The following is a 57,671-nucleotide window of genomic DNA, read 5'->3' as shown; positions in this document are numbered from 1 at the left end:
ATTTGTTGAATAGCCTGTAACAAAACGTTGCAGGCTATTTTTATTTCCTCTTCAGTAATCACTAAAGGAGGTGCAATGCGAATGGAATAATCGCAAAACAGAAACCAATCGGTGATTAAACCTTGTTCTATACAGGCATCAATGACTGCTTTGACTGTTTGAAAGGAATCCATTTCAACTGCCAGCATGAGTCCTATACCCCGTACTTCTTTGATTTTAGGATGAATTAAAAGGGTTTTAAATAGTTGACTTTTCTTTTCAACATCATCCAATAAGTGTTCTTCAAATATAGTTTCTAGGGTTGCTAAGGAGGCAGCACATGAGACAGGATGACCGCCAAAAGTAGTGATATGCCCCAAAACGGGTCTTACTGTTAAGCTTTGCATGATTTCTTCGGGTGCCATAAATGCTCCGATGGGCATGCCCCCTCCCATTCCTTTAGCAGAAAGTAAAATATCAGGTTCGATATCCATGGCTTGAAAAGCCCAAAATGTACCCGTTCTCCCGAATCCTGTTTGAATTTCATCAATGATTAAAAGACATTCAGTTTCAATGCATCGGTTTTTGAGCGCTTGAAAATAGGATTTGGAAGCTAACCTCACCCCTGACTCGCCACCTACTATTTCGATAACAATGGCAGCTGTTTTACGCGTGATTTGAGCTAAGTCATCTACATTTCCGTGTCGAATATGGCGGATATCAGGTAATAAGGGACGGAAGCTGTTTTTGAAATTTTCATCTCCCGCCAAAGATAAGGCTCCCTGGGTGGCCCCATGGTATGCCTGAAAACAGGAAATGACTTCTGTTCTACCGGTATATCGTTTAGCCAGCTTCATGGCTCCTTCTACGGCTTCTGTTCCTGAATTAGTAAAATAGACTTGATTCAATCTGCTAGATTGAGTTGATTTTACTAGAGCAGCGGCTAGTTTTACCTGTGGACTTTGAATGTATTCTCCATAAACCATTAAATGCATGTAAGCATCTAATTGATTTTTAATGGCTGCAATCACTTTGGGATGTCGATGACCTACATTGGAAACGGCTATTCCTGAGATTAAATCCATATAGGATTTTCCTTGATCATCATACAGGTAAATATGTTCTGCCTTTTCAATTTCCAAAGCTAAGGGTGCATCAGAAGTTTTAGCAAGATGATCCAGAAATAATTGTCGGTGTGTGATGGCCATATTCAAAAGAAAAACAAATTTATCTCCTTTACGTTATGATTGGTAATTCTACTTACGACTTTATTTTACCCTTTATCATAAATTAAGTTTACTTATAAATTCTCAGTTTATTTTTGTGGTAAATCCCTAATATGAAATCTATAAAACTACTTTTCACGTTATCACTTTTATTCCTTTTTGCTTTGTCTTTACAGGCTCAACAAATTCATGGTACAATTCGAAACAAGCAAGGTGAGCTAATGCCTTTTGCCACCGTTTGGGTTTCAAATCAGAATAAAGGAACCACAGCCAATGAAGATGGGAAATATTCGATTAAAACGGGTATCGGCAAACACAATCTAGTCTTTCGATTTTTGGGACATAGTCCCAAAACATATACGATTGAATTGGAATCGGCTAGCTCCGATAAGTTATTGGATGTGGTTTTGGAAGAACAGTCAGTGAACCTAGCAGAGGTCAATGTTGGAGGATTAAAAGAGGATCCAGCCATTGGTATTATGCGTCGAATGATCGCTATGGCTCCTTTTCACTTAAAAGAATTGGATTCTTATGAAGCAAAGGCCTATGTGAAAGGTTCAGGAAAAGTGACAGAGGTGAGTTCTTTGGTGAAAATGTTGGGAGGGAAAAAGATAGAAAAAGAAATGGGAGTTAAGGTGGGAAGTACCTATTTATTAGAAGGCATCAACCAAGTTACTTATCAGAAACCGAACAGATTGCAAGAAAAGGTTATTTCTAACCGAAATAATTTGCCACCTGCTTTAAATCAAGGCCTGAATTTACGAGTAACTCAAACCAATTTTTATCGCCCCAAAGTATGGGGAAGTTTATGGTCTCCATTTGGTCCCCAAGCATTTCAATTATATAAATTTGCCTATTTGGGTGGTTTTACACAAGATGGTATGACCATCAGTAAGATTCAAGTACAGCCGAAAGCTAGTTATGACGATTTGTTTGAAGGAACGATACAAGTCGTAGAAGACACATGGAGTATCTATTCTTTTCAATTGAGATTTAAGGATTCCAATGGTTCATATGGGTTCACGCAACAAAACGCTTTGTTTCAAGGAGTTTGGATGCCTATCCAATATGATTCACACGTGAATTTTGATGCCTTTGGGATTAAGGCCAATTTTAGGTATATCACGCAAATTAAGCAATATCAGATCAAAGTAAATCCTGCTTTTGTGGTGAAACCAGCCCTCATAGAAGAGCGCTTGAATAAAGAATTGGCCAAAGAGATTAATAAAGAAAAAGTAAAAGATCCTAAAAATGCATTGGGTAAGGAGTTGACTAGGAAGAAATTAAAAGAGGTATTGAAGGAAGTAGACAAATTGGAGAAAAAAGAAAATTTGGCTAAAATGGATGGTTTGACCTCGGATTATACGTTTGAAGTGGATTCCATGTCGAGAAATAAATCGGAAAGTTTTTGGGAGGAAGAGCGCCAAGTTCCTTTAACCGAGTCAGAGAAAGTGGGTTATAAAGAAGCGGATAGTTTATGGATCGCAGGTGCAGATAAACGAAGAAAGGATTCCATCAATGCATTGCCAAAATTTCATTGGGGACAGTTGTATACGGGTAAATTTTACAATTATGAAAAGAACTCCATCGGTAAAAGTTTAAATTTAAGTGGTTTTGGCGCAGGATTTAATGCCGTTGATGGCTTATATCTCGACCGAAGTTTAACTTATCGAAATCGATTTGGTAGAAATAATTATTTGGCTTTAGGCGGAAATATTCGATATGCATTTGCTCGTCATTTCTGGAATGGGGATGTTTTTTTAGAGCGTAATTTCGATGAAAATAGACAGTACTTTAAAGCGGAAGTTGGAAGTAATGTTTTCCAAATGAATCGTAGTAATCCAATTTCACCCTTTTTGAATGGATTGTATGCGTTGATATTATCAGAAAATTATGTCAAGCTATTTCAAAAGAATTATGTGAATTTTAATTACCAATACCAATTCACTCCTAGCCTACGGTTTTTGTCCATGATGGAGTATCGAAATAGAGAAATTTTAACTAATTCGGTTAACCATGGAATATTGAATCAGGATAAGCATTTTGAAGCCAATATGCCGATAAATGAGGCATGGGGAAATCAAATTCCCAATAGAGGAAATCAGTTAGCAGGTTCCATAGGATTTCGCTGGCAACCTAAAGCGTCTTGGAACCGATATAATGGTGTGCGAAGAATTAATAATAGTGAAGGACCTACATTTACTATTATTTATGCTTTTGGAACGGGCGATGATCAATTTCAACGTATTAATTTAGAGTATAGTCAATTTGTCAATTTAGCTCGTTTGGGTACATTGAATTTACAGATGACCTATGTGAACTATTTTCAAAGGGCAACTAATTTCTTGGATTATACGCACTTTAATGGCAATCAGACTAATTTTATTAGCGCCAATGAGCAGTCGTTTCGAGCATTACCCTATTATGCATTTAGTACAACAGAAAATCATTTAAAAATGCATGTGAAGTGGGAACCTAGAAAGTTGTTGTTTAGTCAATGGAATTTGTTGACACAATATGGTATCCGCGAGTATGTGGTATATAACCGACTTCAGATGTTGCAAGGTGCCAATCAAAATGCCTATCAAGAGTTAGTTTATGGTGTTTCGGGTATTGGGAAATTTTTAGGTTTGGAACTGGCATATCCCGTGGGTAATTGGGTTCCTGAGCGTTTTAAGCTATTGCTTAGATTTCCTTTTTAGTTGTTTTATACGCCAAAATTCTTATTTTTGTAACAAATTTTTTTGGAATAATCTAAAACACACTTTATGGATTCAATTGTTTACTTAGTTCCTGCTTTTGGAATAGTAGGATTGTTGTACACGGCTTGGAAGTTTAGCTGGGTATCGAAGCAAGATGCTGGAAATGACACGATGAAAGAGCTTTCGGGCTATATCGCAGATGGTGCGATAGCCTTTTTGAAAGCTGAATGGAAAATATTAGCCTATTTCGCTATTCCTACAGCGATATTATTGGCATGGTTAGGAAATCAGGAAGGACCTGGATTTCACTCTTCACCACTTATTGCTATTGCCTTTTTGATTGGAGCCATATTTTCTGCTACAGCAGGTTATATTGGTATGATCGTTGCAACTAAAGCCAATGTTCGTACAGCGGAAGCTGCTAGAACTTCCTTAGCTAAAGCATTATCCGTTTCATTTACAGGAGGTTCTGTGATGGGTATGGGAGTTGCAGGATTAGCCATCTTAGGTTTAGGTGGTTTATTCATTACTTTTTATCAAATTTTTGCACAAGGTCAGGCTTTGACTTCCAATGAGATGAAAACGGCTATTGAAGTATTAGCGGGTTTTTCCTTAGGAGCTGAGTCGATTGCCTTGTTTGCTCGTGTAGGTGGTGGTATTTACACGAAAGCTGCTGACGTAGGAGCTGATTTAGTTGGAAAGGTAGAAGCTGGAATCCCAGAGGATGATGTGCGTAACCCAGCAACCATTGCGGATAACGTAGGTGATAACGTGGGTGATGTGGCTGGTATGGGTGCTGACTTGTTCGGATCTTATGTAGCTACAATTTTGGCAACCATGGTATTAGGTCAGGAAATTGAAGTAAGCGATAATTATGGCGGCTTCTCCCCTGTTTTATTACCGATGTTAATAGCAGGTGTTGGCTTATTGGCTTCCTTAGTTTCTACGTTCTTTGTGCGTATTAAGAATGAAACGGATTCTGTTCAAAATGCATTGAACACGGGTAATTACTTATCGATTGCTATTACGTTCATTACATCTTATTTCTTAGTCAAGTTCATCTTACCTGAAACATTGGTATTGCGTGGATTTAGTTTTACAGCTATGGATGTATTCTATTCCATCATTGTAGGACTTATTGTGGGTACGTTAATGTCAATCATTACTGAATACTACACAGCTATGGGTAAACGCCCAGTGGATTCAATCGTTCAAAAATCAGGTACGGGACATGCCACTAACATCATTGGTGGTTTAGCGGTAGGTATGGAGTCTACGGTATTACCTATTTTAGTTTTAGCTGCTGGTATTTACTTCTCTTATTTCTTTGCTGGAATTTACGGAGTATCTATTGCTGCGGCAGGTATGATGGCTACAACAGCCATGCAATTGGCTATTGATGCATTTGGACCCATTGCTGATAATGCAGGCGGTATTGCAGAAATGGCTCAATTACCCGCTGAAGTTCGTGAGCGTACCGACAATTTAGATGCGGTTGGTAATACAACAGCTGCCACAGGTAAAGGATTTGCAATCGCTTCTGCGGCATTAACTTCATTAGCTCTATTTGGTGCATTTGTAGGTATTTCAGGAATTACACAAATCGACATTTATAAAGCAGACGTATTAGCTGGTTTATTTGTCGGTGGAATGATTCCATTTATTTTCTCTGCATTGTGTATTTCAGCGGTAGGAAAAGCTGCCATGGAAATGGTGAATGAGGTTCGACGTCAGTTCCGTGAGATTCCAGGTATCATGGAATACAAAGCTAAGCCAGAATATGAAAAATGTGTAGCTATCTCAACAGAAGCTTCGATTCGTCAGATGATGTTGCCAGGTGCTATTGCTTTATCGGTACCAGTAATTGTTGGCTTCATCATGGGACCAGAAGTATTAGGTGGTTTATTAGCGGGTGTTACAGTTTCAGGTGTGTTGATGGGTATATTCCAATCTAATGCAGGTGGAGCTTGGGACAATGCAAAAAAATCATTCGAAAAGGGTGTTTTGATTGATGGTGTAACGTATAAAAAAGGTTCGGAGCCTCACAAAGCTGCGGTGACTGGTGATACGGTAGGTGATCCTTTCAAAGATACCTCAGGACCATCGATGAATATCTTGATTAAGTTAATGTCGATTGTTTCCTTGGTTATTGCACCATACATTGCAAAAACAGACGGTAAAGTTTCTCACGTTGAGAAAGCCCCTATTGTAATGAAAGTGGTAGCTAAGAAATAGTTTTAATTTTTTTATTTTTTAAAAAGGTCAATCCGTAAGGGTTGACCTTTTTTAGTGATTAGCGTTTAGAATTAGAAATTAGATTTTTGGAAAGAGAATCACGTCGTTCAGCTCAGCGGAATTCGCTTTTCGCTTCGCTCAAGCTCCGTTTCAATCTTTCGTTGGGATTAACCTAGAAATGTAGAATGTAAAATGAAGAATGTAGAATTTTCTTAAGAATGAGAGCTCCGTCGTCCAGCTCCAGCGAAATGTGATGAACGCAGCGGCAATATTAGTTATTAGGGTTTAGTTATTAGTTTTTAGAATGTATAGTGCTACATCCATTTATAATTCATCATTTACAATTTCCTTTCCGCCTTGGCTGGACGACAAAAAAGAAGTTTTTTTGTTTCTTTTTTTCAAAAAAAGAAAATCCTAGTGAAATGATGAAACAATAAAGGTTTGGCTTATTTTGTTTCCTTTTATCATTAACATTATTGGAATACTACTTTTCATGGTGTTTCTTTTTTTCATAAAAAAAGAAACAAAAAAAACAGCAGGAGTACGGTTAATCCAAGACGAATTCTGCTCCGCAGAACCGATTGTCTCTCCGCTTACGGCTTTAATCTTTGACGCTTTCACACATGGCCTATGCTCAGGGTCAAATATCCGCCTTCCGCTTCGCTCAAGCTACGTTCCAATCTTTCGTTGGGATTAACCTAATTTTTCATTCTAAACACTAATCCCTAATAACCAAAAAAGCCCTCCAATTGGAAGGCTTTTTTGAATCTCTATCAGAAAGATAATCCTAGAATTAAGCAGTTAATTTACCTCTTAATGCTCTAGGGATTTCGATCGTAGCAACTGGATTGGACATTGGATTCAAGATCTCACATCCTTTCACATCCAATTTATTTACTTTAACTGTTTGTCCAAGGTCTAAACCAGAAATATCAGCAGTAACGAAATCAGGAATGTTTTCAGCTAATCCTTTCAAAGTCACTTTACGTAACTTTTGGATCATTTTACCCCCTTTAATTACACCGGGAGAGTTACCAATAATTTTGATAGGTACATCGATCTTTATAGGTTTGCTATCAACAATTTCTAAAAAGTCAACGTGTAATATCATTTCATTTACTGGGTGAAACTGCGCATCTTGTAAAATAGCGCGGTATAAATCACCTTCAATGTTCAATGCTACTTCGTAAACATCTGATGAGTAAAGTAAATCACGGAAAAGAATCATTGGAACAGCAAAGTGAACTTGCTCTTTTCCACCATACAATACACAAGGAGCTAAAGCTTCAGTGCGCAAATCTTTCGCGCCCTTACTTCCGAGATTCGCTCTTTTAAACCCTACAATCTCTAATTTTTTCATGTTGTTTTTGTTATGTTTTCAGTCTTTCGCTTTCTGCTATCCCCTGAAAACGGTTGAAATTAATATTTAATAAATAATGAACTGATAGATTCGTGATCTCTGATTCTTCCGATCGCTTTGGCAAATAATTCTGAAACGGTAAGAACTTTAATTTTGGCGCATTCTTCTTTTAGAGGTATGGTGTCCGTCACAACTAATTCCGTTAACACTGAATTTGAAATGTTTTCGTAAGCCTTACCTGATAAAACAGGGTGAGTCACAATGGCTCTCACCGATTTAGCGCCTTTGTCCATAATCAATTGAGCAGCTTTACACATGGTTCCACCGGTATCAATTAAGTCATCAACTAATACGACATTTGCACCTTCCACATCTCCAATTAATTGCATGGAAGCAATTTCATTAGCACGCTTTCTGTGTTTGTCGCAAATAACCATGTTGGCATTGAAAAACTTAGCCATGTTTCTTGTTCTAACAACACCACCTACATCTGGAGAGGCAAAAGTTAGATTATCAAGGCCTAATGTTTTCAAATAAGGAATAAAAATTGCCGTCCCTTCCAAATGATCCACCGGAAAATCCATGAATCCTTGAATTTGACCAGCATGCAAATCAATCGTCATTAATCGATCAGCTCCAGCGGCAGTCAATAGGTTGGCAATCAATTTTGCCCCAATTCCCACTCTAGGACGATCTTTACGATCTTGACGAGAGTAACCAAAATAAGGAATAACGGCAGTAACATAGTGTGCGGAAGCTCTTCGGGCTGCATCGATCATTAACAACAATTCCATTAGATTATCTGCTGAAGGAAATGTAGATTGAATGATAAATACATCACAACCACGAACAGACTCGTCAAAACTTGGAGACATTTCTCCATCTGAAAAGTGTAATGTAGTGGCTGCACCCAAATCTTTTCCGTAGTATTTAGCAATTTCTTTGGCCAAATAATTGGACGCTGAACCTGAAAATATTTTTACTGCATTAATCGCTGCCATTTGGAAAAATTAAGGAACAATGGATTGGTTTATCTGAAATAAGGCGCAAAACTAGTGAATTTTGCGCCCTTTTGCAATTTTATACTTATTTAATCGAAGCACGAATGATATTCAAAGCTCCTCCAGCTTTAAACCATTCTATTTGCTGTGCATTATAGGTGTGGTTAACAGGGAAACTATCTGTGCTTCCATCCGCATGCGTTAATTCAATAGTCAATGACTTTTCAGGAGCAAAATCATTCAATCCTAGGATATTGATGTTATCATCTTCCAGAATTTTGTCATAATCAGCTTCATTGACAAATGTTAAAGCTAACATTCCTTGCTTCTTCAAATTAGTTTCGTGAATACGAGCAAATGATTTTACTAATACCGCACGAACTCCTAAATGGCGTGGTTCCATGGCAGCATGCTCACGAGAAGAACCTTCGCCGTAATTGGTGTCTCCTACAACAATAGTTCCAATTCCTGCTGCTTTATACGCACGTTGAGTATCTGGTACTGCACCATAAACACCTGTTAATTGGTTTTTGACATTATCTGTTTTTTCATTGAAGAAATTCACAGCACCAATCAACATATTATTGGAGATATTATCCAAGTGTCCACGGTATTTCAACCATGGTCCAGCCATGGAAATATGGTCAGTAGTACACTTACCTTTCGCTTTAATCAATAATTTTAAGCCTTTCAAATCGGTTCCTTCCCAAGCTGAGAAGGGAGCTAATAATTGAAGACGATCTGAAGTAAGGGCCACTTTTACTTGGACACCTGAACCATCTTCAGCTGGAGCTTGATATCCTGCATCTTCTACAGCGAAACCTAATTTTGGTAATTCATCTCCTGTTGGAGCCTCTAATTTTACTTGTTCCCCTTTTTCGTTGGTTAAAGTGTCAGTTAGAGGGTTGAATGTTAAATCTCCTGCAATAGCTAAAGCTGTAACAATTTCTGGTGAAGCTACGAATGCATAGGTATTTGGGTTCCCATCAGCACGCTTGGCAAAGTTTCTGTTAAATGAGTGAACAATCGTGTTTTTTTCTCCTTTTTCAGCACCTGGGCGAGCCCATTGACCGATACAAGGTCCACAGGCATTTGAAAATACCGTAGCACCAATGGAATCAAATGTCGAAATAAAACCATCTCTTTCGATCGTATAACGAACTTGCTCCGATCCTGGAGTAATGGTAAACTGCGCTTTGGTTTTTAAACCTTTGGCCGCAACTTGTTTAGCTAATGAAGCCGCACGAGCAATATCCTCATAAGAAGAGTTGGTACATGAACCAATCAAACCAACCTCTACTTTCGTAGGCCAGTTATTTTTGATAGCTAATTCTTTCAATTTAGAAATAGGCGTAGCTAAATCTGGAGTAAATGGACCATTGACATGTGGCTCCAATGCATCTAAATCAATTTCAATCACTTGATCAAAATAAGCCTCTGGATTTGCATAAACCTCATAATCCGCGGTTAAATGCTCACGAATACCGTTCGCTAAAGCAGCTACATCGGCTCTTCCTGTTGACTCTAAATAACGAGCCATCGAATCATCGTAACCAAACGTAGAAGTGGTAGCACCAATTTCTGCTCCCATGTTACAAATGGTTCCTTTTCCTGTGCATGACATCGATGTAGCACCTTCTCCAAAATATTCAACGACACATCCAGTACCACCTTTAACGGTTAATATTCCAGCCACTTTTAAGATGACATCTTTAGCTGAAGTCCAGCCGTTTAATTTTCCTGTTAATTTAACACCAATCAACTTAGGGAATTTCAATTCCCAAGCTAAACCAGCCATGACATCACAAGCATCAGCTCCACCAACACCAATGGCTATCATACCCAAACCGCCTGCATTCACTGTGTGTGAGTCAGTTCCGATCATCATTCCACCTGGGAATGCATAGTTTTCTAAAACTACTTGGTGAATAATACCAGCCCCTGGCTTCCAGAAACCAATACCATATTTATCTGAAACAGATGATAAGAAATCATACACTTCTTTATTCTTGTCTACAGCCACTTTTAAATCAGTGGTCGAAGCCACTTTTGCTTCAATTAAGTGATCACAGTGTACGGTTGAAGGTACGGCAACTTGCGGACGACCTGCTTGCATAAATTGCAATAAGGCCATTTGAGCCGTTGCATCTTGCATAGCTACACGGTCTGGTGCAAAGTCCACATAAGAACCTCCACGTGTAAATGTGGTGGAAGGAGTACCTTCCCACAAGTGACTATAAAGAATTTTTTCCGTCAATGTAAGCGGTTTTCCTGTCAATGCACGTGCTGCGGCAATTCTAGCCGGCATGCGATCATAGACAGCTTTAATCATTTCAATATCAAAGGCCATGAGTCAATGTTGGTTTTAATAAATTGTTCATAAAATTAATAGATTACCGTCACCTTTTTGCCACTTTTTGTAAATATCATTTCCTTTGCAGCAGTTTTTTATGAATTTTACATGTTAATTCACTTTTTATCGATTAATTTCTCTTTGTTAAAACCATTGTTAAGCCCAATTTGAGATTTAAGCAGTTTTTTTCTTTTTGTTTTCTCCTGTTTTTTTCTGGAAGCTTTTTTGCATTCGGCCAAAAAAGCAATACTATGGATTCTTTAATCAATAAGGCCATGGAACTGGCACCACTTCACAGTGCTTTGATGGGACAATTTTCTGCAGAAGTTATTACTAAAGAAAAAGGACGTTTCAATCAGGTTATTGGTTTGGCCAAAAATCGGTTGAAAAAGAATGAAGGAATACAAGAAGGTCAATGGTATGGAAATCAAACTCACGCTATGGTCTATGTGAAAAGTTTGAACCAAATGATGCATGAAATCATGGATGTCAAAGGCTTTCAAAAAAAGTACCCAAGGCCTACCCTATTTTTCTGGCCTGATTTTTATCAAGACTTTATTGGTACAAACTGTGTCTCACCACTCAATTATCACGGAAGAGATTATTATTCATATATGTACCAGGGTGATACCCTAGTGAGTGGACAAAAAGGCTATCAATTTGAAGTTCGCCCAAGCTCTACTGGTGACCGATTGTTTTCTGGGAAGTTAACATTAAGTAATACGGGTTGGATTATTCGTTGGGAAGCACAAGTAGAATCGGATGCTTTACTCTATCACATGGATTTACAACACCAATGGGTTAATCAAGCCTGGTTGCCTAAATCAGCTTATTTTAGTTTGGCAGGGAGACTCATGGGTAATTATGGGGAGTTCATCTTACAAGAGGAAGTGCAGCAGACTCCTCAACTTTGGAAATCAGAAGTCGGATTTCAAACTCCTAATCAATCTCAGGAAAGGCTGAATATTGCTGAAATAGGTTTTGATGAAGTATTTGCCACTCAATTATTGGGTAATTTTCATCAGTCATTACTAAGAAAATGGAAGTCGCGCCCTCAAAGTGGTCTAATTACTATGGATTCTGTACGTTTTGTCAAACGTGAGGAAATTAAAAACAATATGCAAGGAGATCTATTTTTTCAAGGTTCCATGACTTCAGATTTGTTGGAAACCTCCATAGATACCTTGCGAAAAAGTCCTTTTTCGTTAAATCAATTACTTTTCTCTAAGTCGTTTTATTATGGTCCGCGACAAAAGGATTTTTATCCCTTTGAGATATACTATAAATCACCTGTATTTGATTCCAACTTTAATACGGTGGAAGGATTTGTGGCTAATGCTGGTTTAGTATTTAGGAAGCGTTGGGCTCGGTACCGTTTTCTAGAAGCTGAATTTTTAGGGAGACGTTCATTCGGTTTGAATCGAAATACAGGCTATGTAAAATTGAGGTATAAAACAGATTCCTTTGATATATCGATAGCTCAAGGTGATTTTGTTCAACAATTGAATCCTGATAATTCCATCTCTCCTGAAATGAACTCACTTTCAACACTTTTGTTGAAAAATAATCAAATGAAGATTTATCGAAAGGAATTTTGGAATTTGGCTATGATTAAACGATTCTCTTCTAAATTTTTCCTTAAAACTAGCCTTGAATGGTCAAGGAGAAGTCAAATGGATAATACGACAGATTATTTTTGGTTCAATTACCTGAATCGTAAGTTCACTTCCAATAATCCTCAAAATGAGGAATATACGCAAGAAGGATTTACAACCCATCAAGCATTTATCAGTCAATTGACAATCGGATTTAGACCATTTTTAACTCAATATTACCGCAATCATATTCGCGAAAGTGAATGGGGTTCCTCTCCTCTTATACTTTTTAAATACCGTGCAGGATGGAATGGTGTGGCTGAATCTAGTGCTAAGTTTAACATGGTCGAGTTGTCGTATTTACAAAATATGGCTCTTTCTCCTTGGATAAAAACAGGCTTTATCATTAATGCGGGTACATTCATCGGAGAGGCTCCAAGTAATTTCATTGACTTTAAGCATTACAATGGAACAATGAATTTGGTACAAGCAGGAGAAATGCTGGCCTCGCATCGTTTGGTAGGTTACTACCAAAATTTCACTTCGGGAGCCAATCAACGATTGAATGTAAACCACTATGCTTATAGTACAGCTGGTACCTATATTGAAGGATTATCCTTATTTCAATTCTCTAATTTGTGGTTGAAGCCCATCTTAGGTATGAAAAAATCTTATGTTAAAGAATTACTCATAGCCAATACCGTATACATTAAAAATCAAAAACTTTTGTATTCAGAAGTCGGTTATGGATTGGATGGCTTATTAAAAATATTCCGCTTGGAGGCGATTGCTAGCTTTGTCAATGGCCAATTTAATTACGTCGGATTACGATTAAATCTTAATTCAAGAATCAGGATTGGTAATATCCCAGATTAATAGAACAAATAGATTTTTTTTCATTGCTTCTGTATCATTCGCTAGAAATTCATTTTAAGCAAGTATATTTGAGGTCATTTTTTAGTTAACATTATTCAATTTAATAGAATGGCAAAAAATTTGGTCATCGTGGAGTCGCCTGCAAAAGCTAAAACCATCGAAGGGTATTTGGGTAAAGATTTTGTGGTGAAATCTTCGTTTGGTCACGTGAGGGATCTTCCTATCAAGGGCGATAAGGCGATTGATATAGAACATGATTTTACGCCAACGTATGTGATTTCACCAGATAAAACGAAGGTGATTTCGGAATTGAAAAGTTTAGCTAAATCATCTGAGGAAGTATGGTTAGCGACTGACGACGACCGTGAGGGAGAATCTATTTCTTGGCATTTAAAAGAAGCATTAGGTCTAAAAGACGATACCAAAAGGATTGTTTTTAGAGAAATAACGAAATCGGCCATTCAAAATGCCATTTTAGCGCCACGCAAAATTGACATGGATTTGGTGAATGCTCAACAGGCTCGCCGAATCATGGATCGATTAATTGGATTTGAATTATCTCCTGTACTTTGGTCGAAAGTTCAAAAAGGTCTTTCTGCCGGACGTGTACAATCAGTAGCGGTTCGCTTGATTGTTGAACGAGAAAAAGAAATTGAAAAACACGAAAGTATCGGAACCTATAAAATTTCAGCCTTATTTAATCTGCCTGGTAAAAAGGTGTTGAAAGCTGAATTACCTAAGAATTTCGCTACAGAAGAAGAAGCGGTAGCTTTCTTGAAAAAATGTGTTGGGGCCAATTTTAGTATCAAGAGTCTGGAAACCAAACCAGCCAAAAAATCTCCCGCTCCACCATTTACTACCTCCACATTGCAGCAAGAAGCATCCAGAAAATTGGGATATGCGGTAGCCACTACTATGCAAATTGCTCAAAAATTATATGAATCAGGGCGAATATCTTACATGCGTACTGACTCTACCATGTTATCTCAAGAAGCAAGAGATAAAGCGAAGGCGGCAATTGAAGCAGCTTATGGAGCTAAATTCCATCATGCTCGACAGTTTAAAACCAAGAGTGAAAGTGCACAGGAGGCTCACGAAGCCATACGTCCAACTGATTTTGAAGTCAATTCTATTTCAGGTGATGCGCGTGAAAAACGTTTGTATGAGCTGATTTGGAAACGTGCTATTGCATCTCAAATGTCGGAAGCTGTGATTGAACGTACTACAGCTCAAATTCAGATTTCAAGCACTTCAGAATTATTAATAGCTCAAGGTGAAGTGGTTACTTTTGAAGGTTTCTTAAAGGCCTATTTAGAAGGAAAAGATGAAGAAGAGGAGGATGAAAATAAAGATATGCTGCCGCCTTTATCCATTGGTCAAATGCTTGAATTAGCCGAATTAAAAGCTCAAGAGCGTTTTTCTAGACCTTCGGCTAGGTACACGGAGGCCAGTTTGGTCAAAGCTTTGGAAGAAAAAGGAATAGGAAGACCTTCTACCTATGCTCCTACTATTTCGACGATCATTAAGCGTGCTTATGTTGTGAAAGAAGATCGTGCTGGTAAAGAGCGCGAGTTTCAAACATGGATATTAAAAGACGATGAGATTGTTGGTCAAAAGAATACAGAAATAGTAGGTACGGAGAAAGCAAAATTATTCCCTACGCATATTGGGACCTTGGTAACGGACTTTCTTGTTGAGAATTTTGAAGAAGTAGTGGATTATACTTTCACTGCTGAAATGGAAGATGAGTTTGATAATGTCGCCAAGGGCAAATTAGCCTGGACTCAATTGATGAAGAATTTTTATGGTTCTTTCCATCAAACCATCGAAGATAGTAAGTCCATTTCTCGTAGTTCTGTAGGCGGTGGAAGAGAATTAGGAGTAGATCCAGCTTCAGGTAAGAAAATATCCGTTCGACTAGGTAAATTTGGTCCATTCGTACAATTAGGCGAGTCAGGAGAAGAAGAAAAACCCGTTTTTGCTAATTTATCTAAGGAACAATCTATCTCGAGTTTAACTTTGGAAGAAGCCATTGCTTTATTAGAACGTCCGAAATTACCGCGAGAAGTTGGTATACATGATGATAAACCGCTCGTGATTGGCGCAGGTAAATTAGGGCCATACATTAAATTTGATGGTAAATTCACGAGTTTACCAGACACGGAAGATCCTTTCACTTTGGATTTGGCTGGAGCTATACGTGTGTTGGAATCAGCACAGAAAGTAGCCGAAGCGGAAAGTTTAGGAACTTTTGAAAATGAATTAATTTCTACAGGAAAAGGTCGTTTTGGACCTTATGTTAAACATGCCGGTAAATACTATTCCTTAGGTAAAACGGACAATTTGGCTACTTTGAGTTCTGAAAGAGCCGTAGAAATCATTTTAGCTAAGCGAAATTTAGAAGCAAACAAATTCATTAAAGAATTTGCGGAAAATGATCAGGTGAAGATTGTCAATGGAATGTATGGTCCATACATTCAAATTGGAAAGCGAAACGTGAAGATTCCTAAGGATCAGAATCCAGCCGAATTAACTTTGGAACAATGTTTAGAGTTAGGAGAACAAGCTCCAGCTCCTAAAAAGGGTAGAAAAAAGTAATATTAACATTTAATTTAAGGGTATGAGTCAGATTATTGATGGCAAATTTGTTTCTGAAACAATGAAGGCCTCGATTGCCAAGGAAGTTCAAGATTTAATAGCAACGGGTCAAAGAGCCCCACATTTAGTGGCCATTTTGGTTGGAAATAATGGAGCATCTGAAACTTATGTGGCGAATAAAGTCAAATCTTGTGAAGAATTAGGTTTCACTTCCACCCTTTTACGTTTTGATCCAAGCATCACGGAGACTGACTTATTGGCAGCCGTACAAGGGGTCAATGATAATCCAGATATGGATGGTTTGATCGTTCAATTACCTTTACCAGATCATATTAATCCAGACAAAGTGATGGAAACCATTCATCCTTCCAAAGATGTAGATGGATTTCATCCCATCAATATCGGTAGAATGGCCAAAGGATTACCAGCCTATATTTCTGCTACACCACAGGGAGTGTTGGATTTATTAGCTTATTACAATATTCAAACGGCCGGAAAGCATTGTGTGGTAGTAGGTAGAAGCCAGATTGTTGGTTTACCTATGTCCATCTTGATGCAGAGAAATCATCCACAGGGTAACTGTACAGTCACGCTGACACACTCAAGAACGCCAAATTTGGAAGAAATTTGTGCTCAAGGTGATATCGTTATTGCCGCACTGGGTAAACCAGAGTTTATCAAAGCAGCCCATATAAAAGAGGGTGCCGTCGTGATTGATGTAGGTTTGACCCGTGTAGAAGATGCCAGCAAAAAATCAGGCTTTGCGTTGAAAGGCGATGTGGATTTCGCAGATGTAGCTCCTAAATGTTCCTACATTACTCCTGTACCTAAAGGTGTAGGCCCCATGACGATTGTTTCATTAATGAAAAATACCTTATTGGCGGCTAAAGGAACGATTTACCCTAAAAACTAGATTTATTTATAATCGATGGTAATAGCGATGAAAGACTCCCAAAGGAAGTTTTTTGTCGCTATTGTCATTTAAATATAACTCACCAGATTCAGCCGTCTCAGGCACATCAAATATGCCATTCATGAGATTTTCTACGACCAATGTGGAGAATCCTAAGGAATATACATTACTCAATAAGAGATGTTCTTGAGGATCTAATATTTCTTTGACAGATAGCAATAGGTCTTCAATTTGTTCTTCCAATACCCATTTTTCTCCATCAGGTCCACGACCATAGGCTGGAGGATCTAAGAGTATACCTTGATAAAAATTCCCTCTTCTAGCCTCTCTTTTAACAAATTTCAAAGCATCTTCCGCCATCCATCGGATGCCATCTAATTTAGAGACTTCCATATTTTCTCTAGCCCAAGATAAAACGGGTTTAACCGAATCAACGTGAGTCACTTCCGCTCCCATTTGTCGACATACCAAACTTGCTCCTCCTGTATAAGCAAATAGGTTCAAAAATTTCGGATTAGGTACTTGAAATAAAGGAATTTTTTCAGCTAAAAACTCCCAATTGGAAGCTTGTTCAGGAAAAAGTCCTACATGTTTAAAAGAGGAAAGTGAAATTTTAAAAGATAGATGTAATCGTTCAGATTGGTAAGGCATAAACCATTTGTCAGGTACTTTACCTTTTACTTCCCACTGACCACGTTCTTGGCTACCTTTTTCCTTTTTGAAATGCGCATGACTCAGTTTTTGCCATTCTTGCTCGGATAGAGATTTTGCCCAAATGGCTTGTGGTTCTGGTCTTCTGACGGTGAATTCTCCAAATTTCTCTAGCTTTTCAAATCCACCTGAGTCGATTAACTGATAGTTTTGACCCCAAAATTGAGGAGTTTCAATGGCAATGGATGTAGACTGTTTCAAAATTATTTCTGGATTTCTATCTTATTTAAATAATATACGGACCGGCGACCTTCTTCGTTGGATATTGTTTGGTAACCATTGGCTAAATAATATGGACCAAACCAATAATTCAATTCAGAACGACTACTTCTTCTAATTTTATCACCTTCATTTTCTGTATTGATATTTTGAATACTTTCACTCTCCGATTTCCCCTGATTACGGATGGTCTTGGTAATGATTTGATTTTCTAAATTAAAGGACAGAACAATTTGGTCTCCTTGTATGGAAGTTTTAATTTTTTGAATCAATTTAGGCTCTTTTAGGTCTTTCATGTCGATGCAGTGATCCCAAAGTAAATCTCCTTTTTCATCCAATTCAACAATCACGGCATGTGTATACACCCATCCATCAAATTGCTGTTGGTTTCCATAATAATTGTATCCACGGTAACCCCAAGGACTATAATAGCTAGAATATGGAGAATACAAACCATAATATCCATAACCCCAGCGATAAGGATTATACATCATGCTCCATGGTGAATAAAAGCCACCTAGGCCCATCATGCTGCCATAAGGACCAAAATTATTGTATTTATAGTCTGGATAAAATGCTTCAGCCACCACAATGTAGTGATCGCCTTTTTTGATGATTTCATGGATCAATAAACGGTAATCTAATCTTAGATCCTCGCCTTTACTTTCTTTATCCTTGATTTTCTTTTCTTGTTTTTCCTTCTGTTTAGGAGTTAAAAAATTAAAGAAATTGGAGAATTTAGTAAAGCTGTGAAATTTAGATTGAAGCAATTCCCCATCTAAATAGGAATTGAAATAGATACCTTGTGAACTTGGTCCTTTGGAAGACCCAATGGTGGTTTTATGACCATAAGTGCCCACAATCACTTGTAAAGAATCATTCAATTGAGTTGACTTGGCATTCATCATGGCGAAATTCTCATTAGGATTCATGACAATTTGTCCAATTTGACCGCCATCTTCATCAAATGATTTAATAATTAATTGATAGTTTTTAGCCCGATTTCCCACCGAATAGGTCACATTTACCTGCTGTTGGATGGAATCTAAATCCATGGATTGTATTTCAGCTTGTCCTTTTACTACCGCTGGAAGAATTCGTGTTTTACGTTCTTTTAGATTGGTAAATAAGATAACAGGTTGGTTATTTACGATACCTCCTATGAATAAAGATTCATTCAGGGCTTTAAAATTGGAAATTTCCATTCTATCAACGGAATAGATTTGGAACTTTTCAAAGCTACCTTTAGCTACATTGACACGAACAATTTGGTATGAATTACTCTTAAATCGACTAAAAAGTAGATGTAAGGATTTGCCATCAAAGCTATAGTTTACATAATCTAATCCATTGTCGATTGTTCCTGAAGTGTACCAAACTTGCTCCAAATTGGTGGAGAATTTTTGAATACTAAATTCCTGCTTGCCTAATTGATTAAGGATGATAACACCTTGATTTCCAATAGGTATGGTGAATGATTCTAAGTCCTTACCTCCTACGGGGAACTCAATTCTTTGCCCAATTTGGGCATTGGCTTGAAACAATGCGGTTACCAAAAGGCAACCTAAAAATAGCTTGAATTGATGAAAACGTTTCATATACTTATTGTGTTAGGCTCATGATAATATCAAATTCGGGCTTGTCAACGGGTGTTACTGAAAGTCTAGATTGTTTCAATAAGGCCAAGTTGCTCAAACGCTCATCTGATTTCATCTGTTTAAGGGTAACGGTTTTTGTGAATTTCCGTATTGGAATCAGTTCCACAACCACCCAGCGAGGATCTTCCGTGGTAGGGTCAGGATAATGCTCCTTACTTACTTCGGCTAATCCGACCACTTCTAGGCCTTCATTGGAATGATAAAAATACACCCAATCGCCTTTTTTCATGGCCATCAAATTGTTTCTGGCTTGGTAATTTCTCACTCCATCCCAAACGGACTTTCCCTCTTTAACGAAATCATCCCAAGAATATTTGAAAGGTTCTGATTTAACTAACCAATGGTTCATATTAAGGGAATTTAGGAAATTTGGAGAAATCGGGTTTTCTTTTTTCTAAAAAGGCATTTTTACCCTCCTTTGCTTCATCCGATAAATAATACAATAAAGTAGCGTTACCGGCTAATTCTTGAATACCAGCTTGTCCATCTAATTCAGCATTGAAGGAAGATTTAAGCATACGTAGCGCAATAGGACTTTTTTCTAAAATCCGCTCGCACCAAGATATGGTAGTTGCTTCTAATTGATCCAATGGTACCACTTTATTCACCAATCCCATTTGTAAAGCTTCTTGTGCATCATATTGATCACATAGGTACCAAATCTCTCTGGCTTTCTTTTGTCCAACCACTCGTGCTAAATAAGATGCTCCGAAACCACCATCAAAAGAACCTACATTGGGCCCTGTTTGCCCAAAACGCGCATTATCAGCCGCTATCGATAAATCACAAACCACATGTAAAACATGACCTCCTCCTATAGCCCAGCCTGCCACCATGGCTATAACCGGTTTGGGAATCGTTCTGATTTGTCTTTGTAAATCCAAGACATTCAAACGAGGTACTAAATCTTGGCCTACATAGCCCCCATCACCTCTTACACTTTGATCTCCACCTGAGCAGAATGCTTTCCCTCCTTCTCCTGTTAATATAATGACACCTAGGGTGGTGTCTTGGCGAGCTAATTCCATTGCCTCCGACATCTCTTGTACCGTTTTAGGGGTAAAAGCATTGTGTTTGTGCGGACGATTGATGGAAATTTTTGCGATTCCGTTGTATTGTTGAAATAGAATTTCTTCGTACTCCTTGATCGTTTTCCAGGGAAAATTAGATGTCATTGCTTATTCGTTTTCTTGGTTATAAATCACATCCCAGGTATGGTCTGCTAATAAAGTTACTTGGGCTAAAAATCGACTATACTTAAATGAACGGCCCCATTCATGTGGAGCTACCAAAGATAAGAGATCCGTTCCATTCTCTTTTTCATATAGGTAATAGGTTTCACTAATGATGGGTTCAAAACCCATGGCTGCATCATAAATACGTTCTGAAATCTCTTTTCTCTCAGCTAATAATTTGGCTTGTTTGGCCAAAACTTCCATTTGCTCATACAGCTGGTTCATTTGTCGATCCGTCTGTTGCCTCATTGCTTTTACCGATCGCCCTTTGGTTTTGCCCATATCTTCTGGCTTTATGACAGCCGACCCGGCGGTATGCGCATAAGGTAAAAGCCCAGGGTTTTGGGCAACTTTATCAGGATTAATGGGATTTAAGAAAGGATCTTCAGACATGCTCAATTAATTAAGGTAAATCCTAGCTGTAACCCTCAAAATTAGAGAATGTTTGGTTAATTTTGGAATGATTCACCGATTATATGCTGGTAATTTCTCCAAAGTCAAATGTCTTCCCTACTCCTTCTACTCCTTTCGAGGCAGAAGTGATGGAATTTTGTAGACTTTGGAAAGCTGGAAATGAATGGTTTAGCTTCCATACTTCTGGTTCAACAGGTCAGCCCAAAACCATTCGGATCCATCGAGATCAAATGAAGTATTCAGCTTTTTTAACAGGCGAATGGCTTGGATTAGAGGCTGGAGATCGAGCTTTATTATGTTTACCCATCAAATTTATCGGAGGAGTAATGGTGGTAGTCAGGGCCCTAGTTTGGGATTTACAACTCGTCATTATAGAGCCTAGTAACCAGCCTGAAATACCTTCAAATATTCCAATTCGATTGACATCCCTAGTTCCTCCACAATTACAATATATTTTGCAACATGATTCACTTTTAGCATCTTTCCAAGGTGCCAAAGGAATTTTAGTGGGAGGTGCAGCCATTTCAGCGGAGATCGAGAATCTGGCCATGAAACAAGATTTCCCTATTTTTCTTACTTACGGTATGACGGAAACCGTATCACATATCGCCTATCGTCCTATTTCTTTAAAAACTGATGACTATCTTCACCCCCTCCCAGGTGTTGAATTAAAACTGAATGAGGAGGATTGCCTTTGTATTCGATCTCCATTGACTAATAATCAATGGATAGAAACGAATGATTTAGCAGAATTAAAGGCAGATCAAGGATTTCGTATTTTGGGTAGGAAAGATTTTATAATTAATTCGGGTGGGATGAAAATTATACCTAGTCAAGTCGAAAAATATATTCAGGCATTTTTTCTTGAAAAGGGTATCTCAGCACTTTCCTTTGTGGCTGGTATACCAGATGATTTTTATGGACAAAAAGCCGTATTATTCATCGAATCACCTAATTTCTTTGATCTGGGAGATCAATTAAAACACTATTTATTACAGCATTTGTCTTCAAAACAAATACCTAAGTCGATTATTTGCCTTCCAAAATTCATATTTAACTCAAATGGTAAATTGGATAGCTTGAAAACGGTAGCTTTGTATCTTCAATCTTCATCCAAAGAATCTCATGCCCATGACTAATTTTAATTTATTTTATGAGAGCGCCAATAACGTTCCTGCTCCTTATCACTTTGAATCACTCATTCGATTTATAGGATTTGGTACTCCAGAAGCCTCTTTGGAAGTAGAAATTCAATATACCGACCGAGAAGATTTCTCAAAAGAAGAATTGATTGCCGAGGGTTTACCTACAGATGAATCTTGGACTTGGAATGGAAGTATTTCTGCTGCTTGGCAACAAAGATTAGCTGCTCGTTTTGACACCTATAAATCTGGATCTTGTAAGCCTAAGGATGAGGAACCTTTTATTATGTTAGAATACCCTAATTCTACCACCAAGGTACCTAGGATGTTAGAAATTGAAGAAAACTTAATACAGGAATTCATACAATCCATTTTTGAAACTGCTGGAAGGGAAATGCCTCTCTTTTTAGGATTTCAATTTAAGGATGAATTGGATGAATGGGTCAGAATTGAAGGTGAATTATCCTTTGAAAATTTAACTTTTACGTATCAAGAATCGGGATCGGTCTTAAAAACAATTTCGGATTGGGATCGTTTACAAGATTTAATGAATACGGTTTATATTGCTGATTTTCAAGCTGATAAAGCAAAGGAGGAATTGAAAAGCACCCATTCATTTGCTGTATATCCAGGAGATGGCTTGTGGTATGTGGCTGGTGATTCCTTAAGAAAACCTGCTGGGAATAATCGGTATTTTGATGGATTAGAAAATAGTTTAAGAGAATTATTTAAGTCTTAAAAGCCATGGTTTCACCAATAGAAGATCAAATCGCAGAAGTATTTTGGATTCAAAAATCGTCTTTGGCTCGTCTGAAAAACACGACCCACCAAGAGCGCATTGAAAAATTGAAGTCCATTGAAAAATACATGATTTCTCACAAACAGGAATTGTTTGATGCCCTTTATGATGATTTCAAAAAACCGTCCTCCGAGGTTATATTGGCAGAACTTTTAGGAGTAAAAAGAGAAATAGACCATATATGCCGTCATTTGAAATCTTGGATGAAACCTCAGAAAGTAGATACTCCACTCCTACTTTTAGGTACTCAAGGTTATGTACAGATGGAAGCGAAGGGTATGTGCTTAATCATAGCTCCTTGGAATTACCCATTTAATTTGGCCATTTGCCCTTTACTTTTGGCCTTGGCTGCAGGAAATGCGGTTATGTTAAAACCATCTGAACTAAGTCCCGCTACTTCTTCTTTTATTAAAAAGATGATATCGACCTTGTTTGATCGCAGCGAAGTGGCGGTTTTTGAAGGCGATGCAGCTGTTTCTACTTATTTATTAGAACAGAAATTTGACCATATTTTCTTTACGGGAAGTCCATTGATTGGCAAACTAGTAATGAAAGCTGCAGCTGAGCACTTGACTTCTGTTACTTTGGAATTGGGAGGCAAATCCCCTGCTATTATTGGTCCTCAGGCAGATATTGAAGCTTCAGCACAGAAAATAGCTTGGGGTAAATTTTTAAATAATGGACAAACCTGCATTGCGCCAGATTATGTATATGTGCATGAAAAGCATTATTTCTCTTTTTTGGAAGCCTTAGAAAAGGCGGTGAATCGTTTTTATGATCCCGAGAAAAAAGGGGTACAACAAAGCAAAGATTATGCTAGAATTGTCAATACGCGACATTTTAGTCGAATTATAAGTTTAGTTGATGATGCTAAATTACATGGCGCCAATGTATTATTTGGTGGTGATACAGATGAGCAAGATTGTTTCATCTCACCTACTGTATTGACAAACTGTCATCATGACATGAAAATCATGCAGGAGGAGATTTTTGGACCAATTTTGCCTATTTTAGTTTATAAAGACGAACAGCAGATCATTGATCAATTGGCCAAAGAGGAAAAACCTTTGGCTCTCTACATATTTTCTGAAAACGAAGAGTTTACACAGCATATATTAAAAAATACTAGCTCAGGTGGTGTGGTCGTCAATGATTGCCTCATTCATTATGGTCATGGTGAACTGCCTTTTGGTGGGGTAAATAACTCTGGAATAGGTAAAACGGGAGGTAAATTTGGGTTTATCGAGTTTTCTAATCAGAAATCAGTGTTGGTTCAACATAGTCGGATGATGAAAATGTTATATCCTCCTTATCATTTTAAAGTTCGCTGGATGCTTGATTTTATTTTAAAATGGCTGTAAAGAAATTTGCTTTATTCTTGTGGTGCATCAGTTTCTCACCTAGCTTATTAGGGCAACTGAATTATTCATTATTGGATCAAAATCCAGCTTCCGTTCGGTGGAAACAGCTTCAGGTTCCCAATCATGCCATTCAGATTATCTATTCTGAAGATGCGGATAGTTTGGCTCAGCTAACGGCTCATTATTTAGAAAAACATGTAAATCAAGTAGGTCAAACCATACCGAGTAAACTTCATCCCTGGAAAATTGTATTGCAAAACAGAGGAATTTATTCCAATGGTTTTGTGAGTTTAAATGCTCCAAGAGCTGAATTATTCACGATTCCCACGCAGAATCCTGCCTTAGTAGGAACCAATGAATGGTTAGAGATGCTGGTGAGTCATGAAACTCGCCATATGTTTCAAAATGAGTTAGGTCGACAAGGCCTAGCCAAGGTATTTCGAAGTCTCTGGGGAAGTAATGGGCAAGCCTTATATTCTAATTTAATCATACCCAATTGGTTATGGGAAGGTGATGCGGTAGAAACTGAAACCAGATTAAATCCGATTGGCCGAAGTAAGATTCCAGAGTTCTATTTGCCTCTTCATGCTTATTTATTGGAATACGGTATACCCACCTATGGTAAAATGATGGGAAAATCATATCGTCAATTAGTGCCAAATCACTATGTTTTTGGCCAATATTTGAGTCAATATATTCGTCAAAAACAAGGGGAATTAGCCATTGGTTTAATCTGGCAAAAATCATTGCTTCGTCCATATCCATTTGCCTTTTCTTCTGTGTTAAAGGAACGAACTGGTCTAAGTATCGATCAATTAAGTCATTTAGCATTAAAGGAATTACGAGATTCTATTCAATTGAGACGATTGGATGGTTCAGATAAATCAGAACAAATTAGCCCAAAGGCTTCTCAAACCTTTACATCATATAAATTTCCTTGTTGGGTTTCAGATGATACGTTTGTAGCCATTAAGTCAGGTTTTTCAACCATTCCTGTTTTAGTTGAACTTAGTCATGGTCAGGAAAAGGTATTAACCAAATTAGGACCCATCTCAGAAATGAATATGCTTTCTGCATCCAAAGAATGGGTGATTTGGTCTGAAATCAAATTTGATGTTCGTTGGGGACAAAAACAAGGAACACGTTTGGTTCTATTTAATCGAAAAATGAAGGAAAAGATTTTTTGGGATGGTGACGAAAAGTGGATTAACCCATCCATTAGCCAGGATAATAAGCTAGTTCTTACTTTGGTTCAAAATAATGTTGGATCTTCTCATTTGTTACTACTAGATCTGGAAACACGGCAATTGATTAAAAAAATACCTATTTCATCCGGAGAACAAGTCTTGCATGCACGATTAGCAGATCAAAATCGAATGGTTTATGTGGTGAAAAATCAGCACCAAAAATCCATCAGAATAATGGATTTAGAGCGATTTGCAGTTATTCATGAGTTTCATTTAGGTAGTAAAAATATTGGTGCACCTTTTTTGAAGGGTGATTTTGTCTATTTCAATCAACCCTTTGATGGTATAGATCAGATTGTGCGGATTCATGTAAAAAATAAGCAACAACAAGTGATTACCCACGCTCCTTTTGGGGCATATTCAGCTCAAGTAATTTCAAATGATGACATTATTTATCAGGCTTATCGAGCTTCGGGAGATGTCATTATGGTAAAGAAATTAGGAAATGAGACATGGAGTACTTTGGTACAGTCTAAACCTACTCCTGTTTTACAAGAACTTAAACCTCAATATGTTAGTCAAAAATATTCCAAATGGAATATTTTCAATGTGTATTCTTGGGGACCATTGATTGCTGCCCAAGGAAATCAATTGGAAGTAAGTCTTTTATCCAAGAATGTCACCAACACCTTACAAGCTGGAATTGGATATCAATATGATCCCAATGAACAATCGGGAACTCAATTTGCTAGATTTTCGTATCAAGGACTATTTCCTGTGATTGACGCGTCATTTCAAAATAGTCAGCGAAGCACAAGTTTATATGTGGATAAACGAGCACCCTTTGATAGTTTGCGGACCGATAATTGGATGCAAACAAAAGGGGATATTGGTATTCGACTTCCCTTTAATCTCACACATTCAGCCTTTGCTGAATATTTAACCCTTTCATCTACTTATTCTTTTTTCCAAGTCAGTGGATATGATTTACCCTCAAGGTTCAAAAGCGAGGCCTTTAATGGCTTGTATTCCTCCATGACGCATGCCATTTCTTATTCAAAATTATTAAATAGAGCTTATAGGGACGTGCAATCACCCTGGGGTTATCAAATTGGTCTGCATTGGCAAGGAACACCTTTTAGTCAAAATTTAAATTCTGAAATTTGGTCTGCCCAATGGAAAGTATTTGTTCCTGGCTTATTCAGGCATCATGGTATTTCCTTGAGAGGCGCTTATCAGCAACAATCCAATGGTAATTATACCTTTGCAAGTACCCTTGCCTTGCCACGAGGTTATACGACCGTATTATACAATCGATTGTTCACTTTTTCTGCAGATTATAAATTTCCGATCGCCAATACCGATTTTAATATAGGGAGGTTGTTGTATGTCAAACGATTAAAGGGCAATTTCTTTTTTGATGCATCACAGGGAGAAAATATCGTAAAAGATGGTACATCCACCACTACATTCCAATCATTCGGTGTAGATTTGTCGTCTCAATTTCATTTGATGCGTTTTTCTCAAACATTTGAAATTGGAGTTCGTTGTTTATATAAATCACAAACCAAGCAAATCGAGTGGTATCCTTTAGTAATCGATATAGGATTTTAATTATTTATTGGATAACCCTGATGGTTTTGGGCAGTTTATTGATGTCTTGCGAAACGAATCAAGATTCAAAAGGCGAAAAAATACCTCCTGCATCTGCATTTATAAAAGGAGAAGATCCCCAGCGAGTCATACAATATGTGAGCGCAATTATTGAAGATAAACCTTCATCCACACTTTATTTTATTCGTTCAAAGGCCTATTTTGCTCAAAGGAAATATTTGTTGGCATCAGAGGATATTCAAAGGGCTCTCCAAATCGAATCAGGTGATTTGGATTTTTTATTTCTTTCTGCTCAAATTCATTACCATCTTGAAGCATATACTGAAGCATTAAAAGATGCTATATCTTTGGAGGAAGCTGGATTTTCAGCTCCTGGTTTATGGATATTATTAGCAGAGATTTATGCTCAAACTGCTCAAACCAAAATGGCAAATTACTATTTGGCAAAAAGCCTGAAAGTAGGATTATCGCCTAGCGATAGAGCTTATGTCTATACTTTACGAAATTTATCTATTGGTGATACACTATCTTGGATGAAGTTAGTACGAGATAGTACTAGCATTTATCTATCTGAAACTCCCCTAGCGAGATTGTATTTTCAGCACCAAGGTGATCGAGTACCTATGTTGATATATCAAGCTCAATTATTATCGGCACGTAAAAAATTCCCGCATGACCCCCATTTATTACGTTTTTGGGCTAGGTTTTTGGCTAAGATTAGACAAGTTCCAAGAGCTGAAAAAGTGTATGCAAGTGTTTTAGCCTCATTTCCCTCCAATGATAATTTATTCGCTGAAATTGGTGATTTTTATTTTAAGAATCGGGATTATTATAAATCTATAGCCTTTTTAGATAAGGTTCCAAGCAATAGCCCATTGGCTTCTCAAGCCATGTTTATCAAATCCATAAGCTGGCTATATTTAGGCGAACGATTAAAGAGCTTAGCCTTGTTGGATTCGGCCCAACAATTATACCCTAGCGATATGAGGTTTAGAAGTTTAAAGTATCGTTTGATGAATCGAAATTTGGATTCAACCCGCACTCAAACGGATAGTTTGTCTACTGAGTCTTCCGAAAATTAAAATACGCTCCTAATATTCCTGCTTAATTTGTAAATTGCATAAAATTTGTTCGAATGATAAAAATTACTTTTCCCGACGGAAATATCCGTGAGTATAATTCAGGTGTGACACCAATGGAAGTTGCCTTGTCCATTTCAGAAGGTTTAGCAAGAAATGTGTTGGCAGCTAAAGTGGATAATCAAGTGGTAGATGCTTCTACTCCTATTCAAACGGATGCACAAGTTCAATTATTGACCTGGAATGATACGGAAGGGAAAAAGACATTTTGGCATTCATCTGCCCACTTAATGGCAGAAGCTATTGAAGCATTTTTTCCGGGTACCAAATTTGGTATTGGACCCGCTATTGAAAATGGGTTTTATTACGACATCGATTTAGGAGGAAAAGAGTTTGGAAGTGAACAGTTTAAGCAAATTGAAGATAAAATGCTTGAATTGGCTCGTCAGAAAAGTGAGTATTTACGCAAACCTGTCGCTAAGGCAGACGCCATTGCATATTTCCAAGAGAAAAACGATGAATATAAATTAGAATTACTAGAAGGTTTGGAAGATGGTTCAATAAGCTTTTACACACAAGGAAACTTCACGGATTTATGTCGTGGGCCACATATTCCTCAAACAGGATTTATTAAATCGGTCAAACTACTCAGTGTAGCAGGTGCTTACTGGCGTGGAGATGAAAAGCGTAAGCAAATGACCCGAATTTATGCCATTACTTTCCCTAAGGCGAAAGAATTGGAAGAGTATTTATTTTTGTTGGAGGAAGCAAAACGCCGCGACCACCGTAAATTAGGCAAGGAATTAGAACTATTTGCATTTTCAGAAAAGGTAGGTTTAGGTTTGCCTTTGTGGTTGCCTAAGGGAACTATTCTTCGTGAAAGGTTAGAGAACTTCTTACGTAGAGCCCAAGTTCGTGCTGGCTATTCTCCTGTGGTAACGCCACATATTGGTAGTAAAGAATTGTACGTGACTTCGGGTCACTACGCTAAATATGGTAAGGATTCATTCCAACCGATCAATACTCCAGATGAAGGTGAAGAGTTCTTGTTGAAACCCATGAACTGCCCTCACCATTGTGAGATATATAAAGTCAAGCCTCGCTCTTATAAGGATTTACCTTTGCGTTTGGCGGAATTTGGTACAGTATATCGTTATGAGCAATCTGGGGAATTACACGGATTAACTCGTGTAAGAGGCTTTACTCAAGATGATGCACATATATTTTGTCGTCCAGATCAAGTGGAAGATGAATTCATGAAGGTGATAGATTTGGTACTTTATGTATTTAAGGCTTTAGGATTTCATGAATTTTCGGCTCAGGTATCTTTGAGAGATAAAACGGATCGCGAAAAATACATTGGTCGTGATGAGGATTGGGAAAAAGCGGAATCCGCTATCATTAAATCTGCACAAGAAAAGGGTTTACCTTATGTGATTGAATATGGTGAAGCAGCATTTTATGGTCCCAAATTGGATTTTATGGTACGTGATGCCTTAGGTAGAAAATGGCAATTAGGTACCATCCAGGTGGATTATCAATTACCTCAGCGATTTGAATTGGAATATACGGGTTCAGATAATCAAAAACATCGTCCGGTAATGATTCACCGTGCGCCATTTGGTTCATTGGAGCGTTTTATTGCTATTTTGATTGAAAATACTGCTGGAAACTTTCCATTGTGGTTATCTCCCGATCAATTGGCGGTCTTACCCATTTCAGAGAAATATGAAGATTATGCCAATGAGATCTATTTACGTTTACAAGAGCGTGATTTAAGAGGTTATGTTGATCACCGTGACGAGAAGATTGGACGTAAAATTCGTGATGCAGAAGTTTCTAAAGTTCCCTTTATGATCATTGTGGGTGAAAAGGAGCAAGCAGAAGGTTTGATAAGTATTCGTAAAAAAGGACAAGGGGATTTAGGTTCCATGTCCTTGGATGCATTTATGGCTATTGCTCAGGAAGAAATACAACAATTGACACACGATAAATAGATTTATTGGAGAATATCAATTGCTTGAAACTCTTTTGTTTGCAAATGCGTTAAAATTGATATAGCTTTCGAATTGAATACAAGAATTAACAATAATTATTAAACGAAATTTTACTTTATGGCTTTACGCCCCAATAACAATTACCGAGGAAACAAACGAGAAGAGGAGCCTTATAGAATCAATAATCTAATACGAGGGGTTGCAGAAGTGCGATTAGTAGGAGAAAATATTGAACAAGGTGTTTATGAGTTTTCTAAAGCTTTGGCGATTGCTGAATCTCAAAGTTTAGATTTGGTTGAAATTTCCCCCAATGCCGTTCCTCCTGTTTGTAAGGTCATTGATTATGCTAAGTTCAAGTATGATCAAAAGAAAAAGCAAAAGGAAATCAAAGCTAATGCCACTAAAACGGTCATTAAAGAGATTCGTTTCGGTCCTAATACCGACGAACATGATTTTAACTTTAAATTAAAGCATGCTGTAAACTTCTTAAAAGAAGGTGCTAAGGTGAAAGCCTATGTGCACTTTGTCGGTCGTACCATTGTGTTCAAAGAGCGTGGCGAAATGTTGCTATTGAACTTCGCTAAAGGCTTGGAAGAATTTGGTAAACCCGATGACATGCCAAAATTAGAAGGTAAGCGTATGAGCATAATCTTCTCTCCTAAAGCTGCCAAGAAATAATTTCAATTTTTTTTCATCAAAACAGGGAATTAAAGGGTATTTTTTATACTTTTGCATTCCCAATTTTAAATTTAATTTTTACTATAATGCCAAAAATTAAAACCAACTCTGGAGCAAAGAAACGTTTCAAAGTAACTGGAACTGGTAAAATTAAGCGTAAGCACGCTTTTCATAGCCACATCCTTACTAAAAAGACGACTAAGCAGAAGCGTAACTTAGTTCACGCTACCTTAGTTTCTCCATCTGATATGGACCGTGTAAACTTAATGTTAGGTCTTTAATATCAATTTAAGTTATTGTTCAACCAGAAATAAGGCCTAAAGTACTGTAAGAAGTCGCCTCAATTTCAAAAAACAAATTTCTATGCCACGTAGTGTCAACCATGTAGCTTCTAGAGCTCGCAGAAAAAAAATCTTAAAATTAGCCAAAGGCTTTTATGGTCGCGGAAAAAACGTTTGGACCGTAGCCAAAAACAAAGTTGAGAAAGGTTTGCAATATGCTTACCGTGATCGCAAAGTAAAGAAAAGAGATTTCAGAGGATTGTGGATTCAGCGTATCAATGCTGCCGCTCGTCAAGAAGGAATGTCTTATTCAGCTTTCATGGGCAAATTCAACAAATCAGGAATGACTTTAAACCGTAAAGTGCTTGCTGATTTAGCGATGAACCACCCAGAAGCGTTCAAAGCAGTAGTGAATAAATTAGGTTAATCCTTATTTACATAGCTTACAAGAAAGTCCCAAAGAAATTTGGGACTTTTTTCATGCCCAATATGTATCTTTGTTATACATCCACCCGCTAAGAAATTGAATCGTCCTGTCTATTTAGATTATGCCGCCACAACTCCTGTATCACCAGAAGTTTTGGAAGCTATGATTCCTTATTTTAGTCAGCATTTTGGTAATTCAGGCTCTAACCAACATCTATTTGGTTGGGAAGCCGCCGATGCTGTTGATGAAGCTCGAAAAACCATAGCCACCTATTTTTCTGTTAAACCTGCCTCTATCCTATTCACATCAGGCGCCACTGAATCCAATAATTTAGCCCTATTAGGTTTGTTGGAGCATCAAACTCCTGGTCACATTATTTCTTCCTCTTTGGAGCATAAAGCCGTTTTGGAGCCTTTGGCATATTTAGCTACAAAAGGATGGGAAATTACTTATTTAGCACCTAATTCAACAGGTGAAATAAGTTTGGATCAAATTAAAGCGAAAAAAAAGCCCAATACGTCCCTCGTATCCATCATGTGGGTTAATAATGAAATTGGAACAATCAATGATATTTCTAGTATTGCGACCTGGTGTACACAGCAAGGAATAATTTGTCATAGCGATGCGACTCAAGCATTGGGGAAATTGGATATTTCAAAAGCATATTTACCTGATTTAATGAGCTTTTCTGGTCATAAAATTTTTGGACCTAAAGGTATTGGTGCTTTGTTTGTGAAAGCAAATACTCCCTTACAAGCCCGACAATGGGGAGGTGCACAAGAAAGAAGCTTACGTGCTGGTACTTTACCCGTTCCTTTGATTGTAGGGCTTGCAAAAGCGGTGGAATGTATTCCGCAACTACTGAACTCTTTGGCTCTATTACAAGCTAAAAAACTGGATTTCGAAAAGGCACTTAAAGCATCTTTAGGAGAAAGAATATGTTTCAATTCAATTTCTGAAAATCAAATACCTCACATACTTAATTTTTCCATTTTAGGAGTTGATTGGGAAAAGCTTTTTAGGTCGATGCCCATGTTGGCTCTTTCTAATGGGTCTGCTTGCAATTCTAAATCAACGTTTCCCTCGCATGTGTTAAAAGCTTTAGGTAGAGACGATGAAACGGCTTTGGCTAGTGTTAGGATTTCAATGTCACATATCTATTTGCAAGAGGATCATGATTGGGTGGTGAATTACTTGGTTAAAAGTCTAGAAAAATTGATATCATGAAAGATTGGATACAAATTGTGAATCGTTTGGAACAACTATTGGCTGAAAATATTGACTTAGCTCTTGCCACCGTTGTACATGTTGATGGTTCAGCTTATCGTAGACCTGGAGCAAGAATGTTGGTGACAGGAGATGGAAATTGGTGGGGATCCATTAGTGGCGGTTGTTTGGAAGGCGATATGTTGAAGAAGGCACAAATGGCCATGATGACGCAACAAATTAAATTAGTCTCCTATGATACGCGTGAAGAGGATCCTTTTCAATTAGGAGTAGGATTAGGTTGTCAAGGACTCATTGATATTGTCATTGATCCTATTCGTGCCCATTTGGAAGCTTTTTGTGTAGCCATGAAACAGGCTGTATCGTCTTATGAGCCCGGAGTATTAAGCAGTGAATGGGATGAAAATAAGGCATCATCTTTTCAGTATTTGTATATTCCTCAGTCGGATATTCATTCCTTTGATGCCGACAAAAAAGAGATTTTGCTTCAAAAAATGGCTCATTATCGCCTTTTAGAAGGGAAATCAACTCTTTTAGAATTCATCCCTCCTATGCCTCGTATTTGGATTTTCGGGAATCAGTTTGACGCTTTGGCTTTGATTCAACAAATAAATCTTCTGGCTTGGGAAATACATTGGGTAGGTAATGTTCAAAAAATAAATCCTCTTGGTAAGAAATTGGTCAAGCAAGTATATGATTGGGAAGCTGATTTTCAAATCCTACCAGATGATTCTCTGGTTATGATGACCCATGACTTTGATCGAGATGTGTTTTTAATGAAAAAGTTAAGTTCATTGGAACATGTTGCTTATTGGGGAATTTTGGGTCCACAAAAGCGTATGGATAAAATGCAAGGTCATTTGAATGATGAGGGTTTGGATATTTCCAAACTCAGAAAAAAATTAGCTAGTCCTATTGGTCTCGATCTAGGTGCAGAAGGTCCTGAAGAAATCGCAATTTCGATTATTTCTGAAATTATCGCACAAAAAAATAATCGAGATGGTCAGGCACTTAAGTTCAGGGAGATGCCAATCCATTAATATTTCAATGCTTTAGAATAGATTATTGATAGATAGGTATATAAACAAAAAACTCCCAGCGTAGCTGCTGGGAGTTTAAATAAACCTCTAAACCTATTTAACTATTTTACTTCCTCGAAAGCTACATCTTCTGCTTCACTAGCGCCATTGGCAGAAGCATCCGCTGTATTTTCTGTGGCACCTGCAGTTTCACCAGCAGCGTACATTTCTTGGGAAGCAGCAGTCCAAGCTGTATTAAGTTTTTCCAAGCCAGCATCAATAGCAGCTATATCTTGGGAAGCATGAGCTGTTTTTAATTCAGCTAATGCACCTTCAATAGCTGATTTGTTTCCTTCGGAAAGCTTCTCTCCATATTCTTTCAATTGCTTTTCAGATTGGAAAATTAAAGCATCAGCTTGGTTGATTTTTTCAACACGCTCTTTCTCAATTTTATCGTTCGCTTCGTTGGCCTTTGCCTCGTTGCGCATTTTTTCAATTTCAGCATCTGTTAAGCCACTTGAAGCTTCAATACGGATTTTTTGTTCCTTACCAGTTCCTTTGTCTTTCGCAGATACATGCAAAATACCGTTAGCATCAATGTCGAAAGTAACTTCAATTTGAGGCACTCCACGTTGTGCTGGTGGCAAACCATCTAAGTGGAAACGTCCTAATGAACGATTATCCTTCGCCATGGGTCTTTCTCCTTGCAAAACATTTAACTCAACGGATGGCTGGTTATCTGCGGCAGTCGAGAATACTTCCGACTTCTTAGTTGGAATGGTTGTATTCGCTTCAATTAACTTAGTGAATACACCTCCCATCGTTTCAATCCCTAAAGATAATGGAGTCACATCAAGTAACAAAACATCTTTTACTTCACCGGTTAAAACTCCACCTTGAATAGCAGCTCCTAAAGCGACAACTTCGTCTGGATTCACTCCTTTAGAAGGTTTCTTTTCAAAGAATTTTTCTACTTCTTCTTGAATTCTAGGGATACGAGTAGAACCACCTACTAAAATAACCTCATCGATGTCAGCATTAGAATATCCTGCATTTTTCATGGCTCTTTTGCATGGCTCCAAGGTACGTTGAATCAAACTATCAGCTAGTTGCTCAAATTTAGCACGCGTTAAATTGCGAACTAAGTGCTTTGGAATACCATTCACTGGCATGATATAAGGTAAATTGATCTCGGTGGACGCACCCGAACTTAATTCAATTTTAGCCTTTTCAGCTGCTTCTTTTAAGCGCTGAAGTGCCATTGGATCTTTACGCAAGTCGATGTTTTCATCTGAAATGAATTCTTGAGCCAACCAATCAATGATTACTTGGTCAAAATCATCACCTCCTAAGTGGGTATCACCATCCGTAGATTTTACTTCAAAAACCCCATCACCCAATTCTAAGATTGATACGTCAAATGTTCCACCACCTAAGTCGAACACCGCAATCTTCATATCCTTACCTTGCTTGTCGACACCGTAAGCTAATGCAGCAGCAGTAGGCTCATTGATGATACGTTTCACTTCTAAGCCTGCAATTTGACCCGCTTCTTTCGTTGCTTGACGTTCTGCATCATTGAAATATGCAGGAACAGTAATAACAGCCTCTGTAACAGTTTGTCCTAAATAATCTTCTGCTGTTTGCTTCATCTTCGTTAAGATTTGCGCAGAAATTTCTTGGGGGGTATATAAACGATCACCGATGCGAACACGTGGAGTATCGTTATTACCTTTTTCAACTTGATATGAAATCGTTTTTAATTCAGAACTTACATCACTATATTTTTTACCCATAAATCTTTTAACAGATGATATGGTATTTTGAGGATTGGTAATCGCTTGTCTTTTGGCAGGATCTCCTACTTTACGCTCCCCATTCTCTAAAAACGCTACAATGGAGGGAGTTGTCCTTCTTCCTTCTGAGTTAGCAATAACAACTGCCTCATTTCCTTCCATTACGGCCACACATGAATTGGTGGTACCTAGGTCAATTCCAATAATTTTTCCCATGATTATTATTTTATTTTTTACCCCCATGTTACAAGGAATATGCCATGAAAGCTGTTTTAAGCAAATGCTGACATATTGTCACGTACTCTCCCATAAATAATAAAATTCAATAAATTTCGTCAGTAAATAGGCATATGTGTTATCTTTGCAACAAGAAAATATGTTCAATTATGTCTGAATTTAATGACTTTACGTGGGTAGAAGGTTCAGAGCCTCATCGTCAACGTACAAGAGAAATCATCAAGAAACACCCCGAAGTAAAAAAATTAATTGGTAAAAATCCGAGCACAATGTGGTGGATTTTAGCCTGTGTTGGTTTACAAATTACCCTAGCCTATTTTTTGAAAGATTCACCTTGGTGGTTAATTGTTGCAGTGGCTTGGTTTGTGGGAGCATTCCCAACCCATACCTTATTTGTATGTATTCACGAGACTGCCCATAATTTGGTATTCAAAAAAAATTCATGGAATGTGTTTGCTGGGATTGTTGCCAACTTCCCATCTTTATTTCCTACGGCCATTTCTTTCAAAAATTATCACTTAAAGCATCATGCTTTTCAAGGGGTACATGAACTGGATGCGGATTTACCTGATTATTGGGAAGCAAAGTTGATTAACAATTATTTCATTGGTAAAGCCATTTGGTTGTTGTTATTTCCCTTCTTTCAAGCTATTCGAACCATTCGTTGTATTGAGTTAGCCGTATTTGATCGCTGGGTAATCATGAATATTGTAGCACAATTCGCTTTTGATGCTTTGATTGTGTACTTGTGGGGCTGGCCAGCATTGGCTTACATGGGTTTAAGTTTCCTGTTTTCTGTGGGTTTACATCCACTAGGCGCTCGTTGGATTCAAGAGCATTATTTGGTTTTAGATAAAAATCAGGAAACGTATAGTTACTATGGTGGTTTGAATGGCATCAATATGAATGTGGGTTACCACAATGAACACCATGATATGCCTTCTATACCTTGGAATAATCTTCCAAAATTAAAGGCAGCAGCACCTGAGTATTATGATAATTTGAAATACCATACCTCCTTTGTCAAATTGTTCTTCACTTTCCTATTCTCTCAAGAGGTAGGTTTATATTCAAGAATAGCCCGTAAAGAACGTGGCGGAGTCGTATTAACGGATGTTTCTACACCCGATATTGATTTAGCGAAAGAATAATTGATCATTCAATAGTATTAAAAAGGCCTCATTTGAGGCCTTTTTTTATAAAACTACAGTTGAGTTTGCTCCAACATGAACCTTCTTATCATGGATGACAATTTCACTAGCATGACCCGCTAAATTTTGTACTTTCACCCCTGCTTGGTTGACTTCAATTTCTAAATGATCATTTCTGAAATTGATTTTAAAACGGTAACTCTTCCATTGCTTTGGTAAAAATGGAGCTAAGTGTAATTGGTTATTTTGGACACTTTGCCCTGCAAAACCTTTAATAATAGACATCCAGGTTCCTGCCATGCTGGTAATATGACAGCCATCTTCGGTATCATTGTTATAATCATCTAAATCCAATCTAGCAGCTCGGGTATAAAATTCGTAAGACTTGTTTTCTTTTCCCAATTTGGCTGCCAAGATGCTATGAACACAGGGACTTAAGGATGATTCATGAACGGTTAAAGGTTCATAAAATGTATAATTTCTTTCAATCTCATCCAAAGAGAAATCTGATTCAAAAAAGTACATACCCTGTAAAACATCTGCCTGCTTAATATAACATGAGCGTAAAATTCGATCCCATGACCAATGCTGATTGATGGGACGTTGTTGGGCAGGGATTTGATCAACGGGTGCAATGATTTTATCTAAGAAACCATCTTGCTGAAGATATATGCCTCTTTTTTCATCTCTTGGATAGTGCATATACTGAACAATATGCTCAAACTCTACTAATTCCTCTACTTTAAATTGACTTTTTTCGAGTTTAATAGAAGTCTCATTCGGGTACAATTGAGTGATTTCTTGATGAACTTCTTGAACATAAGACAAACACCAAGCTGCTAGGTAATTGGTATACCAGTTATTATTGACATTGTTCTCATACTCATTTGGACCAGTTACGCCCAACATGACATATTTTTGAAGATTTTCTGACCAATTGACACGTTGCTGCCAGAATCGAGCAATGGCTAATAATACATCCCAACCATAATCAAGTAAGTGTCTTTTATCATCTGTGTATTGTACATAATCCTTGATGGCATAAGCAATGGCACCATTTCGGTGAATTTCTTCAAAGGTTATCTCCCATTCATTGTGGCATTCCTCCCCATTCATGGTCACCATTGGATATAATGCTGCTCCGTGGTCAAAACCTAGTTTTTGTGCATTTTCAATGGCCTTATCCAATTGCTTCCAACGGTAGATCAAGAGATTTTTAGCTACTTGAGATGGCGCTGTAGATAGATAAAAAGGTATGCAATAAGCTTCTGTATCCCAATAAGTAGATCCGCCATATTTTTCACCTGTAAATCCTTTGGGACCAATATTTAATCGATCGTCTTTGCCTGTATACGTTTGATTGAGTTGGAATATGTTAAATCGGATTCCCTGTTGGGCTGCTACATCACCTTCAATCACAATATCATTACTTGTCCATTTTTCTGCCCAAGCTAAAGCCTGCTCTTGTAACATTTTGTCAAACCCTTTAGATGCGATCTTCGTTAGGTATTGGGATAGTACTATTTCAAAATCTGTGGTCGGGTGATTTTCGGAACTTAAATTAATGGCATATTTCATTAAGGTAATAGGCTCATTTTCAATCACTTCCACTTGGTAATTTAAGGCGCTGTATTTTTCTCTAGTCTCAGATTGGGCTTGAACATTGACTTTTTGTCCATTTTGGAATACCTGCACTTCTTGGCCGGTGATGACTTCAAAATGAGTTTTTTTTGTTTTTGACCATACAAAGGAACGATTTCCTTGAGTTTCTACTTTGACTTGATCCCAAAACTTCTCTTGGTAGTTAGAATCTTTATTTTGAATATCTCCATCGATATAGGCTTTTAGTTGAATCGATCCAGAGAAATTGACGGGTGTGATGCTGTATGAAATAGCACCAGATTCGTCATCGGCCATGCTATTGAAACGAATGGATTTAATTTTTAATCGTTTGTTGTTCGATAAGGTGATTTCGCAAGTACGAAGCAAATACCCCTCCTTCATATTCAATTCTCGATAAAATTCATGTATCCTTGCTTGGTGTAGGTCGACCTTCACTCCTTCTATCTCGATATCTATTCCGATCCAATTGGCGGCATTTAATACTTTGGCAAAATATTCTGGATAACCGTTTTTCCACCAACCAACGCGCGTTTTATCAGGATAATATACCCCTGCCACATAATTCCCTTGAAGTGTTTTACCCGTGTAGCTTTCTTCAAAATTAGCTCTTTGCCCCATTCGGCCATTTCCTAATGAAAAAATGGATTCCGTGATTTCGTTGAATTCAGGATGGAATGAATCTTCAATGACTTTCCAAGCATCATGTTTTAAATATTGTTTCATAGGGTTCTAATTAGGAGCGCAAATACGATGAATAGAAATAATTAAAGAAGGAGGAGTTCAGAGACTTGTAGTTCTGTAAAGGATGAAATGACTTTATCCGCACCTTGCAAAATGGTTGGAGAGCCAACTCCTACGACTTTCATCCCTCCTGCTTTGGCGGCATCTATACCGGCTTGGGCATCTTCAAATACAATACATGCTGCTGCAGAGCAGCCTAGTGCTTCCGCACCTTTTAGAAACACTTCTGGGTCTGGTTTACTTTTTGTCACTACGTTTCCGTCAATGATTGCATTAAACCAAGTCATTAAGCCTGTTTTTTCTAAAATGATTCTGGCATTTTTACTCGCAGAACCTAAGGCTATCAGATACCCTTGTTCTTTTAATTGATGTAAGAAGGAAATGACACCCGGCAATATTTCACTGGGATTCATGTGATAAATGAGTTCTAAATAAGTCTCATTTTTTTCTTTGAGCCATCGATCCTTTTGTTCTTGCGTAGCTTGAAAATGTGCCCAATGCAAGATTTTATCCAAAGACTCAACTCGGGAAATCCCTTTGAGTTCTTCATTTTGCTCATGACTTAATTCAAAATCAAAATGCTTTCCTAAAATTTTCCAAGCTTGAAAATGATATACTGCGGTATCTACGAGTACGCCATCTAAGTCGAAAAGACAGGCTTTATACTTCATTTTATAATTTTTAGGGTTATGCTATATTTCAAAAATACGAGTTTTCCTGCTGCGGAAAAAGCGAAATTTGGCTTATTTGAGCCCTTTATCTTGTTATTGAGGAATAATTTAATTTTATTTAAACTAGAATTATTCCGACCTAAAGCCATTTTTTTAGAAATTAATTGATTCAGATTTACATGAAAGAGAAAAGATCCCATAAGTTTATCGTTTATCAAATGATGTTTCATTTATGGGGCAGTACCAATACCGATTTAGCTTTTAACGGTTCCTGTCAAAGAAATGGAGTTACCAAGTTTATCGATGTTTCATTGAATGCTCTTAAGGCTTTAGCTAAAAAAGGATTCACCCATATTTATGCGACTGGTATCATCGAACATGCCACTATGGAGGATTTTTCTGCCTATGGATCCCCATTAGATCATCCATCCATTGTGAAAGGTCGGGCTGGCTCCCCCTTTGCCATCAAAGATTATTATGACGTCAATCCCTTTTTAGCAACTGATCCTGCCAAAAGAATGGAGGAGTTTGAGGAAATGTTGGAGCGAATTCATGCCTGTGGTTTGTATTTGATTTTGGATTTTGTGCCTAATCACCTTGCCAGACAATACCATTCAGATAAGAAGCCAAAAGGAATTATTGATTTTGGGGTAAATGATCAGACAGATAAATCTTTTGATCCTAATAACAATTTTTATTATTTACCAGGTACTCAATTTTCTGTACCTGATGGTTTAGATATACCTATACCCTATTCTATTCCTTATATTGAAATTCCAGCCAAAGTGAGTGGGAATAATGTTTTTTCAGCTCAGCCCTCGAAAGATGATTGGTTTGAAACAGTGAAGTTGAATTATGGAATCGATTTTCAACATGGAGAAAAGACCTATTTTGATCCGATACCTGATACTTGGTTAAAGTTGTTGGATGTTCTTACCTATTGGACTAACAAAGGAATTGATTCTTTTCGATGCGATATGGCTGAAATGGTTCCTGTGGAATTTTGGGCTTACGTCATACCTAAGATTAAGGCAATTAATCCTCAAGTGACATTCATTGCTGAAATTTATCAACCTTATCGTTACCAAGATTATATCTATCGTGGTGGGTTTGATTATTTATATGATAAAGTTGGTTTATATGATGCGTTAAGAAGGTTGATGGAGGAGAAACCTGAAGCTACGGTAGAGGATATTACCCGTGTATGGCAACATGAATCAGGGGAATTTTCTGAACATATGTTGCGCTTTTTAGAAAATCATGATGAAACTAGAATAAATAGTCCTGGTTTTGCCCAACATAATCTTTGGTCGACTATTCCAGCCATGGTAATTACCGCCTGTCTGCACCATGGGCCAATAATGACCTATATGGGTCAGGAATTTGGTGAAATGGCCAATGAGGTGGAAGGATTTAATTTGGCGCAAGATCGCACAACAATGTTTGATTTTTGGCGGATAGAAACACATCAAAGATGGATGAATCAAGGGCAATTTGATGGGGCTCAATTAACGAAGGAGGAAAAACAATTGGATGATTTTTATGTGAATTTATTTCAATTCGTACATACTCATCCAGCCATACAAGAAGGGCATTTTTTTGATTTACAATATGCTCAAAATGAACATTATCCGAAGAGAAAAGTCTATTCATTTTTAAGATATACCTCCAAAGAAAAATTGTTAATCGTATGTAATTTTGATTCTCAACAATATTATTCTTTGGATATTCAATTACCCGCCTTGGCTAAAGAGATGATGAAAGTGTCCCAATTTAAGTTGAAATTAATTCAAGCATTTGTACCACCAGCTGTGAATGAACACATTCAACAAGCTGATGAGGCTATGTTGCCTCCGAATAGTGCTTATGTTTTTATGATTTCATGATGGTCTTACTGCGAAAATCCATGCGATTATTGATACTCCTATTGGGCGTTTTTCTTTTTCAGTACGGAAATGCTCAAGAAAAATGGATTCCTTTAGATTTGCAAAGTAGAATAGCTTTGGCTCAAAAAAATCAGAATCATGTGATTTTGGCGGAGTATTTCTTGGGTAAACCCTATGTGGCAAATGCTCTTTCGGCTGAAAATCCAGAGAAATTATACCTTTCATTGGAGGATTTTGATTGTGTAACATTCATTGAAAATGTGATGTCACTATATCATTCCAAAGGTCAGGATTCACTTTTTAAGAAAAATTTGATTCATTGGAGGTATGCTCAACCTAAAGATATTCGATTTGAAACAAGAAATCATTATTTCTTTGCCGCCATGGAACAATTAATAGAAGATCAATGGATTGTTCCCATAACTACTCCTGAAGGAAGACAGATCAAAAAAAGCTTTAGGTTTTTATCTCAATTTTATCGAAATAAGAACAAGAATATCTCCATTCCAGCTTTGGAACAAGTGGAGAGCCAATTAAGATTAAAACCATTTACTTTCATTCCATCGATTAATGTTAGTAAGGTATTATCCAGTTTAAAAGAAGGCGATATCGTTACCTTTGTTTCCAAAAGAAATGATCTGGATGTACAGCATACAGGCTTTCTTACCTATAGAAAATCAAATTGGTATGTACTTCATGCTTCTCAGGAAGTAAAAAAGGTATGTATTTCGGATAAGAACGTAGTGGAATACTTGAAATCGCATCCCTCCTTTCTTGGCATTCAGGTTTTTAGACCTAATTTTATTAAATGAAAAAATACAACTTTGATCAAGTGATTGATCGTAAAAATACGTCCAGTTATAAATGGGACAACCCGATGTATGCGGGTAAATCCATCCTTCCTATGCCCGTGGCTGATATGGAGTTTGCGGTAGCAGATGAAATTTTGGAAGCATTGGATAAGATTACTCAACATGGAGTTTTAGGTTATTCAATCGTGCCTGATTCCCTGAAAATAGTAGCGCAAAAAAGAATAAAAGAGGAATATCAATGGGAAACGGAATTAGAATGGCAAGTTTGGTTACCCGGAATCGTTCCAGGTATAAGCTTAGCCTGCGATATCTTTTCCAACGAGAAAAATGGGGTTTTGACAGCCATTCCCGTGTATCACCCGTTTCATTTGATACCTACTTGGTTAAATCGTCCCTTACTTACTTTTCCCATGGTGGAAAAAGAGGGTCGGTGGACTTATGATTTTGTAGCTTTTGAAGAAGCTCTAAAACAACAGCCGGCGGTGTTTTTATTTTGTAATCCACATAATCCTGGAGGTACGGTATTTAATCAATCGGAAATAGATCAAATAGTGCGTTTGTGTCAACAATATAACTGCTTGATTATTTCGGATGAAATACATGCTGATTTACGCATTCATCCCCAATCCAAGCATATTTGTATTGGTCAATACATCGAAGATATTCCCTCCATCAGTTTTTTCGCAACATCAAAAGCTTTTAATACAGCTGGCTTAGGAGGATGTGTTGCCATTATTCCTCATAAAGCAAGCAGAGAAGCATTTATCAAAAGAACCTTTGGATTTATGCCTATGCTGAGTCGACATAGCATCGATGTCATGTCAGCTACCTACCTGCATGGTTCGAATTGGTTAGCTCAATTATTGCCTTATTTGAAACAAAATCATGATTTTCTGTTGGATTTTGTCAAGCAACAACCTGGTTTGGATATGGTTCCTCTAGAAGCCACCTATTTGGCTTGGATTTCATATGATGAAACTTGGGGAGATTTACCAGAACGATTGCTAGAACATGGGCTGCACGTATTACGTGGGGAGCAATTTAAAGGAAAAAACTTCATTCGTTTAAATTTTGCTTGCCCTCAATCTCAATTAAAAGAGGCCTGTCAGATTATTGCCAGTTTGGTACACTAGCATGTTAAAAATTATTCGCTTTACTTTATTTCTATTGTTGGTATCGCTGCTCCTTGGACTGATTTTTTATGTACAACAAGAAGATGATATGGAAAATCATGTGAATGTTGGTTTGCAGGATATGGATTTGGTGCAACGTTACCAAGATTCTTTAAATAGGCCAATGAAGTTAAATGAGGAAGTTCCTAAATCAGATTGCATGGCTAAAATAGAGGATTTTGAGGCTAAAGTGGAGACATTATCCAATAAAGTAGTTTTCAGTATAACTAAAAGCAACCAAACAATCTATCGGAAAGAATTACAGCATGTTTCATGTAAACAAATACTAGCTTCTGATTTGAATGGCGATATGCAGCCAGAGTTTTGGTTATTGGTCAATAAGGGTAAAAATAGCCACATTTATGCTTTTGAATATCATAAGGGAAATTTAAAGACAGTTCAATTTCCCTATTTGAAAGGTCGTCAAAATTTTGGTTACGCAGGAAATGATAGTTTACATGTAGATAAATCTTATATTGTGAGGTCATTTGACTTTCGAAATGATCCCTATTCAGACCTTTCAGAAGGAATTAGGGCATGTTATTATAGCTTTGGAACAGACCGAAGCTTTGTATTAAACAAAACGTTAGACTTAGAACATATTCAACAATGAGTGAGCAAAAATTACGATCGCAGCAATGGTTTGGCAAGACAGGTAAAGATGGATTTATTTACCGTGCTTGGATGAAAAATCAGGGTATACCAGATGATTATTTTCAAGGGAAACCAGTTATTGGAATTTGTAATACCTGGTCAGAATTGACACCATGTAATGCTCATTTTAGAGAATTGGCTGAATTTGTCAAAAAAGGGGTGATTGAAGCAGGAGGATTTCCCGTAGAATTTCCGGTGATGTCTTTGGGGGAAACATTAATAAAGCCCACCGCCATGTTATACCGTAATTTGGCCAGTATGGATGTAGAGGAATCTATTCGTGCCAATCCGATCGACGGCGTGGTATTAATGTGTGGATGTGATAAGACGACTCCTTCTTTGGTTATGGGTGCTTGTAGTGTGGATTTACCGAGTTTGGTTATATCTGGCGGACCCATGATGAAAGGAAAGTTTAAAGGGAAAGAAATTGGCACCTCTGATGTATGGCGCTTTGCTGAAGCTTATAAATTAGGTGAATTATCGCAAGCAGAGTTTATTGAAGCAGAAGCGTGTATGGCACGTACGCCTGGTCACTGCGCTGTGATGGGTACAGCTTCTACGATGGCTACTATGGTGGAAGCGCTAGGATTAAGTTTACCACAAAATGCAGCTATTCCTGCCGCCGATGTTCGTAGAAAGGTATTGGCTCAGCATTCGGGAAGAAGAATTGTGGAAATGGTGAAAGAAGATTTAAAGCTTTCTAAAGTATTAACGCGTGAGGCTTTTGAAAATGCCATTCGAGTGAATGCTGCCACTGGTGGATCTACCAATTTTGTCATCCATTTATTGGCCATTGCTGGTCGTATCGGTGTGGAATTAGATCTTAATGATTTTGATAAATTCTCTAAGCAAATTCCTTTATTGGCTAATATTCAGCCTTCAGGAGAACACTTCATGGAAGATTTATATTATGCCGGTGGCTTACCTGCCTTGATGAATCAAATGAAGGAATTTTTACATACGGGAATCATTACTGTGAACGGTAAAACCGTCGGTGAAAATATAGCTAATACCCCTATTTATGATTCCAAGATCATATCTACCATGGAGAATCCCTTTAAACCAGATTCTGGAATTGCCGTGGTGAAAGGTAATTTGGCTCCGAATGGGGCTGTGGTTAAGCCAAGTGCAGCTTCACCTGAGTTATATAAACATCGGGGAAAAGCGGTCGTATTTGAAAATATTGAAGATTATCATGCTCGAATTGATCTTCCCGATTTAGATATCGATTCAACTTCTGTGATGGTGTTGAAAAATGTAGGTCCTAAAGGCTATCCAGGAATGGCTGAGGTAGGAAATATGGGAATACCTAAAAAACTCTTGGAAAAAGGCGTGAAAGACATGGTTCGTATTTCTGATGGACGAATGAGCGGAACAGGATTTGGAACCGTTGTATTACACGTTTCCCCTGAATCTGCTGCTGGAGGTCCATTAAATTGGGTTCAGAATGGCGATTTCATTGCCTTGGATCTAGATAATAGATCCATTCATTGGGAAGTTTCAGATGAAGAGTTGGAGGCACGTAAACTGGCTCAGCCTTTCCAAGCACAAGCGCATATACGGGGTTATGTAGGACTATTTATTGACCGTGTATCCCAAGCCCATGAGGGGGCTGATTTTGATTTCCTAAAAGGAGGATCAGGTTCTATTGTGACGAGAGATTCACATTAATTTTATTAGTAGAGGCCCTTATTGAACGATTGGGGCCTCTTTATTTTATACAGGATTATGTTAAAGTATATTGTTACAGGTGCTGCGCAAGGGATTGGTTTTGAGATAGTTAAGTCTATTTTGTTGCAAGGTAATTATGTGATTTGGAATGATATCAATCAAGAACAAATAGATAAAGCTCAAGCCCAATTACACCATTTGGGACTATATCAGTTTTCCAGTATTTGCGCAGATGCAAGTTCCGATGAATTTTTAGATTCTCTTTCTATTTTGATGGATGAAACTCCCGGAACATTAGCGGGATGCGTTTGTAATGCAGGTATTACTACTTTTGGTGATTTTTGGTCATATACCAAAGAGTCTTTAGATCAAATATTGAAGATAAACATCAAAGGAACTTTCTTTTTAGCGCAATTGGTGGCTAAAAAACTAAGAGATGCAGGAAATGGAGGAAGTATTTTATTGATGTCGTCCGTTACAGGTCATCAGGCACATCCTGATTTAGCTGCTTATGGTATGACCAAGGCCGCTTTGAATCAACTGGCAAAGAATTTGGTGATTGACCTATCTCCATTTCAAATTCGTATCAATACGATTAGCCCAGGGGCCACTTTAACCGAAAGAACGCTGTCTGATCAAGATTATATCAAAGAATGGTCCGCTATCACTCCATTGGGCTATCCAGCCACGGTGGAAGACATCGCAAATGCAGCTTTATTTTTTCTCTCTCCCCTTTCTAAACACATCACTGGCCAATATTTAGTGATCGATGGTGGCTGGACTTCGGTGGGGATACCCCCCAAATGAATGATAAATTATACAATATAAATTGTAAATGGATGATAGTTTTCTTGACTCCTTTTAAATCTGTTTTATTCCCAATATTTATAATCTATATTTTATAATTCATAATTTATTGCCAGTTTTTCTCCAAAAATCCAATCCAATTTTTATGACAGATCTTTTCAATGTCATTTGATGAATAGCCTCTCTTACTTAGTAAATCTGGTATTTTTTGCAAATCGGCAATAGATTGAATGTCATAAGGACATTGTTCTGTTCCAAATCCACCATCTAGATCGGTCCCAAGCCCTACGTGATCTGTATTTCCTGCAATCTGGCAAATATGATCCAAGTGGTCAATCATGGTATTCAAGCTCACCTGCATGTTTTGAGGAGTGGAGACTCCCCTTACCCAATTGGGAACCATCATCCATGCATCCAATGGCATACCTATGACAGCACCCCTACGAATCAATTCTTTAAATTGTTCATCCGTAAATTGGCGATTATGATCTACCAAAGCTCTACAATTATGGTGGCTAGCCCAAACTGGCCCATCAAAACGCTCCATGGCTTCCCAAAAGCTGTCATCACATAAATGAGTGGCATCAAGAATGATACCTAATTGCTGCATTCTAGCTAATAGAGCCCTTCCATTTTCGCCCAATCCTCCCGTTGCATTGGTTCCTTGTGCATATCTTCCAGGACCATAATGTGCTGGTCCTAAAGCTCTTAATCCATAGTTATACGCAATATCTAAATGATCAACCGTGATAATGGAATCAGCACCTTCCAAACTTAATATGTAACCAATCTTCTTTTTGCTATCTTGACTACTATTCCAATATGCAACATGAGCTTGTAATTCTGACCAGTTTCTGATCGGACTTAATTCCCCCAAAGCTTCTAGTGCTTTGTAATAGGCTAATTGTCCTTGAGTTTGCGCCCAGGCTTGTTCTGGCGAGTGCCAACCAGGTAAAGTAGAGCTTTTATCCACATATCGTGCTATTTGAGTCGCCACTACAAGTCCAATATTCCCTATTCTCAATTCATCCAAAGAAATGACAGCATTGCCTCGATCGGGTTTATCTGTCATGCCTTTTTCCCTTTCATTAATGTCTTTTAATGAAGCTCTTAAATCACGATTCCATTCCAAAGCATTCATGCTGAGGTCTAAATGTGCATCAAATAGTAGCATGTTATATGTTAATTTTTCTGTTTCTAGCTTTTACTTCCCAATTGCCCACAAATTTGTCATTTTCGATTACCTGCAAATTAGCATGCAAGGCTACAGTAGGACAAACATGGTAAGGAATCATTAAAAACTCCTGACCAATTTCAAAAATATCAGAATCAGGCACTTCGACGATACCATGTTCTTCACTTTGGCTCAATAACTTAAATTCTGGTTGATCGATGAATCGTACTCGATTCTCTATGGTGTTTTCTGCTGCCACGGATTTATGTCCCAAATCCAAGCAAATAGTTGTTTTACTAGGTTTTGAAATGATACGGCTAATGATGAAAAGTGCTGGCTTTAAGCTATTTTCTGGATAAAGTGCTGTATATCCCGCATCAAAAAAGACAAAAGTACCAGGACTACATACATAGGTTGGGTTCTGATGATGAACTAAAAAACTGGGTGTCCCTCCTACACATAATTCTAAGTCAGGAAATTCAGATGAAATAGATTGAACCAATGTCTCAAATTCGATGAAATCTCGTTGAACATGCGCTTTTCTATCGTCTACATTCAAGTCCCGAATATGGCCATCATAGGCATGAAGTCCCCATATTTTTAAAGCTGGTAAGTTCTTTATTTGATGAATCAAGGAAACTGCTTGTCTGGAAATGATACCTGTTCGATTCATGCCTACATTGATATCGATGAATATATCAATGCTTAGATGTTGACTCTGAAAGATGGAAGAAATAGCTTGGGCGGCATGAAGATCATCCACTAAACAAGCAAATTGGCTTTTAGGATAAGCTTGTACTAAATTTGCCAAACGGATTATATTAGGCCCCGTAGGCTGCATGCTCAATAAAATTGATGGGGCAAATGATAAGGCTAATAATTCCGCCTCAGCTATGGTCGCACATTTAAATTTTGTGATACCTGCCTCAAGGCATAAGTCATTGACCTCCTTCGTTTTATGTGTCTTAATATGAGGTCTTAATCGATTGGGATCGCCATCTACCAAACTCAATATATAAGCGATATTTTCCTTTACCTTGTAAGGAAAGACTAATAAACCAGGGCTTTGAATTTCTGTATAATCAATGCTCATCTTATATCAATGCACGATCTAAATGCGTATAACCACCGTCTACATGGATTAATTGACCCGTCGTATGACTTGATTTTTTTGACATCAAAAAAGTAACCATATCCCCTAATTCTTCAGGAGTGGTCATTCGCTTTCCTAATGGTATTTTTTCGGTGATAGAAGTCAAGGTTTCTTCTGGATTAGGAAGGGTTTTTAACCATCTGTCGTACAAAGGAGTATAGCATTCCGCTACAATAACGGCATTCACTCGAACACCTTCTTTCAATAACTCAACTGCCCATTCTCGGGTTAGCGCATTTCTTCCTCCATTGGCTGCGGCATAGGCAGAAGTACCACCCTGACCCGTTTCAGCCACTTTAGAACCAATATTAACAATTGCTCCTTTCGATTGAATTAAATGCGGTAAGCAGGCTTTGGCCATCATATAATAATGAATCAAATTGGAATGTAACGACTGCATGAATTTTTCATAGGTTCCAGAAGCCAATCCTACCCCATCGTTAATTCCAGCATTATTCACTAAGCCATCAATTTTACCAAAAAATTGATAGACTTCCTTGACCACGCGTTCACATTCTTCAGGTCGACTTAATTCTGCTACAAATGAGAAAGCATGTCCACCGGTAGCTTGAATCTTGGCGATTGCCTTTTCATTATCTTCTTTATTCCTTCCCACAATAGCCACCATGGCTGATTCTAAAGCCAATGATTGACTAATTCCTTCTCCAATTCCTTTGGCACCACCAGTTACGATGATGACCTTTTCTTTAAGTCCTAGGTTCATTATAGTTCTACTTGATAAAACGCTAAACAATTATTCAATTTGATATCGGCTTGTTCATTAGCAGATAAGCTAGCTATACTTTCATGAAAGACTTCCAACCATTTTTCTAAGGTTGAAGCCACTAATACTACTGGGTAATCTGAACCAAATAATAATCTTTTTGGACCAAAAACCTCCAAGGCCACATCGATTGTTTCTTTGATCTCATCTTTTGTCCAATTTTTCCAATCAGCCTCAGTTACTAGTCCTGAAATTTTGGCAGAAACATGCTCAAGTTCTTTAAATCCTTGCATGTTCTTCTTCCAATTTGTTAAATCGTTTGATTTATAGGGAGGCTTAGCTAAATGATCTACTATTAGTTTTTGACCATCTACTTTTTGAGCAAAAACTACACTTTCTTTTAATTGATGTGGGTAAATTAAGATATCGTACGTGTAATCAAAAGCAGCTAATTGCTTCACTCCTTGTATGAAATTTGGCCTTTGAAAGAACAGTGGGTCTTTTTCTCCCTGAATCACATGACGGAAACCTACACATTTTTCAAATTGAGAAAAATACTCTAGTCGTCTTTCTAGGTGCTCATTTTGCAAGTCAGTCCACCCCACCACGCCTTTGATAAAGTCATTTTGCTCTGCCAAAGCCAACAAAAATAGCGTTTCTTCTTCGGAAGAGTCCGCCTGAACTGCTATGCAGCCCTGTACCCCATTTTTTTCAAATATTACCTGACTTTCATTTGGATAAAAATCAGTTTGAATTTTGGACATATCATCGGTAATCCAAGTGTCTCGCTCCGGCTGATAATTCCAAAAATGTTGATGTGCATCAATCATACTAAACTGTGTAGGCAATGGCCTTTTGCTTTTGCTCACCTAATCCATCCATTCCTAGAGTCATGATATCTCCTGCTTTTAAAAACACAGGAGGATTTAAACCCAGTCCTACTCCATGCGGTGTTCCTGTAGAAATCACATCACCAGGCAATAAGGTCATGAATTGAGAAATGTAAGAAACAATTTGAGCCACGTTAAAAATCAATTGCTTTGTATTACTGGTTTGAAAACGCTTCCCATTAATATCCAACCACATGTTTAGGTTGTGAACATCTTGAATTTCGTCTTTGGTGGCTAAAAATGGTCCTAGTGGGGCAAATGTATCACATCCTTTACCTTTGGACCAGTTTCCTCCTCTTTCTAACTGGAACTCTCTTTCAGAAATATCATTATGTAAGCAATAACCAGCGATATAATCGTAAGCCTGCTCTTCACTAACATAAGAAGCTTTTTTACCGATTACTATCGCAAATTCTACTTCCCAATCCGTCTTAACGGAGTTTTTAGGAATTATGACATCATCATAAGGCCCACTTAAAGCCGATGTACTTTTGAAGAACAAGATGGGTTCTGTAGGAATGGCTGCCCCAGTTTCTTTGGCATGGTCAGCATAATTTAATCCTACACAAATGATTTTGGATGGACGAGCCACGCAAGAACCAATTCTTTCTGGTTTACTAACCTCTTCTAATATTTCGTTTTTGACGATATCTGCTAATTTTTCAAGTCCTCCTTGCTCAAAAAACGCTTCATTAAAATCTTGAAAATAGGTACTTACATCGAAGTATTTGCCGTCGATTAAAACCGCAGGTTTTTCGTTATTTATGGCTCCTAAACGAACTAATTTCATGTTATGTATTGAATTTGGGTATTATTTGATGTCTTTTAAAACTGACCACATGGTTTCAGCAAGAAATTTATTTCCTGCTTCATTCAAATGTACACGGTCGCTGGTTAAAATACCAGATTCTTTATTTTCTGGATTATTGTTTTGCTCAAAGCTTAAAAAAGCTTTTCGTAAATCAATCAAGGCACAATTATTATTTTTTGCAATCCGGCGAATGATATCTGAATAACGATTTAGATCTCCATCATTTTCGTTTGTTGCATCAAAGCGTTCTCCAATGACGGTTGGTGTACAAATAACAACCTGACTACCAGCTGATTGTATTTTCTTGATTAAAGCATTGTAAAAACGTTCAAACTTATCAGCATCAGTGCCTGTTCTGGAGGATGTTTTATGCCAAACATCGTTAATTCCGATGTAAATGACCGTGATGTTAGGTTTTTTGGCTAATAAATCATCTTCATGACGTAAGTATAAATCATAAATTTTATTACCTCCTATACCCGCTCCTATTAATTCATATTTGTCACCAATACCTTGCGCAGCCAACATTCCTTGCATTTGAGTAATATAGCCAGTTTTTGAAACCCCAGCTTGGGTAATGGAATCACCAAAGAATACAATCTTGATAGGATCTGCGGGTGAAAATGAGCTTAATGAAGCCAAAAGTAGGACAATGAATATAATTAACTTGCTTTTCATGAGATTTATTAATTGTTTAAATAAGTAAAACCTCCATCGATAGGATAATCACAACCTGTGATGAATGAGGCTTCATCGGAACATAAATATAAAGCTAAATAGGCAATTTCTTCAGGTTGTGCCATCCGACCAATGGGTTGTGTTGCTGATAATTTGGCAAACATTTCTTCTTTTTTATCTGGATAATTTTTGGCGATAAATCCATCGACGAATGGAGTATGAACTCTACCAGGAGAAATGCAATTGCAGCGAATGCCTTGCTGTACATAATCTTTGGCTACGGATTGAGTCATGGAGCGTATGGCACCTTTGGTCATGGAATATCCAAAACGGTCGGGAATACCTACAGAAGCCGCCACCGATGCCATATTCACAATAACCCCTTTCGAATGCTGTAACATGCCTGGAATAAAGGCCTGCATACAATGAAATGCACCTTTTACATTGACATCAAAAATGGCCTGAAAACCCTCAGAGCTAGTATTTTCAATATTCCCAATTTGAGCTATTCCTGCATTATTGATCAGGATGTCTATGTTTCCTAATTCAGAAGCCAGTTTATTCACGTCATCTAGCTGGGTAATGTTAATGATATGAAGTTGGGATTTAGATGAAATAAGTTTTAATTCTCTTTCCGTTTCACGGGAAGAAGCATTTTCTAAATCAATCAAATGTACCTCAGCGCCTTGTTTGGCGAATAGTAATGATATGGCTTTTCCGATTCCGGATCCACCACCTGTAATGACTGCTTTTTTATTTTTTAATGAAAATAACATAGGACAAAATTATAAAGATACTCCCCTTCTCCAGAACATGAAATCATCTTGTCCAAGCTCCATGGCTTTGGTATTGATTTCCCCTGATGCTAAACGAATCACATAATCTAATATTTCTTCACCCATTTCTTCTACGGTTTTTTCACCTGAAATAATGGGACCGCAATCAATATCAATAATTTCTGGAAGTTTTTCAGCCAAACGTGTATTGGTAGATAGTTTGACCATGGGGCTGATCGGATTTCCTGTTGGAGTTCCTAAACCTGTTGTAAATAATTGAACAGTGGCACCAGCTCCAGCCATACCTGTGGTGGCTAATACATCATTTCCAGGTGTACAAACTAAATTTAAACCACTTTTTATCGCATATTGACCATAACCTAATGCATCTACAATGGGAGAAGTTCCTGCTTTTTTAGCAGCTCCAGCAGATTTAATGGCATCAGTGATCAATCCATCTTTAATATTACCTGGTGAGGGGTTCATATCAAATCCCGCCCCCACAGCTTCGGCTCTTCTAGCATATTCGCGCATTAATTTGCCAAAATTGTCTGCAACTGTTGTATTGATCGATCTGTTTTGTAATTCTTGTTCTACACCGCATAATTCTGGAAATTCAGCGATCATGACCGTACCACCCAAGGCCACCAATAAATCTGCGGTATGTCCAATGGCTGGATTGGCAGAGATCCCAGAGAATCCGTCAGATCCACCACATTTAACCCCTAAACGTAATTTAGAAAGTGGTGCTTCTGTTCTACCGATTTTATTGATCTCTACCAGACCTTGGAATGTTTTTAAGATGACATCACTTAGTAAATGTTCCACTCCACTGCCTTCATCTTGCTGTTGCTCAAAGAAATGAATAGGTTTAGAAAAGTCAGGATCAATTGCCTTTAGACTATTTTTAAACGTCTCAATTTGAGAATGTTGGCAGCCTAAACTTAATATTGAAATGCCCCCTACATTGGGATTGACACAATAGCCCGCTAGTAAAGCACATAGCATGTCAGAATCATCTTTGCTTTCTCCACATCCACTTTCGTGGCGTAAAAATTTAATCCCATCCACGTTTGGGAAAGAATCCGATTTCTGTAGTAATTCCCCTTTAAAAGTGCCTTTTATTTCATGAGCTTTTAATTCTTTACCACTTTCTAATTGTCTTTTCAATTCAATGACCTGGTCTGTGAATGGATCATTTTTTTGAAATCCTAAACCTTTGATAAAGGCATTTTTGAGTAATTCAATATTTCGATTTTCACAAAATACCAAGGGAATAACCAACCAATAATTTTGGGTACCGACCTGACCATCAGGTCTTTGGTATCCCTTAAAAGTGGTGTTTTTCCACTTATCCACGTTGGGCGCTTCCCATGTATACTCTTTTTGTTTACCTAAAAAATCTTGTGAAGCATGATGTAAATTAAAGGTATGTATTAATCCACCTTTGGAAATATTTTGAGTAGCCACTCCTACTAAAACACCATACATCGTGGCAGTATTTCCTTTAGGAATATCCATCGTACTAAATTTGTGTTTAGCAGCAATATCGTCCTTCAATGTAATTTCCTGACCTTGATGTTGTATTAGAGTACCAGCTTTTAAATCTTTTAGGGCAACAAGTAAATTATCTAAGGGGTGTATTTGTAAGTAAGAACGGGACATTAAAATAGTTTTATATTATAGTTTAAAAATTTGTTTAGTTAATACCCATTTAACTCCATCTGGAGTACCGGGTATCACTTGCTGAAATTGACTCATGAGTTGTTCCCATGCTTGAACCATTTCGTTTGATTCGTCAAGCTTGCTTTTTTCCTCAAAACTGAAACTGTCATGGGCGACAATTTCCATGACTAGTCGGTTTTCAAACCGAAAAATTTCCATGGATTCAATTCCAGATGCGCGAATGCTTTCCGCGATTTCGGCGGAGATGTTTTGATGATAGTTTTCATAGGTTTGAATAAGTTTAGATTCATTTTTCAAGTCTAGTATCAGCATAAAACGTTGCATAATCCTAAACTTTTTGGATTTTAAATCCTTGGTAAGCGTAATATACAATAAACACAAAGCAAATTAAAGGTATGCCCAATGCCAGTGATGGTCCTATTTTAAATAGGTAAGCCGTAAATGGTGGAATAATAGCTCCACCTACGATGGACATAATAAGTAAGGATGAAGCTAATTTTGAACCTTCTCCCAAATCTTTACATGCTAATGCAAAGATAGTAGGAAACATAATGGATTGGAAAAAATATACCATCATTAATGCAATAACTGCTAAGATTCCTCCTCCTAACATGGCAATGATGATGGAAAGCACTGAACCAATGGCATAAATTCCCAATACTCGGTTAGATTCATATTTGCCCATAAAATAGGTCCCAATGAATCGACCTATCATAAATAAAATAAAGGCAAATGAGGCATGAAAACTAGCAATTTGCGTAGCAGTCATCGTTTCCGTTGTCTGGTAAATTTGTTCCACAATCCATAAGTTTGAATCTCGAGCAAAGTCTAATTTGAAATCGACAAAATTTCCCCACAGCGAAACTTGTGCTCCAATATTACAAAATTGGGCAATGACGCCTAATCGTAAATGCTTGTTTTTTAGTAGACTTGCTATGGTAATCTTATTACCGCTTGATTTACTTTCACCCACAGCTTTGACCTCGGGCATTTTAGTAACGGCAAATAAAATAGCAACAAAGGCTACGACTAATCCTATGATTAAATAAGGGACTTGGACAGATTCTGCTTGACTTACACGTATCGCTTCGGCTTCAGCGGTTGGTAAGGCTTGAATCATATCACGCGAATATTCCTGATCCGAAAAAATGAATAATCCACCGATCACAGGGCCTAATATCGTACTAACTCCATTGAAAGATTGAGCTAAATTTAGGCGAAAATCTCCTTTCTTGGGGTCACCAAGCACGGTTACGTATAAATTAGCTGCGGTTTCAAGAAATGCGATTCCACTAGCTATCAAAAATAATGCCCCTAAGAAAAAACTGTATTGCCTAACCGCCGCGGCTGGATAAAATAAAAATGCTCCAGCAGAATATAAGATAAGGCCCATCAATATGCCCATTTTATATCCCAATTTTCGCATGACCATTCCTGCAGGAATCGCCATGACAAAATAGCCCATGTAAAAGGCTGTCTCAACAATATTAGCTTGCCATCTTTGTAAATCTAAGGCAGTTTGAAATTGTTTAACTAAGGTTCCATTCAAGCTATTGGCTAATCCCCAAAGAAAAAATAGACTGGTTACTAAAATAAAAGGAAGTAAATAATTAGTATTGTCCTTGCTTTGACGAAGTTCTAATTGTTCTTCTGAGTTTATGGGTAAGGCCATATAGAGACTTTATGTTAAAAGTGTTTAACAGCTTTAATTTACCTGCTTTTTTTTATTAATTTTAGTTTTTTACTAATTATTCTTATGTTAAATGTTAAAATAGTTCAATCAAAATTCAAAAAATCCTGAAATCAGGTTTTTCTCTGAAATTTCTTATAATACTTTAATTCGTTGTTCCTCCTTTCTTTTAAATTTAATAATCTACATGGTTAAAATTACCTACCAGCGTTTACTACTTTTTTCGGCTCTTTTTTTCACTTCGATTTTTGTGACATTTGCCCAGCAGATTAGCCCATTAGCTCCACTCCCATCAAAGAAACAAATTCAATGGCAAGCTTTGGAGTATTATGGATTTGTCCATTTTAATATGAATACATTTACGAATGTAGAATGGGGAGAAGGAAAAGAGTCGCCTTTGAATTTTAATCCCAGTGCTTTAGATTGTCGTCAATGGGCAAGGATTGCCAAAGCTGCAGGAATGAAAGGCTTGATTTTAACGGCCAAACACCATGATGGATTTGCTTTGTATCCTTCCAAATTCACAACACATTCAGTAGCAAAATCTCCCTGGAAAAATGCTCAAGGTGATGTTGTCAAAGAATTGGCACAAGCCTGTAAAGAATATGGTTTAAAATTGGGCATCTATCTTTCTCCTTGGGATCGTTTTCATCCAGCTTATGGGACCGATGAATACAATAAGATTTATGCCGAAATGCAAAAGGAATTATTAACTCAATATGGTCCTATTTTTGAATTTTGGTACGATGGAGCTAATGGAGAAGGTCCAAATGGAAAGAAACAGATTTATGATTGGCCCTTATTCCATGCTATGGTTAATAAATATCAACCCAACGCTGTGCAGTTTTCTGATAATGGACCCGATATACGTTGGGTAGGAAATGAACGTGGCTACAACTATGAAACTTCTTGGAGCCCTATCAATCGAGAAGAAATTTATCCTGGATATCCTAAATTTGATACCTATAAAAATGGGCAAGAA

General features: G+C 37.7%; 46 protein-coding genes (2 of these 46 running past the window's edge). 24 read left to right on the top strand and 22 right to left on the bottom strand.

All coding sequences use genetic code 11. The features are described from left to right. Window positions 1–1,187: the 5' portion of an aspartate aminotransferase family protein gene (locus tag U0R11_RS05415; RefSeq protein WP_406750370.1), read on the bottom strand. The gene continues 16 nt to the left of window position 1, outside the view; the window shows 1,187 of its 1,203 coding nt (coding positions 1–1,187); the start codon lies at window positions 1,185–1,187; the stop codon falls past the left edge of the window. Between the two features lie 131 nt (window positions 1,188–1,318). On the opposite strand from U0R11_RS05415, the gene U0R11_RS05410 reads away from it, so the two are divergent. Together U0R11_RS05410 and U0R11_RS05405 are read left to right on the top strand one after the other, a co-directional pair. Next, the gene (locus U0R11_RS05410; RefSeq protein WP_406750369.1) at window positions 1,319–3,907 is read left to right on the top strand and encodes a DUF5686 and carboxypeptidase regulatory-like domain-containing protein; all 2,589 of its coding nucleotides are present in this window, start codon (window positions 1,319–1,321) and stop codon (window positions 3,905–3,907) included. A 66-nt stretch (window positions 3,908–3,973) separates the two neighbouring features. Continuing rightward, a complete protein-coding gene (locus U0R11_RS05405; RefSeq protein WP_406750367.1) occupies window positions 3,974–6,142 on the top strand; it encodes a sodium-translocating pyrophosphatase in 2,169 nt (722 codons plus the stop codon). A gap of 793 nt (window positions 6,143–6,935) precedes the next feature. Here the strand turns inward: U0R11_RS05405 and U0R11_RS05400 are convergent. The 3 genes from U0R11_RS05400 to U0R11_RS05390 form a co-directional block, all read right to left on the bottom strand. Beyond that, complete coding sequence (locus U0R11_RS05400) at window positions 6,936–7,502, bottom strand: 50S ribosomal protein L25/general stress protein Ctc (RefSeq protein WP_406750365.1); 567 nt, start codon at window positions 7,500–7,502, stop codon at window positions 6,936–6,938. Window positions 7,503–7,561: 59 nt separating this feature from the next. Then, entirely contained in the window at window positions 7,562–8,503 is a 942-nt protein-coding gene (locus U0R11_RS05395) for a ribose-phosphate pyrophosphokinase (RefSeq protein WP_406750363.1), read from the bottom strand. 85 nt (window positions 8,504–8,588) lie between these two features. Beyond that, on the bottom strand, window positions 8,589–10,853 hold the full coding sequence (locus U0R11_RS05390) for an aconitate hydratase (RefSeq protein WP_406750362.1): 2,265 nt from the start codon (window positions 10,851–10,853) through the stop codon (window positions 8,589–8,591). 254 nt (window positions 10,854–11,107) lie between these two features. Between U0R11_RS05390 and U0R11_RS05385 the strand changes: the two genes are divergently transcribed. The 3 genes from U0R11_RS05385 (at window position 11,108) to U0R11_RS05375 (ending at window position 16,838) form a co-directional block, all read left to right on the top strand. Continuing rightward, on the top strand, window positions 11,108–13,327 hold the full coding sequence (locus U0R11_RS05385) for a DUF5686 family protein (protein WP_406750360.1): 2,220 nt from the start codon (window positions 11,108–11,110) through the stop codon (window positions 13,325–13,327). Between the two features lie 108 nt (window positions 13,328–13,435). After that, window positions 13,436–15,925 (top strand): type I DNA topoisomerase, encoded by a 2,490-nt coding sequence (gene topA / locus U0R11_RS05380; RefSeq protein ID WP_406750359.1) that lies wholly within the window; start codon window positions 13,436–13,438, stop codon window positions 15,923–15,925. Between the two features lie 22 nt (window positions 15,926–15,947). Further along, on the top strand, window positions 15,948–16,838 hold the full coding sequence (locus U0R11_RS05375) for a bifunctional 5,10-methylenetetrahydrofolate dehydrogenase/5,10-methenyltetrahydrofolate cyclohydrolase (RefSeq protein ID WP_406750357.1): 891 nt from the start codon (window positions 15,948–15,950) through the stop codon (window positions 16,836–16,838). Window positions 16,839–16,844: 6 nt separating this feature from the next. Here the strand turns inward: U0R11_RS05375 and U0R11_RS05370 are convergent, their stop codons facing one another. The 5 genes from U0R11_RS05370 to U0R11_RS05350 are packed head-to-tail and all read right to left on the bottom strand — an operon-like array spanning window position 16,845 to window position 21,054. Continuing rightward, window positions 16,845–17,750 (bottom strand): class I SAM-dependent methyltransferase, encoded by a 906-nt coding sequence (locus tag U0R11_RS05370; protein WP_406750355.1) that lies wholly within the window; start codon window positions 17,748–17,750, stop codon window positions 16,845–16,847. A gap of 2 nt (window positions 17,751–17,752) precedes the next feature. Beyond that, window positions 17,753–19,366 (bottom strand): hypothetical protein, encoded by a 1,614-nt coding sequence (locus U0R11_RS05365; RefSeq protein ID WP_406750353.1) that lies wholly within the window; start codon window positions 19,364–19,366, stop codon window positions 17,753–17,755. 4 nt (window positions 19,367–19,370) lie between these two features. Further along, window positions 19,371–19,775, bottom strand: a complete 405-nt coding sequence (locus U0R11_RS05360) for an EVE domain-containing protein (RefSeq protein ID WP_406750351.1) — start codon at window positions 19,773–19,775, stop codon at window positions 19,371–19,373. 1 nt (window position 19,776) lies between these two features. Next, window positions 19,777–20,601 carry a 1,4-dihydroxy-2-naphthoyl-CoA synthase gene (gene menB / locus U0R11_RS05355; RefSeq protein WP_406750349.1) on the bottom strand — a complete coding sequence of 275 codons (825 nt, stop codon included), beginning with the start codon at window positions 20,599–20,601 and terminating at the stop codon, window positions 19,777–19,779. A gap of 3 nt (window positions 20,602–20,604) precedes the next feature. Next, a complete protein-coding gene (locus U0R11_RS05350; protein WP_166374005.1) occupies window positions 20,605–21,054 on the bottom strand; it encodes a DUF2452 domain-containing protein in 450 nt (149 codons plus the stop codon). A gap of 83 nt (window positions 21,055–21,137) precedes the next feature. On the opposite strand from U0R11_RS05350, the gene U0R11_RS05345 reads away from it, so the two are divergent. The 11 genes from U0R11_RS05345 (at window position 21,138) to U0R11_RS05295 (ending at window position 33,907) form a co-directional block, all read left to right on the top strand. Further along, window positions 21,138–22,214: an AMP-binding protein gene (locus U0R11_RS05345; RefSeq protein ID WP_406750347.1), complete on the top strand. Its 1,077-nt coding sequence runs from the start codon at window positions 21,138–21,140 to the stop codon at window positions 22,212–22,214. After that, window positions 22,207–22,956, top strand: a complete 750-nt coding sequence (locus U0R11_RS05340; RefSeq protein ID WP_406750345.1) for a hypothetical protein — start codon at window positions 22,207–22,209, stop codon at window positions 22,954–22,956. The genes U0R11_RS05345 and U0R11_RS05340 overlap by 8 nt, the downstream gene beginning before the upstream one ends. Window positions 22,957–22,961: 5 nt before the next feature. Further along, entirely contained in the window at window positions 22,962–24,377 is a 1,416-nt protein-coding gene (locus U0R11_RS05335; protein WP_406750343.1) for an aldehyde dehydrogenase family protein, read from the top strand. After that, window positions 24,368–27,178, top strand: a complete 2,811-nt coding sequence (locus U0R11_RS05330; RefSeq protein WP_406750342.1) for a BamA/TamA family outer membrane protein — start codon at window positions 24,368–24,370, stop codon at window positions 27,176–27,178. The genes U0R11_RS05335 and U0R11_RS05330 overlap by 10 nt, the downstream gene beginning before the upstream one ends. 20 nt (window positions 27,179–27,198) lie before the next feature. Then, complete coding sequence (locus U0R11_RS05325) at window positions 27,199–28,260, top strand: tetratricopeptide repeat protein (protein WP_406750340.1); 1,062 nt, start codon at window positions 27,199–27,201, stop codon at window positions 28,258–28,260. Between the two features lie 53 nt (window positions 28,261–28,313). After that, entirely contained in the window at window positions 28,314–30,254 is a 1,941-nt protein-coding gene (thrS, locus tag U0R11_RS05320; protein ID WP_406750338.1) for a threonine--tRNA ligase, read from the top strand. A gap of 117 nt (window positions 30,255–30,371) precedes the next feature. Beyond that, entirely contained in the window at window positions 30,372–30,932 is a 561-nt protein-coding gene (gene infC, locus U0R11_RS05315; protein ID WP_109323029.1) for a translation initiation factor IF-3, read from the top strand. 86 nt (window positions 30,933–31,018) lie between these two features. After that, window positions 31,019–31,213 (top strand): 50S ribosomal protein L35, encoded by a 195-nt coding sequence (gene rpmI / locus U0R11_RS05310; protein ID WP_109323028.1) that lies wholly within the window; start codon window positions 31,019–31,021, stop codon window positions 31,211–31,213. A gap of 82 nt (window positions 31,214–31,295) precedes the next feature. Then, entirely contained in the window at window positions 31,296–31,640 is a 345-nt protein-coding gene (gene rplT / locus U0R11_RS05305; RefSeq protein ID WP_109323027.1) for a 50S ribosomal protein L20, read from the top strand. Window positions 31,641–31,736: 96 nt separating this feature from the next. After that, window positions 31,737–32,867 carry a cysteine desulfurase family protein gene (locus U0R11_RS05300; RefSeq protein ID WP_406750335.1) on the top strand — a complete coding sequence of 377 codons (1,131 nt, stop codon included), beginning with the start codon at window positions 31,737–31,739 and terminating at the stop codon, window positions 32,865–32,867. Then, window positions 32,864–33,907 carry an XdhC family protein gene (locus tag U0R11_RS05295; RefSeq protein WP_406750334.1) on the top strand — a complete coding sequence of 348 codons (1,044 nt, stop codon included), beginning with the start codon at window positions 32,864–32,866 and terminating at the stop codon, window positions 33,905–33,907. The genes U0R11_RS05300 and U0R11_RS05295 overlap by 4 nt, the downstream gene beginning before the upstream one ends. 101 nt (window positions 33,908–34,008) lie before the next feature. Here U0R11_RS05295 and dnaK read toward each other — a convergent pair whose 3' ends face one another. Beyond that, complete coding sequence (gene dnaK, locus U0R11_RS05290; protein ID WP_406750332.1) at window positions 34,009–35,898, bottom strand: molecular chaperone DnaK; 1,890 nt, start codon at window positions 35,896–35,898, stop codon at window positions 34,009–34,011. 170 nt (window positions 35,899–36,068) lie between these two features. Between dnaK and U0R11_RS05285 the strand changes: the two genes are divergently transcribed. Beyond that, window positions 36,069–37,070, top strand: a complete 1,002-nt coding sequence (locus U0R11_RS05285) for a fatty acid desaturase (RefSeq protein ID WP_269002941.1) — start codon at window positions 36,069–36,071, stop codon at window positions 37,068–37,070. Window positions 37,071–37,115: 45 nt separating this feature from the next. Here U0R11_RS05285 and U0R11_RS05280 read toward each other — a convergent pair whose 3' ends face one another. Further along, window positions 37,116–39,416 carry a family 65 glycosyl hydrolase domain-containing protein gene (locus U0R11_RS05280; protein WP_406750329.1) on the bottom strand — a complete coding sequence of 767 codons (2,301 nt, stop codon included), beginning with the start codon at window positions 39,414–39,416 and terminating at the stop codon, window positions 37,116–37,118. 41 nt (window positions 39,417–39,457) lie between these two features. Then, window positions 39,458–40,105, bottom strand: coding sequence for a beta-phosphoglucomutase (gene pgmB, locus U0R11_RS05275; RefSeq protein ID WP_406750327.1), 648 nt, complete (start codon window positions 40,103–40,105; stop codon window positions 39,458–39,460). Between the two features lie 179 nt (window positions 40,106–40,284). Here pgmB and U0R11_RS05270 point away from each other — a divergent pair, with 179 nt between their 5' ends. Genes U0R11_RS05270 through U0R11_RS05245 form a run of 6 tightly spaced genes read left to right on the top strand, consistent with a single transcriptional unit; the run spans window position 40,285 to window position 47,107 of the window. After that, window positions 40,285–41,991 carry an alpha-amylase family glycosyl hydrolase gene (locus U0R11_RS05270; protein WP_406750325.1) on the top strand — a complete coding sequence of 569 codons (1,707 nt, stop codon included), beginning with the start codon at window positions 40,285–40,287 and terminating at the stop codon, window positions 41,989–41,991. Further along, on the top strand, window positions 41,988–42,803 hold the full coding sequence (locus tag U0R11_RS05265; RefSeq protein ID WP_406750323.1) for an N-acetylmuramoyl-L-alanine amidase-like domain-containing protein: 816 nt from the start codon (window positions 41,988–41,990) through the stop codon (window positions 42,801–42,803). The genes U0R11_RS05270 and U0R11_RS05265 overlap by 4 nt, the downstream gene beginning before the upstream one ends. Continuing rightward, entirely contained in the window at window positions 42,800–43,936 is a 1,137-nt protein-coding gene (locus U0R11_RS05260) for a MalY/PatB family protein (RefSeq protein WP_406750321.1), read from the top strand. Before U0R11_RS05265 ends, U0R11_RS05260 begins: the two co-directional genes overlap by 4 nt. Window position 43,937: 1 nt before the next feature. Then, on the top strand, window positions 43,938–44,588 hold the full coding sequence (locus tag U0R11_RS05255; RefSeq protein WP_406750319.1) for a hypothetical protein: 651 nt from the start codon (window positions 43,938–43,940) through the stop codon (window positions 44,586–44,588). Further along, a complete protein-coding gene (locus tag U0R11_RS05250; RefSeq protein WP_406750317.1) occupies window positions 44,585–46,300 on the top strand; it encodes an IlvD/Edd family dehydratase in 1,716 nt (571 codons plus the stop codon). Before U0R11_RS05255 ends, U0R11_RS05250 begins: the two co-directional genes overlap by 4 nt. A 57-nt stretch (window positions 46,301–46,357) precedes the next feature. Then, a complete protein-coding gene (locus U0R11_RS05245; RefSeq protein WP_406750315.1) occupies window positions 46,358–47,107 on the top strand; it encodes an SDR family NAD(P)-dependent oxidoreductase in 750 nt (249 codons plus the stop codon). A 106-nt stretch (window positions 47,108–47,213) separates the two neighbouring features. On the opposite strand, the gene U0R11_RS05240 is transcribed toward U0R11_RS05245, so the two are convergent. Genes U0R11_RS05240 through fucP form a run of 10 tightly spaced genes read right to left on the bottom strand, consistent with a single transcriptional unit; the run spans window position 47,214 to window position 56,671 of the window. Further along, complete coding sequence (locus U0R11_RS05240) at window positions 47,214–48,281, bottom strand: dipeptidase (protein ID WP_406750313.1); 1,068 nt, start codon at window positions 48,279–48,281, stop codon at window positions 47,214–47,216. A 1-nt stretch (window position 48,282) separates the two neighbouring features. Beyond that, the gene (locus U0R11_RS05235; RefSeq protein WP_406750312.1) at window positions 48,283–49,374 is read right to left on the bottom strand and encodes a D-TA family PLP-dependent enzyme; all 1,092 of its coding nucleotides are present in this window, start codon (window positions 49,372–49,374) and stop codon (window positions 48,283–48,285) included. A gap of 1 nt (window position 49,375) precedes the next feature. Beyond that, on the bottom strand, window positions 49,376–50,158 hold the full coding sequence (locus tag U0R11_RS05230) for an L-fucose dehydrogenase (RefSeq protein WP_406750310.1): 783 nt from the start codon (window positions 50,156–50,158) through the stop codon (window positions 49,376–49,378). Then, window positions 50,158–50,988, bottom strand: coding sequence for an amidohydrolase family protein (locus tag U0R11_RS05225; RefSeq protein WP_406750309.1), 831 nt, complete (start codon window positions 50,986–50,988; stop codon window positions 50,158–50,160). The genes U0R11_RS05230 and U0R11_RS05225 overlap by 1 nt, the downstream gene beginning before the upstream one ends. Before the next feature lies 1 nt (window position 50,989). Then, window positions 50,990–51,838: a fumarylacetoacetate hydrolase family protein gene (locus U0R11_RS05220; protein WP_406750307.1), complete on the bottom strand. Its 849-nt coding sequence runs from the start codon at window positions 51,836–51,838 to the stop codon at window positions 50,990–50,992. Window positions 51,839–51,859: 21 nt separating this feature from the next. Continuing rightward, window positions 51,860–52,537, bottom strand: coding sequence for an SGNH/GDSL hydrolase family protein (locus U0R11_RS05215; RefSeq protein WP_406750305.1), 678 nt, complete (start codon window positions 52,535–52,537; stop codon window positions 51,860–51,862). A gap of 8 nt (window positions 52,538–52,545) precedes the next feature. After that, window positions 52,546–53,313, bottom strand: coding sequence for an SDR family NAD(P)-dependent oxidoreductase (locus tag U0R11_RS05210; protein ID WP_406750303.1), 768 nt, complete (start codon window positions 53,311–53,313; stop codon window positions 52,546–52,548). A 9-nt stretch (window positions 53,314–53,322) separates the two neighbouring features. Further along, the gene (locus U0R11_RS05205; RefSeq protein ID WP_406750301.1) at window positions 53,323–54,978 is read right to left on the bottom strand and encodes a UxaA family hydrolase; all 1,656 of its coding nucleotides are present in this window, start codon (window positions 54,976–54,978) and stop codon (window positions 53,323–53,325) included. A gap of 15 nt (window positions 54,979–54,993) precedes the next feature. Continuing rightward, entirely contained in the window at window positions 54,994–55,311 is a 318-nt protein-coding gene (locus U0R11_RS05200; RefSeq protein WP_406750299.1) for an L-rhamnose mutarotase, read from the bottom strand. A gap of 16 nt (window positions 55,312–55,327) precedes the next feature. Next, complete coding sequence (gene fucP / locus U0R11_RS05195) at window positions 55,328–56,671, bottom strand: L-fucose:H+ symporter permease (protein ID WP_406750297.1); 1,344 nt, start codon at window positions 56,669–56,671, stop codon at window positions 55,328–55,330. Window positions 56,672–56,876: 205 nt separating this feature from the next. Here fucP and U0R11_RS05190 point away from each other — a divergent pair, with 205 nt between their 5' ends. After that, a protein-coding gene (locus tag U0R11_RS05190) for an alpha-L-fucosidase (RefSeq protein ID WP_406750295.1) crosses the window boundary here: on the top strand, window positions 56,877–57,671 show its 5' portion. 660 nt of this gene lie beyond the right edge of the window; 795 of the gene's 1,455 nt are visible here — the first part of the coding sequence; the start codon lies at window positions 56,877–56,879; its stop codon lies beyond the right edge, outside the window.

The organism is Aquirufa salirivi (assembly GCF_045310485.1).
In the GTDB taxonomy this organism is placed as follows: Bacteria; Bacteroidota; Bacteroidia; order Cytophagales; family Spirosomataceae; genus Aquirufa; species Aquirufa salirivi.
This window is presented reverse-complemented; position numbering and strand designations above follow the sequence as displayed.

Coding starts and splice junctions, on each gene's coding strand:
- U0R11_RS05410 (WP_406750369.1), top strand. CDS start 1,319: ATGAAATCTATAAAACTACTTTTCACGTTATCACTTTTATTCCTTTTT.
- U0R11_RS05405 (WP_406750367.1), top strand. CDS start 3,974: ATGGATTCAATTGTTTACTTAGTTCCTGCTTTTGGAATAGTAGGATTG.
- U0R11_RS05400 (WP_406750365.1), bottom strand. CDS start 7,502: ATGAAAAAATTAGAGATTGTAGGGTTTAAAAGAGCGAATCTCGGAAGT.
- U0R11_RS05395 (WP_406750363.1), bottom strand. CDS start 8,503: ATGGCAGCGATTAATGCAGTAAAAATATTTTCAGGTTCAGCGTCCAAT.
- U0R11_RS05390 (WP_406750362.1), bottom strand. CDS start 10,853: ATGGCCTTTGATATTGAAATGATTAAAGCTGTCTATGATCGCATGCCG.
- U0R11_RS05385 (WP_406750360.1), top strand. CDS start 11,108: ATGGATTCTTTAATCAATAAGGCCATGGAACTGGCACCACTTCACAGT.
- topA (WP_406750359.1), top strand. CDS start 13,436: ATGGCAAAAAATTTGGTCATCGTGGAGTCGCCTGCAAAAGCTAAAACC.
- U0R11_RS05375 (WP_406750357.1), top strand. CDS start 15,948: ATGAGTCAGATTATTGATGGCAAATTTGTTTCTGAAACAATGAAGGCC.
- U0R11_RS05365 (WP_406750353.1), bottom strand. CDS start 19,366: ATGAAACGTTTTCATCAATTCAAGCTATTTTTAGGTTGCCTTTTGGTA.
- U0R11_RS05360 (WP_406750351.1), bottom strand. CDS start 19,775: ATGAACCATTGGTTAGTTAAATCAGAACCTTTCAAATATTCTTGGGAT.
- menB (WP_406750349.1), bottom strand. CDS start 20,601: ATGACATCTAATTTTCCCTGGAAAACGATCAAGGAGTACGAAGAAATT.
- U0R11_RS05350 (WP_166374005.1), bottom strand. CDS start 21,054: ATGTCTGAAGATCCTTTCTTAAATCCCATTAATCCTGATAAAGTTGCC.
- U0R11_RS05345 (WP_406750347.1), top strand. CDS start 21,138: ATGCTGGTAATTTCTCCAAAGTCAAATGTCTTCCCTACTCCTTCTACT.
- U0R11_RS05340 (WP_406750345.1), top strand. CDS start 22,207: ATGACTAATTTTAATTTATTTTATGAGAGCGCCAATAACGTTCCTGCT.
- U0R11_RS05335 (WP_406750343.1), top strand. CDS start 22,962: ATGGTTTCACCAATAGAAGATCAAATCGCAGAAGTATTTTGGATTCAA.
- U0R11_RS05330 (WP_406750342.1), top strand. CDS start 24,368: ATGGCTGTAAAGAAATTTGCTTTATTCTTGTGGTGCATCAGTTTCTCA.
- U0R11_RS05325 (WP_406750340.1), top strand. CDS start 27,199: ATGGTTTTGGGCAGTTTATTGATGTCTTGCGAAACGAATCAAGATTCA.
- thrS (WP_406750338.1), top strand. CDS start 28,314: ATGATAAAAATTACTTTTCCCGACGGAAATATCCGTGAGTATAATTCA.
- infC (WP_109323029.1), top strand. CDS start 30,372: ATGGCTTTACGCCCCAATAACAATTACCGAGGAAACAAACGAGAAGAG.
- rpmI (WP_109323028.1), top strand. CDS start 31,019: ATGCCAAAAATTAAAACCAACTCTGGAGCAAAGAAACGTTTCAAAGTA.
- rplT (WP_109323027.1), top strand. CDS start 31,296: ATGCCACGTAGTGTCAACCATGTAGCTTCTAGAGCTCGCAGAAAAAAA.
- U0R11_RS05295 (WP_406750334.1), top strand. CDS start 32,864: ATGAAAGATTGGATACAAATTGTGAATCGTTTGGAACAACTATTGGCT.
- dnaK (WP_406750332.1), bottom strand. CDS start 35,898: ATGGGAAAAATTATTGGAATTGACCTAGGTACCACCAATTCATGTGTG.
- U0R11_RS05285 (WP_269002941.1), top strand. CDS start 36,069: ATGTCTGAATTTAATGACTTTACGTGGGTAGAAGGTTCAGAGCCTCAT.
- U0R11_RS05280 (WP_406750329.1), bottom strand. CDS start 39,416: ATGAAACAATATTTAAAACATGATGCTTGGAAAGTCATTGAAGATTCA.
- pgmB (WP_406750327.1), bottom strand. CDS start 40,105: ATGAAGTATAAAGCCTGTCTTTTCGACTTAGATGGCGTACTCGTAGAT.
- U0R11_RS05270 (WP_406750325.1), top strand. CDS start 40,285: ATGAAAGAGAAAAGATCCCATAAGTTTATCGTTTATCAAATGATGTTT.
- U0R11_RS05265 (WP_406750323.1), top strand. CDS start 41,988: ATGATGGTCTTACTGCGAAAATCCATGCGATTATTGATACTCCTATTG.
- U0R11_RS05260 (WP_406750321.1), top strand. CDS start 42,800: ATGAAAAAATACAACTTTGATCAAGTGATTGATCGTAAAAATACGTCC.
- U0R11_RS05255 (WP_406750319.1), top strand. CDS start 43,938: ATGTTAAAAATTATTCGCTTTACTTTATTTCTATTGTTGGTATCGCTG.
- U0R11_RS05250 (WP_406750317.1), top strand. CDS start 44,585: ATGAGTGAGCAAAAATTACGATCGCAGCAATGGTTTGGCAAGACAGGT.
- U0R11_RS05245 (WP_406750315.1), top strand. CDS start 46,358: ATGTTAAAGTATATTGTTACAGGTGCTGCGCAAGGGATTGGTTTTGAG.
- U0R11_RS05240 (WP_406750313.1), bottom strand. CDS start 48,281: ATGCTACTATTTGATGCACATTTAGACCTCAGCATGAATGCTTTGGAA.
- U0R11_RS05235 (WP_406750312.1), bottom strand. CDS start 49,374: ATGAGCATTGATTATACAGAAATTCAAAGCCCTGGTTTATTAGTCTTT.
- U0R11_RS05230 (WP_406750310.1), bottom strand. CDS start 50,158: ATGAACCTAGGACTTAAAGAAAAGGTCATCATCGTAACTGGTGGTGCC.
- U0R11_RS05225 (WP_406750309.1), bottom strand. CDS start 50,988: ATGATTGATGCACATCAACATTTTTGGAATTATCAGCCGGAGCGAGAC.
- U0R11_RS05220 (WP_406750307.1), bottom strand. CDS start 51,838: ATGAAATTAGTTCGTTTAGGAGCCATAAATAACGAAAAACCTGCGGTT.
- U0R11_RS05215 (WP_406750305.1), bottom strand. CDS start 52,537: ATGAAAAGCAAGTTAATTATATTCATTGTCCTACTTTTGGCTTCATTA.
- U0R11_RS05210 (WP_406750303.1), bottom strand. CDS start 53,313: ATGTTATTTTCATTAAAAAATAAAAAAGCAGTCATTACAGGTGGTGGA.
- U0R11_RS05205 (WP_406750301.1), bottom strand. CDS start 54,978: ATGTCCCGTTCTTACTTACAAATACACCCCTTAGATAATTTACTTGTT.
- U0R11_RS05200 (WP_406750299.1), bottom strand. CDS start 55,311: ATGCTGATACTAGACTTGAAAAATGAATCTAAACTTATTCAAACCTAT.
- fucP (WP_406750297.1), bottom strand. CDS start 56,671: ATGGCCTTACCCATAAACTCAGAAGAACAATTAGAACTTCGTCAAAGC.